At 71.7% G+C, this 57,671-nt stretch carries 49 protein-coding genes and 1 pseudogene (2 of these 50 running past the window's edge); 31 read left to right on the forward strand and 19 right to left on the reverse strand.

Going from position 1 to position 57,671, the window contains the following annotated elements; genetic code table 11:
* On the reverse strand, positions 1-769 hold the 5' portion of the coding sequence (locus EOT10_RS03180; protein ID WP_223280726.1) for a hypothetical protein. The gene continues 80 nt to the left of window position 1, outside the view; the window shows 769 of its 849 coding nt (coding positions 1-769); it begins with the start codon at positions 767-769; the stop codon falls past the left edge of the window.
* 55 nt (positions 770-824) lie between these two features.
* Here EOT10_RS03180 and EOT10_RS03185 point away from each other — a divergent pair, with 55 nt between their 5' ends.
* The 3 genes from EOT10_RS03185 to EOT10_RS03195 all read left to right on the forward strand — a co-directional run bounded on the left by EOT10_RS03185 (position 825) and on the right by EOT10_RS03195 (position 5,369).
* Positions 825-2,156, forward strand: coding sequence for a 6-phospho-beta-glucosidase (locus EOT10_RS03185; protein ID WP_127826465.1), 1,332 nt, complete (start codon positions 825-827; stop codon positions 2,154-2,156).
* A 133-nt stretch (positions 2,157-2,289) separates the two neighbouring features.
* Entirely contained in the window at positions 2,290-4,347 is a 2,058-nt protein-coding gene (locus tag EOT10_RS03190; protein WP_127826466.1) for a phosphocholine-specific phospholipase C, read from the forward strand.
* 110 nt (positions 4,348-4,457) lie between these two features.
* Entirely contained in the window at positions 4,458-5,369 is a 912-nt protein-coding gene (locus EOT10_RS03195) for an LURP-one-related family protein (RefSeq protein ID WP_127826467.1), read from the forward strand.
* 69 nt (positions 5,370-5,438) lie between these two features.
* On the opposite strand, the gene EOT10_RS03200 is transcribed toward EOT10_RS03195, so the two are convergent.
* Positions 5,439-6,455 carry a DMT family transporter gene (locus EOT10_RS03200; RefSeq protein ID WP_223280727.1) on the reverse strand — a complete coding sequence of 339 codons (1,017 nt, stop codon included), beginning with the start codon at positions 6,453-6,455 and terminating at the stop codon, positions 5,439-5,441.
* Positions 6,452-7,483, reverse strand: a complete 1,032-nt coding sequence (locus EOT10_RS03205; protein WP_127826468.1) for a phosphatase PAP2 family protein — start codon at positions 7,481-7,483, stop codon at positions 6,452-6,454. The genes EOT10_RS03200 and EOT10_RS03205 overlap by 4 nt, the downstream gene beginning before the upstream one ends.
* A 181-nt stretch (positions 7,484-7,664) precedes the next feature.
* Between EOT10_RS03205 and EOT10_RS03210 the strand changes: the two genes are divergently transcribed.
* Positions 7,665-8,285, forward strand: a complete 621-nt coding sequence (locus tag EOT10_RS03210) for a TetR/AcrR family transcriptional regulator (RefSeq protein ID WP_127826469.1) — start codon at positions 7,665-7,667, stop codon at positions 8,283-8,285.
* A 215-nt stretch (positions 8,286-8,500) separates the two neighbouring features.
* On the opposite strand, the gene EOT10_RS03215 is transcribed toward EOT10_RS03210, so the two are convergent.
* Entirely contained in the window at positions 8,501-9,565 is a 1,065-nt protein-coding gene (locus EOT10_RS03215; protein ID WP_127826470.1) for a DUF2510 domain-containing protein, read from the reverse strand.
* A gap of 174 nt (positions 9,566-9,739) precedes the next feature.
* On the opposite strand from EOT10_RS03215, the pseudogene EOT10_RS03220 reads away from it, so the two are divergent.
* Positions 9,740-12,407, forward strand: a pseudogene (locus tag EOT10_RS03220) (ATP-binding protein).
* Positions 12,408-12,656: 249 nt separating this feature from the next.
* On the opposite strand, the gene pcaDC reads toward EOT10_RS03220, so the two are convergent.
* From pcaDC to pcaH, 4 genes are read right to left on the reverse strand one after another with little or no spacing between them, the layout of a single operon-like run.
* Positions 12,657-13,838 carry a bifunctional 3-oxoadipate enol-lactonase/4-carboxymuconolactone decarboxylase PcaDC gene (gene pcaDC / locus EOT10_RS03225; protein WP_223280728.1) on the reverse strand — a complete coding sequence of 394 codons (1,182 nt, stop codon included), beginning with the start codon at positions 13,836-13,838 and terminating at the stop codon, positions 12,657-12,659.
* A complete protein-coding gene (gene pcaB / locus EOT10_RS03230) occupies positions 13,835-15,178 on the reverse strand; it encodes a 3-carboxy-cis,cis-muconate cycloisomerase (protein WP_127826471.1) in 1,344 nt (447 codons plus the stop codon). Before pcaB ends, pcaDC begins: the two co-directional genes overlap by 4 nt.
* Positions 15,175-15,753, reverse strand: coding sequence for a protocatechuate 3,4-dioxygenase subunit alpha (gene pcaG / locus EOT10_RS03235; protein WP_127826472.1), 579 nt, complete (start codon positions 15,751-15,753; stop codon positions 15,175-15,177). Before pcaG ends, pcaB begins: the two co-directional genes overlap by 4 nt.
* Positions 15,750-16,520: a protocatechuate 3,4-dioxygenase subunit beta gene (gene pcaH / locus EOT10_RS03240; protein WP_127826473.1), complete on the reverse strand. Its 771-nt coding sequence runs from the start codon at positions 16,518-16,520 to the stop codon at positions 15,750-15,752. The genes pcaG and pcaH overlap by 4 nt, the downstream gene beginning before the upstream one ends.
* A gap of 303 nt (positions 16,521-16,823) precedes the next feature.
* Between pcaH and EOT10_RS03245 the strand changes: the two genes are divergently transcribed.
* Positions 16,824-17,321 carry a MarR family winged helix-turn-helix transcriptional regulator gene (locus EOT10_RS03245; RefSeq protein WP_127826474.1) on the forward strand — a complete coding sequence of 166 codons (498 nt, stop codon included), beginning with the start codon at positions 16,824-16,826 and terminating at the stop codon, positions 17,319-17,321.
* A 40-nt stretch (positions 17,322-17,361) separates the two neighbouring features.
* Here EOT10_RS03245 and EOT10_RS03250 read toward each other — a convergent pair whose 3' ends face one another.
* Together EOT10_RS03250 and EOT10_RS03255 are read right to left on the reverse strand one after the other, a co-directional pair.
* A complete protein-coding gene (locus EOT10_RS03250) occupies positions 17,362-18,324 on the reverse strand; it encodes a DUF3048 domain-containing protein (protein WP_431313247.1) in 963 nt (320 codons plus the stop codon).
* An 82-nt stretch (positions 18,325-18,406) separates the two neighbouring features.
* Positions 18,407-19,468, reverse strand: coding sequence for an ATP-dependent DNA ligase (locus EOT10_RS03255; protein ID WP_127826742.1), 1,062 nt, complete (start codon positions 19,466-19,468; stop codon positions 18,407-18,409).
* A gap of 98 nt (positions 19,469-19,566) precedes the next feature.
* Here EOT10_RS03255 and ligD point away from each other — a divergent pair, with 98 nt between their 5' ends.
* Positions 19,567-20,580, forward strand: coding sequence for a non-homologous end-joining DNA ligase (ligD, locus tag EOT10_RS03260; RefSeq protein WP_127826475.1), 1,014 nt, complete (start codon positions 19,567-19,569; stop codon positions 20,578-20,580).
* A gap of 31 nt (positions 20,581-20,611) precedes the next feature.
* Here the strand turns inward: ligD and EOT10_RS03265 are convergent, their stop codons facing one another.
* Together EOT10_RS03265 and EOT10_RS03270 are read right to left on the reverse strand one after the other, a co-directional pair.
* The gene (locus tag EOT10_RS03265; protein WP_127826476.1) at positions 20,612-22,804 is read right to left on the reverse strand and encodes an OmpL47-type beta-barrel domain-containing protein; all 2,193 of its coding nucleotides are present in this window, start codon (positions 22,802-22,804) and stop codon (positions 20,612-20,614) included.
* Between the two features lie 3 nt (positions 22,805-22,807).
* Positions 22,808-25,321 carry a ThuA domain-containing protein gene (locus EOT10_RS03270; protein ID WP_431313248.1) on the reverse strand — a complete coding sequence of 838 codons (2,514 nt, stop codon included), beginning with the start codon at positions 25,319-25,321 and terminating at the stop codon, positions 22,808-22,810.
* 195 nt (positions 25,322-25,516) lie between these two features.
* Here EOT10_RS03270 and EOT10_RS03275 point away from each other — a divergent pair, with 195 nt between their 5' ends.
* Entirely contained in the window at positions 25,517-26,491 is a 975-nt protein-coding gene (locus EOT10_RS03275) for a multicopper oxidase domain-containing protein (RefSeq protein WP_127826477.1), read from the forward strand.
* Between the two features lie 29 nt (positions 26,492-26,520).
* Here EOT10_RS03275 and EOT10_RS03280 read toward each other — a convergent pair whose 3' ends face one another.
* A complete protein-coding gene (locus tag EOT10_RS03280) occupies positions 26,521-27,300 on the reverse strand; it encodes an IclR family transcriptional regulator (protein ID WP_127826478.1) in 780 nt (259 codons plus the stop codon).
* A 230-nt stretch (positions 27,301-27,530) separates the two neighbouring features.
* On the opposite strand from EOT10_RS03280, the gene EOT10_RS42805 reads away from it, so the two are divergent.
* The 10 genes from EOT10_RS42805 (at position 27,531) to EOT10_RS03325 (ending at position 36,397) form a co-directional block, all read left to right on the forward strand.
* On the forward strand, positions 27,531-27,644 hold the full coding sequence (locus EOT10_RS42805) for a putative leader peptide (RefSeq protein WP_317617324.1): 114 nt from the start codon (positions 27,531-27,533) through the stop codon (positions 27,642-27,644).
* Between the two features lie 170 nt (positions 27,645-27,814).
* Positions 27,815-28,891 carry an ABC transporter substrate-binding protein gene (locus EOT10_RS03285; protein ID WP_127826479.1) on the forward strand — a complete coding sequence of 359 codons (1,077 nt, stop codon included), beginning with the start codon at positions 27,815-27,817 and terminating at the stop codon, positions 28,889-28,891.
* A gap of 10 nt (positions 28,892-28,901) precedes the next feature.
* Positions 28,902-29,918: an NrtA/SsuA/CpmA family ABC transporter substrate-binding protein gene (locus tag EOT10_RS03290; RefSeq protein ID WP_127826480.1), complete on the forward strand. Its 1,017-nt coding sequence runs from the start codon at positions 28,902-28,904 to the stop codon at positions 29,916-29,918.
* The gene (locus tag EOT10_RS03295) at positions 29,915-30,775 is read left to right on the forward strand and encodes an ABC transporter permease (protein WP_127826481.1); all 861 of its coding nucleotides are present in this window, start codon (positions 29,915-29,917) and stop codon (positions 30,773-30,775) included. The genes EOT10_RS03290 and EOT10_RS03295 overlap by 4 nt, the downstream gene beginning before the upstream one ends.
* Positions 30,772-31,491 carry an ABC transporter ATP-binding protein gene (locus EOT10_RS03300; protein ID WP_127826482.1) on the forward strand — a complete coding sequence of 240 codons (720 nt, stop codon included), beginning with the start codon at positions 30,772-30,774 and terminating at the stop codon, positions 31,489-31,491. Before EOT10_RS03295 ends, EOT10_RS03300 begins: the two co-directional genes overlap by 4 nt.
* On the forward strand, positions 31,492-32,358 hold the full coding sequence (locus tag EOT10_RS03305) for an ABC transporter substrate-binding protein (RefSeq protein WP_127826483.1): 867 nt from the start codon (positions 31,492-31,494) through the stop codon (positions 32,356-32,358).
* 5 nt (positions 32,359-32,363) lie between these two features.
* Complete coding sequence (locus EOT10_RS03310) at positions 32,364-33,491, forward strand: LLM class flavin-dependent oxidoreductase (RefSeq protein ID WP_127826484.1); 1,128 nt, start codon at positions 32,364-32,366, stop codon at positions 33,489-33,491.
* 29 nt (positions 33,492-33,520) lie between these two features.
* On the forward strand, positions 33,521-35,104 hold the full coding sequence (locus tag EOT10_RS03315; RefSeq protein WP_127826485.1) for a GMC family oxidoreductase: 1,584 nt from the start codon (positions 33,521-33,523) through the stop codon (positions 35,102-35,104).
* A 141-nt stretch (positions 35,105-35,245) separates the two neighbouring features.
* A complete protein-coding gene (locus tag EOT10_RS03320) occupies positions 35,246-36,037 on the forward strand; it encodes a VOC family protein (protein WP_127826486.1) in 792 nt (263 codons plus the stop codon).
* Between the two features lie 102 nt (positions 36,038-36,139).
* Positions 36,140-36,397, forward strand: coding sequence for a WhiB family transcriptional regulator (locus tag EOT10_RS03325; protein WP_189491029.1), 258 nt, complete (start codon positions 36,140-36,142; stop codon positions 36,395-36,397).
* Positions 36,398-36,452: 55 nt separating this feature from the next.
* Here EOT10_RS03325 and EOT10_RS03330 read toward each other — a convergent pair whose 3' ends face one another.
* Positions 36,453-37,430: an acyl-ACP desaturase gene (locus EOT10_RS03330; protein WP_127826488.1), complete on the reverse strand. Its 978-nt coding sequence runs from the start codon at positions 37,428-37,430 to the stop codon at positions 36,453-36,455.
* Between the two features lie 256 nt (positions 37,431-37,686).
* On the opposite strand from EOT10_RS03330, the gene EOT10_RS03335 reads away from it, so the two are divergent.
* Entirely contained in the window at positions 37,687-38,367 is a 681-nt protein-coding gene (locus EOT10_RS03335) for a GOLPH3/VPS74 family protein (protein WP_189491032.1), read from the forward strand.
* Positions 38,368-38,469: 102 nt separating this feature from the next.
* Positions 38,470-39,324 (forward strand): isocitrate lyase/PEP mutase family protein, encoded by an 855-nt coding sequence (locus EOT10_RS03340; protein WP_127826490.1) that lies wholly within the window; start codon positions 38,470-38,472, stop codon positions 39,322-39,324.
* Positions 39,325-39,339: 15 nt separating this feature from the next.
* Here the strand turns inward: EOT10_RS03340 and ssgD are convergent, their stop codons facing one another.
* Positions 39,340-39,756, reverse strand: a complete 417-nt coding sequence (gene ssgD, locus EOT10_RS03345) for a spore wall synthesis regulator SsgD (RefSeq protein WP_127826491.1) — start codon at positions 39,754-39,756, stop codon at positions 39,340-39,342.
* A 344-nt stretch (positions 39,757-40,100) separates the two neighbouring features.
* Between ssgD and EOT10_RS03350 the strand changes: the two genes are divergently transcribed.
* A complete protein-coding gene (locus EOT10_RS03350; RefSeq protein WP_223280730.1) occupies positions 40,101-41,165 on the forward strand; it encodes a WD40/YVTN/BNR-like repeat-containing protein in 1,065 nt (354 codons plus the stop codon).
* 225 nt (positions 41,166-41,390) lie between these two features.
* Here the strand turns inward: EOT10_RS03350 and EOT10_RS03355 are convergent, their stop codons facing one another.
* Positions 41,391-41,690 (reverse strand): YciI family protein, encoded by a 300-nt coding sequence (locus tag EOT10_RS03355; RefSeq protein WP_127826492.1) that lies wholly within the window; start codon positions 41,688-41,690, stop codon positions 41,391-41,393.
* Positions 41,691-41,746: 56 nt separating this feature from the next.
* On the opposite strand from EOT10_RS03355, the gene EOT10_RS03360 reads away from it, so the two are divergent.
* Positions 41,747-42,454, forward strand: coding sequence for an endonuclease V (locus EOT10_RS03360; protein WP_127826493.1), 708 nt, complete (start codon positions 41,747-41,749; stop codon positions 42,452-42,454).
* 7 nt (positions 42,455-42,461) lie between these two features.
* On the opposite strand, the gene EOT10_RS03365 is transcribed toward EOT10_RS03360, so the two are convergent.
* Complete coding sequence (locus EOT10_RS03365; RefSeq protein ID WP_127826494.1) at positions 42,462-43,754, reverse strand: saccharopine dehydrogenase family protein; 1,293 nt, start codon at positions 43,752-43,754, stop codon at positions 42,462-42,464.
* Between the two features lie 235 nt (positions 43,755-43,989).
* Between EOT10_RS03365 and EOT10_RS03370 the strand changes: the two genes are divergently transcribed.
* From EOT10_RS03370 to EOT10_RS03390, 5 genes are all read left to right on the forward strand, one after another.
* A complete protein-coding gene (locus EOT10_RS03370; protein ID WP_127826495.1) occupies positions 43,990-45,126 on the forward strand; it encodes a CaiB/BaiF CoA transferase family protein in 1,137 nt (378 codons plus the stop codon).
* Positions 45,126-46,151: an LLM class F420-dependent oxidoreductase gene (locus tag EOT10_RS03375; protein ID WP_127826496.1), complete on the forward strand. Its 1,026-nt coding sequence runs from the start codon at positions 45,126-45,128 to the stop codon at positions 46,149-46,151. The genes EOT10_RS03370 and EOT10_RS03375 overlap by 1 nt, the downstream gene beginning before the upstream one ends.
* Before the next feature lie 17 nt (positions 46,152-46,168).
* On the forward strand, positions 46,169-47,311 hold the full coding sequence (locus EOT10_RS03380; RefSeq protein ID WP_127826745.1) for an acyl-CoA dehydrogenase family protein: 1,143 nt from the start codon (positions 46,169-46,171) through the stop codon (positions 47,309-47,311).
* A gap of 93 nt (positions 47,312-47,404) precedes the next feature.
* On the forward strand, positions 47,405-48,619 hold the full coding sequence (locus EOT10_RS03385) for an acetyl-CoA C-acetyltransferase (RefSeq protein ID WP_127826497.1): 1,215 nt from the start codon (positions 47,405-47,407) through the stop codon (positions 48,617-48,619).
* A gap of 222 nt (positions 48,620-48,841) precedes the next feature.
* Entirely contained in the window at positions 48,842-51,031 is a 2,190-nt protein-coding gene (locus EOT10_RS03390; RefSeq protein ID WP_127826498.1) for a 3-hydroxyacyl-CoA dehydrogenase NAD-binding domain-containing protein, read from the forward strand.
* 24 nt (positions 51,032-51,055) lie between these two features.
* On the opposite strand, the gene EOT10_RS03395 is transcribed toward EOT10_RS03390, so the two are convergent.
* Positions 51,056-51,796, reverse strand: a complete 741-nt coding sequence (locus EOT10_RS03395) for a MerR family transcriptional regulator (RefSeq protein WP_127826499.1) — start codon at positions 51,794-51,796, stop codon at positions 51,056-51,058.
* 290 nt (positions 51,797-52,086) lie between these two features.
* On the opposite strand from EOT10_RS03395, the gene EOT10_RS03400 reads away from it, so the two are divergent.
* The 3 genes from EOT10_RS03400 (at position 52,087) to EOT10_RS03410 (ending at position 54,965) form a co-directional block, all read left to right on the forward strand.
* Positions 52,087-53,559 (forward strand): amino acid permease, encoded by a 1,473-nt coding sequence (locus EOT10_RS03400; protein ID WP_127826500.1) that lies wholly within the window; start codon positions 52,087-52,089, stop codon positions 53,557-53,559.
* 152 nt (positions 53,560-53,711) lie between these two features.
* Complete coding sequence (locus tag EOT10_RS03405; protein WP_127826501.1) at positions 53,712-54,026, forward strand: hypothetical protein; 315 nt, start codon at positions 53,712-53,714, stop codon at positions 54,024-54,026.
* Positions 54,027-54,101: 75 nt separating this feature from the next.
* Positions 54,102-54,965, forward strand: coding sequence for an oxygenase MpaB family protein (locus EOT10_RS03410; protein ID WP_127826502.1), 864 nt, complete (start codon positions 54,102-54,104; stop codon positions 54,963-54,965).
* Between the two features lie 37 nt (positions 54,966-55,002).
* Here the strand turns inward: EOT10_RS03410 and EOT10_RS03415 are convergent, their stop codons facing one another.
* Positions 55,003-56,493 (reverse strand): M1 family metallopeptidase, encoded by a 1,491-nt coding sequence (locus EOT10_RS03415; protein WP_127826503.1) that lies wholly within the window; start codon positions 56,491-56,493, stop codon positions 55,003-55,005.
* Between the two features lie 192 nt (positions 56,494-56,685).
* On the opposite strand from EOT10_RS03415, the gene EOT10_RS03420 reads away from it, so the two are divergent.
* On the forward strand, positions 56,686-57,671 hold the 5' portion of the coding sequence (locus EOT10_RS03420; RefSeq protein WP_127826504.1) for a Xaa-Pro dipeptidyl-peptidase. It continues 979 nt past the right edge of the window; 986 of the gene's 1,965 nt are visible here — the first part of the coding sequence; its start codon is at positions 56,686-56,688; its stop codon lies beyond the right edge, outside the window.

Consider the following 57,671-nt stretch of genomic DNA (forward strand, 5'->3'; position numbering starts at 1 on the left):
GCGCGGCGTCGTAGTCGATGCCCTCGGCCTCGAACGTGCCCGAGCAGATGCTGCGTTGCGGAATCGCGAACACGCTCGTGACGTGCCCGGCGACCGGCGTGCCGTCCAGCGGGCGGTCCAGGGTGACCTCCAGGACCTGCTTCGTCGAGCTGTCGGACGAGCACAGCAGATGCGTGGCGTCGGTGAAGTCGCAGCCCTGGATGTTGTCGACCGGCTTGTCGAGACTGATCTGTCCGGCCTGGGGGAGGTTCGCGCCGGGGGCGGGCGCGGACGGGTTGAGCACGGGTGCCGGGAAGACCTGCAGCCGGCTTCTGGTGCCCCATTCGCCGGACACCAGCCACTGCCCGTCGGGCGACACGGACGCGAACGAGTTGTTCAGCAACTCGCCCTGATCCAAGGTGTGTTCGTACGTGGTGCGCTTCCCGTCGGGGCCCGTCACCGCGAACATCTTCTTCGTCGTCCCGTCGCCGCCCTGGTACGCGTCGAACGTGTACCCATGGGCCACGTCCGGGTCACCTATGTGCTCCCAGCCGGCCGTGCGCAGATCGAGTGGGACCGAGGCGAGACCCCGGTACACCAGCGAGCCGTCGGCGCGACTGCCCAGGCCCTGGCTGCCGGTGAGCGAGCTCACCCGCGCCGTGCCGGTCTCGGTCCAGGCGGGCGCGGCCGTCGCCGTGCCCGCGCCGAGCGCGAGGGCGCCGAGGGCCGTGGTCAGGGTGAGGAGCCGGCGTCCGGTCCGTCTCGTCCGTCGTTGCGTGGGGGGTTTCATGGGGCCTCCGCCCGTCGTGGATCGGTCGCGGACCAGGCTGCCCTACGATCGGCGCATGAGGCTGACGATTCTCGGCGGTGGCGGATTTCGAGTGCCCCTGGTGTACGGGGCGTTGCTCGGCGACCACGCCGAGGGGCGGGTCACCGAGGTCACGCTGCACGACGTCGACGCCGGCCGGCTGCGCGCCGTCACCGGCGTACTGACGGAACAGGCCAAGGACGTCCCCGACGCCCCCGCCGTGCACGCCACCACCGAACTCGACGAGGCGCTGCGCGGCGCCGACTTCGTGTTCTCCGCGATCCGCGTCGGCGGCCTCGCGGGCCGCGCCGCCGACGAGCGGGTGGCGCTCGCCGAGGGCGTGCTCGGCCAGGAGACGGTCGGCGCGGGCGGCATCGCGTACGGCCTTCGGACCGTCCCCGTCGCCGTCGACATCGCACGCCGCGTCAGGGAGCTCGCGCCCGACGCCTGGGTCATCAACTTCACCAACCCGGCCGGCCTGGTCACCGAGGCCATGTCGCGGCACCTCGGCGACCGCGTCATCGGCATCTGCGACTCGCCTGTCGGACTCGGCCGCCGCGTCGCGCGCGTCCTGGGCGCCGACCCGGGCGAGGCCTGGATCGACTACGTCGGACTCAACCACCTCGGCTGGCTCCGCGGGCTCGAGGTGAACGGCCGGGACGAACTCCCGCGTCTGCTCGCCGACGAGAAGCTGCTCGGCTCCTTCGAGGAGGGGCGCCTCTTCGGCACCGACTGGCTCAGGTCGCTCGGCGCGATCCCGAACGAGTACCTGCACTACTACTACTTCAACCGCGAGGCCGTCCGCGCCTACCGCGAGGCCGAGCGCACTCGCGGCGCGTTCCTCCTCGACCAGCAGGCGAGCTTCTACGCCGAGCCGTCGTACGCCAGTTGGGACCGCACGCGCGCCGAGCGCGAGGCGACGTACATGGCGCACAACCGGGAAGCGTCCGGTGCCGGTGAGCGTGACGCCGCCGACCTGGAGGAGTCGGGCGGCTACGAGAAGGTGGCGCTCGCCCTGATGCGCGCCATCGCCCGCGACGAGCGCGCGACGCTGATCCTTAACGTGCGGGGGCGCGGCGCCCTGACCTGCCTCGACGACGACGCCGTGGTCGAGATCCCCTGCCTCGTCGACGCGAACGGCGCGCACCCGGTGCGCGTGGCCCCGCTGCCCGGACACGCCATGGGCCTCGTCTCCTCGGTCAAGGCCGTCGAGCGTGAGGTGCTCACCGCGGCCGAGGGCGGCTCGCGCTCCTCGGCCGTCAAGGCGTTCGCCCTGCACCCCCTCGTCGACTCCGTGACCGTGGCCCGCCGCCTCCTCGACGGGTACACGGCTGCACATCCCCAACTCGCCTACCTGGCCCGTAAGTAGCAGACAGGTGGGTGTTACTGACGAGGGGCATGAACTTTGCCGTACTTATCAGTAACCACTCTTCCCTCCACGGGGACCTCTTGGAACACTCTGTTCGCTTCTGTTTCCCCACACACCAAGAGGCCCCAGACCCATGCCCGAACTCAATCGGCGGCGTTTCCTGCAGGTAGCGGGCGCGACCGCGGGCTTCACCGCCCTGTCGAACAGCATCGACCGCGCCGCGGCCATCCCGGCCGCCCGCGTCTCTGGCACCGTCCAGGACATCGAGCACATCGTCGTCCTGATGCAGGAGAACCGGTCCTTCGACCACTACTTCGGCACGATGAACGGCGTGCGCGGCTTCGGCGACCCGCGCCCGGTGACGCTGCCCAGCGGCAAGTCCGTGTGGCACCAGTCGAACGGCTTCACCGAGGTCCCGCCCTACCACCCGGACGCCGCGGACCTCGGCATGCAGTTCATCGCGGGCCTCGACCACGACTGGGCCGGCGGGCACAGCGCGTTCAACAAGGGCAAGTACGACAACTGGCTCGCCGCCAAGGGCAACGGCACCATGGCGTACCTGACGCGCCAGGACATCCCGTTCCACTACGCGCTCGCCGACAAGTTCACGGTGTGCGACGACTACCACTGCTCGTTCCTCGGGGCCACCGACCCCAACCGCTACTACATGCTGACGGGCCACGTCGGCAACGACGGCTCCGGCGGCGGCCCCGTCCTCGGCAACCAGGAGGCCGGCTACGGCTGGACCACGTACGCCGAGCGCCTGGAGCAGGCCGGGGTCTCGTGGAAGGTCTACCAGGACATCGGCGACGGCCTCGACGCCGCCGGCGGCTGGGGCTGGATCAACGACGCCTACCGCGGCAACTACGGCGACAACTCGCTCCTCTACTTCAACACCTACCGCAACGCCAAGCCCGGCGACCCCCTCTACGACAAGGCCCGCACCGGCACGAACGCCAAGAACGGCGACGGCTACTTCGACGTCCTCAAGGCCGACGTCAAGGCCGGGACACTCCCCAAGATCTCCTGGATCGCGGCGCCCGAGGCGTTCTCCGAGCACCCCAACTGGCCCGCCAACTACGGCGCCTGGTACATCTCGCAGGTCCTCGACGCGCTCACCTCCAACCCGGACGTGTGGAGCAAGACCGCGCTGTTCATCACGTACGACGAGAACGACGGCTACTTCGACCACGTCGTGCCGCCCTACGTCCCGGCCTCCGCGAGTCAGGGCCTGTCCACCGTGGACACCACCCTCGACTACTTCCAGGGCAACATCAGCTACGCGGCGGGTCCTTACGGCCTCGGCCAGCGCGTCCCCATGCTCGTCGTCTCGCCCTGGTCCACCGGCGGCTACGTCTGTTCCGAGACCCTGGACCACACCTCGATCCTGCGGTTCATGGAGAAGCGCTTCGGCGTCAAGGAGACCAACATCTCGCCGTGGCGCCGGGCCATCTGCGGCGACCTGTCCTCCGCGTTCGACTTCTCCCTCACGGACCCCGCCCCGGCACAACTGCCCAGCACCGCGGCCTACGTCCCGCCGGACCACGACCGGCACGCAAGCTACGTGCCCAAGCCGCCCGCCAACCCGGTCCTGCCCCGGCAGGAATCCGGCTCCCGGCCCACGCGCCCCCTGCCCTACGCGCCGTACGTCGACGGGGCGTCCTCGCCGTCGACCGGCAAGTTCACGCTCACGTTCAGCGGCGGCCCCTCGGCGGGCGCGGCCTTCCAGGTCAGGTCGCAGAACCGCACGGACGGCCCCTGGACGTACTCCACCGAGGCCGGGAAGTCGATCGCGGACACCTGGAACTCCTTCTATTCCGGCGGGAAGTACGACCTCACGGTCCACGGCCCGAACGGCTTCCTGCGCGCCTTCAAGGGCGACAACAAGGTCTCCGAGCCGGAGCTCACCGCCCGCCACGACGCGACCACGGGCAACCTCACCCTCACGTTCAAGAACTACGCCGCCGCCGACGTCCACCTCACCGTCACCAACGCCTACGGCGGACAGCCGCAGACGTACACGGTGAAGGCCGGTGCCACCGTCACGCAGACCGTGGACCTGCGCGGCACCCGGCGCTGGTACGACGTGACGGTCACCGCCGACACCGACCCGACGTACCTGCGCCGCCTCGCCGGCCACGTCGAGAACGGCCAGGCGGGCGTGAGCGACCCGGGGATCCTCACCGCCTGATCCCCCACCGATGGTGCGCCGCCGCCCGGTTCGTCCGGGTCCGGGTGGCGGCGTACGTCACATCTGTCCGGGCTGGTTCCGTTCAGGGGGTGGCGCGATAGTGTGCCCCGGTGACGACGCATTCGAACACCCCTGCAGCCTGGTACCCGGACCCGCAGGGCGCGCCCCAGACCCTCCGGTGGTGGGACGGTTCCCAGTGGACCGAGCACACCAGCCCCGCACCGCAGGGCGGACAGGTCCCGCAGCAGCAGGCGCAGCAGCCCGCACACCAGGCGGCCCAGGGCCAGTTCGGGCAGCCTCAGCAGGCCGCACCCCAGCAGTTCGCGCCCCAGCAGGCCGCCCCGCAGCACTACGCCGACCCGGCCAAGGTGCAGCGTCAGGTGCAGCAGCAGGCCGGGGTCGCACCCACCGCGCAGGGTGGCGGAAGCCTCTTCACCGAGCCGGTTCTGGTGGTGAATCAGAAGGCCAAGCTGATCGAGCTGACGAACGAGTACACCGTCATGGATCAGAACGGTAACCAGATCGGCTCCGTCGTCGAGGTCGGGCAGAGCACGCTCAAGAAGGTCGCGCGGTTCGTCTCCAGCCTCGACCAGTTTATGACGCACAAGCTGGAGATCCGTGACGCGTACGGGCAGCCGCAGCTCGTCATGACGCGGCCCGCGAAGTTCATGAAGTCGCGCGTCGTCGTGGAGCGCCCGGACGGCTCGCCGGTCGGCGAGATCGTCCAGCAGAACATGATCGGCAAGATCAACTTCGCGATGAACGTGAACGGTCAGCAGATCGGCGCGATCAAGGCCGAGAACTGGCGGGCCTGGAACTTCGCGATCGTCGACCACGCGGACAACGAGGTCGCCCGCATCACGAAGACGTGGGAGGGACTCGCCAAGACGATGTTCACGACCGCGGACAACTACGTCCTGCAGATCCACTACCAGCTGCCCGAGCCGCTCCTGAGCCTGGTCGTGGCGACCGCCCTCACCGTGGACACGGCCCTCAAGCAGGACGCGCGCGGCTTCGGCTGACCGGCCCTCCCCGGCCAGGCCCTGACCAGGCCGTGATCTGTCCCTGATCTGTCCCTGATCTGTCCCTGATCAGGACGCCCGGAGCGCCGCCGGGGCGGTCTCGGGCTGCGTCGGGATCGACGGAAGCACCACGATCACGCCCGGCAGGACGGACATCGCCGGCAGTTCGCCGCCGGGAACGGCGGGGAGCTCGGCGACAGGTGCCCTGGCCGTGATCGCGGCCCGGACCGGCGGCGGGGTCCGGTCCGTCCCCGGCTCGTCCTGCGGCGACGTACGGGTGAGCAGCAGGACACCGCGGGCCGCGAGGGTCGCCCCGGCCGCCGCGAGCAGGATCCCGGTGACGCCTCCCTGCAGCCGCTCGCCGAGCAGCGTCACGCCGATGATCGCGGCGGCCACCGGGTTGGACAGCGTGACCATCGCGAGCGGCGCCCCGAGGCCGCCGCGGTACGCGGTCTGCGACAGCAGCAGGCCACCCGCGGCGAACGCCGCGACGAGCAGCGCCACGACGACGACCTTGACGCCGAGCAGCGGTCCCGTGCGGTCGGTGACGGCGACGGTCACGGTCTGGGTGAGCGCCGACGCGACGCCCGAGGCGACACCGGAGGCCGTCGCGTGCCGCAGTCCGGGCTTGGCGCCGCGCCGCGACAGGATCCCGATCAGGGCGGCCGTCGCACCGGCGATGCCGACCGCCTCGGTCAGACTGAGGGTGTCGTCGGGGGCGGGGCCCGAGGCCGTGAGCAGGAGCGCGCCGAGCCCGACGAGGGTCAGCGCGGTGCCGCGCCATTCGACGGCGGTGACGCGGCGCCCGGCCATGCGCGCCCCGAGCGGCACGGCCGCGACCAGCGTCAGCGCGCCGAGCGGCTGCACGAGCGTGAGCGGGCCGTATTTGAGGGCCGCCACGTGGAGGAGCGCGGCGGACGCGTTGAGCAGGACGGAACCCCACCAGGCGCCGGTGCCGAGCAGGCGCAGGAGGCTCGCGTCCGCGTGCGCGGTGCGGGCGGCGAGCCGTTCCTGGGCGACGGCGGCGGCCGCGTAGGCGACGGCCGAGACGAGGGAGAGGCCGACGGCGAGGAGTGTGGCGTTCACCGGTGTGCTCCTGTCGCCGCGAGAACCGTACCCGCCGGGCCCGCGGCCGGCGGTGCGTCGACGGCCGACGCGGAGCCCCTGGTCACCGAGACCGGGATGCGCGCGAGGACCTCGGACGCGGAGAGGGAACCGCCGCGAGGGTATGCCGGGGCCCACGGGGCGGGTGTCGCCGCCCCCATGCTCTCCGCCGTCACCGTGCGCGGGGCCGCGGCGCGCTGGGCGGGGAGCGGATGACGGCCGACGGAGTGGCCGGGCGCCGGGGCGGGAGCGGGCAGCCGGATCACCGCCAGCGCGATGCCGAGGAGGGCGGTCGCGACGATCGCGTCCAGCCAGTAGTGGTTCGCCGTTCCGATGACGACGAGGAGGGTCAGCAGGGGGTGCAGGAGCCACAGCCACCGCCACCGCGAGCGGGTCGCCGCGATCAGGCCGACGGCCACCATGAGGGCCCAGCCGAAGTGCAGTGAGGGCATCGCCGCGAACTGGTTCGCCATCGAGTCCGTCTGCGGTGTCGCCCCGTAGACGCTCGGTCCGTACACCTGCCCGGTGTCCACGAGGTGGGCCGCGTCCAGCATGCGCGGCGGGGCCAGCGGGAACGTGAGATGCAGCGCCAGGGCCGCCGCGGTGAGCGCGGCCAGTACCCGGCGCGTCCATATGTAGTGCCGTGGCCGGCGCAGATGCAGCCAGACGAGAAAGGCGACCGTCGCCGGGAAGTGCACCGTCGCGTAGTAGGTGTTCGCGAGGTGGACGAAGGTGTCGCTGTGCAGCAGCGCGTGCTGCACGGCTGCCTCGCCCGGCAGGTGGACGGCGCGTTCGAGGTCCCACACGCGGTGCGCGTTGTCGAACGCCTCGCCGGTGTGGCCGTTGGCCAGTTGCCTGCCGGACTTGTACACGAGGAACAGTCCGACGACCAGCAGGAGCTCCCGGACCAGGGGCGGGCGGGCGACGGCGTCCGGCTCGTGGCCGACGGCGTCCGTCTCGCGGCCGGCTGTGTCCGGCTCCGGTTCGGCAGGCTCGGTAAGGGAATTCATCCCCCGGCCCCTTTTCATGACGACTGGGTGGTGCGGTGATGCGGAGGTGAGCACGGGGTGAACCGGACTCATCGAAACGCCAGTGTACCGATACGCTGGTGTATCGAAACGCCAGTGTACCGAAACGCTCGCGTACCGGTACACTGGTGTATCGACAGCGAGGATCGCGAGGAGAAGAGCCATGACGTCCCAGGAGTCGGCAGGCACATCAGTGACCACCACGCGCCGCTCCAAGATCACTCCGGAGCGCGAGCAGGAGTTCTTCGGCGCGGTCCTCGACCAGCTCCGCGAGTACGGCTACGAGGCGCTCACCATGGAGGGCGTCGCCGCCAAGGCCTGCTGCAGCAAGTCCACGCTCTACCGGCAGTGGAAGACGAAGCCGCAGCTCGTGGCCGCCGCCGTGCGGTCGGGGCGCTGCGTGAAGTTCTCGGGCGTCGACACGGGCAGCCTCGCCGGCGACCTGCGCTCGGCCGCCCGCGCGGCGGCACAGCAGGCGGGCAATGACACCCAGCTCGTGCAGGCCCTCGGCCACGCGGTCCTCAGCGACGAGGAGCTGCGGGCGGCGCTGCGCGAGGCGCTCATCGAGCCCGAGCTCGCCGCGCTCGGCGCGATGGTCGACCGGGCCGTGGCCCGCGGCGAGATCGCGGCGGACCATCCGGCGCTCGAGTTCCTGGCCGCCCAGCTGCTCGGGGTGCTGCGCATCCGCCCGGTCCTCGAAAGCCGGTACGCGGACGCGGCCTACCTCACCCGCTTCGTCGACGCCGTGGTGCTTCCCGCACTCGGCCTGGGCGAAGCCACCTGAACGGGAGACCGCCGTCTGTCGGGATGACCGGACGGCGGTCTGCCCGCGCCGCACCGTGGGGACGGGCGCGGCGCGCACCCCCGGGCCGGGCCGGGTTCCTCCTTTGAGCGGAGAGGAACCCGCCCGGCCCCTGGGCTGTGCGGGACCGGACCGGCCTCTGGGCTTGGAGGGGGCCGGACTGCCCCTACGGCGTTCTGCCCTTACATGTTCTGTTCCTACACGTTCTGCCCGTTGCCGCCGCCCTCCGCGATCGCGGACTTCTTGATGCCGGCGGCGATCTCGTCCATCGTCTTCACGTCGGGTGCCTGGTCGTTCACGTCGATGCCGAAGCGGACGACGATCAGGGACTTGGAGTCGGCCGGCGAGGGGAAGACCAGCGACTCGACGTACCCGTCGTCGCCCTTGGCCGTGACGACCTTCCAGCGCACCAGATAGCCCTGCCGGCCGGCAACGGTGACGGCCTCGGAGGCCAGCTCCTTGTGCGAGGTGATCTTTCCGTAGATCGTGCCGCCGTAGGACTGCTGCGCGTTCTGGGAGATGTCCTCCTTGGCCGCGGCCTCCGCGCCGGTCGCCTTCAGCTTCAGCGCCTCGGCCGACGCCGAGAACGCGCCGCCGCGCACACACTGCTGCTTCGGGTCGCCGGGGCAGGTGTACGGCCCGGTCGTCACGCCGGCGTTGCCGCCCTTCGTCGTGCCGCCGGTCCAGCCGTCGAGCACGGGCAGCGACACCCCGTTGACGAGGTCGGCGGCGAAACCGCCACCGGACCCCGGTCCTTGCGGAGCGCCGCTCCCACCACCGGAACCGCCCGGGCCGCCGGACCCGCCGCTGCCACCGCTGCCGCCCGGACCGTCGCCGGGTCCCTGCGGAAGTCCCGGAGAACCGGAGGGGCTTGATGACCTGTCAGCCCGGTCGCCCTTGCCGCCACCGCCTCCGGACGTCAGCGCGTACACCCCGCCGACGATGCCGCCGAGCACCACCACGGCGACACCGGCGGCGATGGCTATCTTCACGCCGCGTCGCGACCTCGGCTCCGGGTAGGCGGGGTAGCCGGGATATCCCGGGTAGCCGGCCTGCCCCGGAGCCTGCGGGATCTGGGGATAGCCGTACGCCTGCGGAGGGGCGCCGGGAGCGGCCGCCTGCGGGTACGCGGGTGCGGCGCCGGCCCCGGCGGCACGGGTCTGGTCCGTCCACACACTGCCGTCCCACCAGCGTTCGGTGCGGGGGCCTTGGGGCTGCTGGCCGGGATCGGGGTACCAGCCGGGGGGAGTCACCTGGGTCATGGGCGCCACAGTATGAGGCGTGCGTGAAAGAGGCATGAGAGGGGGCCCGTCCGCTTCCGGAAGGGCACCTTTCCACTTATGGCGAAGACCTGCACCGACCCCCACCCACAACCCCTCGCCTACGGCTACTCTCGACATCTGTACGTCGATCGAGCGACCTGGGGAGGGTGCGGGATGACGCAGGGCCGGCCTGAAGGAGCCGCCTCGGCGCCGCTGTGGGAGAGGGACACGGAGATCGCGGTCGTCGCGCGGGCCCTCGGTGAACTCTGCGCGGACGCCGCGTCGTCGGGCAGCCTCGTCGTGTTCAGCGGCGAGGCGGGCATCGGCAAGACCGCACTCCTCGAAGAGGTGCGCCGCATCGCGGCGGGAAGGGCCACGGTGTGGTCCGCCCGCGGCGGCGAGACCGTCACCTCCGTCCCCTTCAACGTCGTACGCCAGCTGCTCCAGCCCGCGCTCCTCGCGCTCTCGCAGGAGGAGGCCCGCGAGTACTTCGGCGACTGGTACGACATCGCGGGCCCCGCCCTCGGGATAGCCGAACCGACCGGCCGCCAGGCCGACCCGCAGGGTGTGCGCGACGGACTCGTCGTCGCGGTGTCACGCCTCGCCCGGCTGCACTGGCCGCTCGTCCTGCTCATCGACGACGCGCAGTGGGCCGACGAGGAGACCCTGCACTGGCTCGCCGCGTTCGCCGAACGCCTCGACGACCTGCCCGTCCTCGTCGTGGTCGCCCACCGGGAGGGCGAGGCCACCGCCGCCTCCACCGGACACCTCGAAGCCGTCGGCGCCGCCGCCCGGCCCCGGACCACCCTGCACGCCCTCACCCCGGACGCCACCGCGGGCCTCACCCGCGGCGCCCTGGGCGCGCACGCCGACGCCCCCTTCTGCCGCGAGGTCTGGGCCGTCACCGGCGGCAACCCGTACGAGACGGTCGAGCTCCTCGCCAAGGTCCAGGACAGCGCGTTCGAACCGACGGAGGCCTCGGCCGGCGAACTGCGCGCCCTGAACAAGTCGGCCCGTGGGCGCGGCCTCGTCGACCGCCTCGAAGGCCTCGGCACCGACGCCACCCGTTTCGCCTGGGCCGCCGCCATCCTCGGTACCCGCATCGAACCCGAACTCGCGGCACGGCTCGCGGGCATGACCGCCGGCGAGGCCCACCGCTGCGCCGAGCGGCTGCGCGGCGCCCGCATCCTCACCGACGCGGATTACGCAGGGCACGCCGAGGCGCTGGAGTTCGTGCACCCGCTGATCGCCAGCGCCGTGTACCGCTCCATCCCGGCGGCCACCCGCACCGCCATGCACGGCCAGGCCGCCTGGGCCGTCACGGCCTCGGGCCACGGCGCCGCGGCCGCCTCCCGGCACCTCCTCCAGGTCCACCCCGACGACGACCCCGAGCTCGTCGAGCAGCTGCGCGTGGCCGCCGGCGAACACCTCGCGGTCGGCGCGCCCGAAGCCGCCCGCCGCTGCCTGGAACGCGCCCTCCAGGAACCGCCGTTGCCCGATGTGCGGCCCCACCTCCTCCACGAGCTCGGCCGCGCCACCCTCCTCACCTCGCCGGCCGTCACCATCGGCTATCTGCGCCAGGCCCTCGACACCGAACCGGGGCTCGACAGCGACACACGCGTGGACGCCGTGTGCCGCCTGTCCCAGGCCCTCGTCCACAACGACCAGTTGGAGGAGGCGCTGCGGGCCATCGACACCGAGGCCGCGCGCCTCGACGCGGGTCCCGGCCGCCTGCGCCTGCAGGCCATGCGCTACATGTGGGAGGGCATCCACGCGGGCGAGGAGGACTCCCCGGGCCGCTCCCGCAGCCTCGCCGCGCTCGCGGGTTCCCTCACCGGGCGAGACAACTCCGAGCGGGTCCTGCTCATCCTGCGCGCCTTCGACGCCATGACCCGCGGCGAGAACGCGGAGGAAATCGTCGAACTCTGCGACCGCGCCCTCGTCAACGAACGCCTCGCGCCGGGCCTCGGCTGGACCGACCCCGAGTGGGGCTTCGAACTCCTCGCCATGCTCGGCAGCGCCTACCTGTTCGCCGACCGGCTCGACCGCGCGGAGAGCCTGTTCACCGAGGCGGTACGCGCCTACGAGACCGCCGGCTGGAGCGGCGGCCACCTCGCGCTCGCGCACGCCTTCGTCGGGTACGTCCACCGCAGGCGCGGCCGGCTCACCGACGCCGAGGCCGTCCTGCGCGAGAGCCTGCGCATCGCCGACCGCGTCGGCCGCGGCCTGCCCATGCACTGGGACGCCGCGTGCATGCTCATCGACACCCTGGTGGCCCGCGGCCGGACCGACGAAGCCATGGAGATCGCGGACCGCTACTCCTTCGCCCCGCCCTACCCGTCCACGATCGTCCTGCCCGACGTGCACTCGGTCCGCGGCCGCCTGCTGATCGCCGCGGGCCGCTCCGAAGAGGGCGTCAACGAGCTGGAGGCGGCGGCCAAAGCGGCGACCGCCCGCGGCGGACACAACACGATCATGGCGCCCTGGGCCTGTGACCTGGCCCGCGCCCTCGCCATCGACGACCCGAGGCGCGCCAGGCAGCTCGCCATCGACGCCCGGCTCCAGGCCGAGCGCTTCGGCACGGACACGGCGATCGGCGAGGCCCTGCGCTGCGAGGCCGCCCTGGAGACCGGCCAGCGCTCCCTGATACGCCAAGTCGGTCACGTACCTCGAAGCGTCCCCGTGTGCGTACGAACACGCGGTGGCCCGCGTCGAGTACGGCATCGCGGCTCGTTCCGTCGCGGAGCTCAACCGTGGTTACACGCTGGCCAAGTCGTGTGGCGCCGACGGTCTGGCCGCTCGTGCCCGCGAGGTCCTGGACACGGGCCGCGGCCTGCGCTGACCGACACCTCCCGGCGAACAGCGCACACGCGGTGGCCCGCGTCGAGTACGGCATTGCGGCTCGTTCCGTCGCGGAGCTCAATCGCGGTTACACGCTGGCCAAGTCGTGTGGCGCCGACGGTCTGGCCGCTCGTGCCCGCGAGGTCCTCGACACGGGTCGCGGCCTGCGCTGACCGGCGTCGCCCGGCGTGCACCGATCGCCCGCCACCCGCTGTCCGGGCGGTGACGGGCGATCGGTGAGTATGGGGGCTCAGGCGCCGGCCGGGGCGTCTCCGGTCTCCTCGGCGAGGACCCGCTGCGCCACCGCGAACGCCGAATTGGCCGCGGGGACACCGCAGTACACCGCGGTCTGCAGAAGCACGGCGCCGATCTCCTCGGGCGTCAGGCCGTTGCGCAGGGCGGCGCGCACATGCATCGCCAGCTCGTCGTAGTGGCCGTGGGCCACAAGTGCCGTCATCGTGATCATGGAGCGTTCGCGGCGGGCGAGGGTCGGGTCGGTCCAGATCTCGCCCCATGCGTAGCGCGAGATGAAGTCCTGGAAGCGCGCCGTGAACGGGCTCTGCCGGGCCTGCGCGCGGTCCACGTGCGCGTCGCCGAGCACCTGCCTGCGCACCTCCATACCCCGCTTGGCACCCCCGGTGAGCTGGGCGCGCAGCGCCGTGAGCACCGCTTCGGGGCACTGGGCGGGGGCCAGATGGGAGGCGCCCGCGATCTCGACGAGCGAGGAGCCGGGCACCGCGTCGGCGATCTCCCGCAGATGCGCGGGCGGCGTCGCCGGGTCCTCGCGGCCCGCGATCAGCAGCGTGGGAACGGTGATCGAGGGCAGGTCCTCGCGGATGTCGAACGCGGCGATCGCGTCGCAGCAGGCCGCGTACGCGTCGGGGTCGGTCGTGCGGTGGTCCTCGACGAGGGCGGGCACGGTGAACCCGGGGGTGAACCAGCGCTGGTCGGCCGTCGCGGCGACCGGTCCGAGCCCTTCGCGGCGCACCAGCGCGGCGCGTTCCTCCCAGGGCTTCGAGCCGCCGAAGTGCGCCGACGAACAGATCACCGCGAGGCTCGTGACCCGCTCCGGGTGGTGGACGGCGAGGTGCAGGCCCACCGCGCCGCCGAGCGAGACACCCGCGTACGCGAAGCGCTCGATGCCGAGGGAGTCGGCGAGCGCGAGGACGAGGGCGGCCAGGTCGGCGACCGTCGCGCCGGGGCCGATCAGGTCGTCCGGGGAGCGGCCGTGGCCCGGCAGGTCCCAGCGCACGACCCGGTGGGAGATGGAGAGTTCGGGCGCGACCGCGTCCCACAGGGTGGTGGAGGTGCCGAGCGAGGGGCCGAGGAGAAGCGGGGGAGCGGACGCGGGGCCCTCGGCGCGGTGATACAGCAGATTGCCGGGGTTGCCGGGGTTGCCGGGGTTGCCGTGGTCGGTGGGTGCAGTGGTCAACGTCGCTCCAGGGCACGGTCGGTGAGGGCTCCGGCGGAGCCGGTGTAACGGGCGGGGTCGGTGAGGTCGTCGAGGTCGACGTCCTTGAGGCCGGGCTCGTCGGCAAGGACCTCGGCCAGCGTCCGGCCCTCCGCGCGCACGCGGCCCGCCGCCTCGGTGAGCAGGGACTTCGCCCGGGCGCGCCCGAGCACGGGGGCCAGCTCGGCGGCCAGGCGCTCCGAGACGATCAGCCCATGGGTGGTGAAGAGGTGGTCACGCATCACGTCCGCGTGCACCCGAAGCCCCTCGGCGAGTTCGGCGGCGTCGCGTGCCGCGCCGCCCGCGAGGCGCAGCAGGTCGCGCAGTGGCTCCCACTCCGCGTGCCACGCGCCGGCGGGGCGCTCGTCCTCGGCCGCCATCGACGCGTACAGCGTCGCCGCGAGCCCGGGGGCGCGGCGCGCGGCGGCCGCGACGAGCGTCGCCCTGACCGGGTTCGCCTTGTGCGGCATCGCGGACGAGCCGCCGCCCGAACCCTCCGACAGCTCGCCGATCTCCGTGCGCGACAGGGTGAGCACGTCGGCCGCCGTCTTGCCGAGCGCGCCCGCCGTGAAGGCGAGGGCGCCCGCGAGGTCGCCGACCGGGGTGCGCAGGGTGTGCCACGGCAACCCCGGTGCCACTAGCGCGAGTTCGGTCGCGTACGCCTCGGTCAGCTCGGCGGCACTCGTGGCCCCGAACACCCCGAACGCCGCCAACGTGCCCGCCGCGCCGCCCAGTTGGACGGGCAGCGAGTCCCGTACGGTGCGCAGCCGGTCGCGTGCGTCGAGCACGAGGGAGCGCCAGCCCGCCGCCTTCAGTCCGAACGTCGTCGGCACGGCGTGCTGCGTGAGCGTGCGGCCCGGCATGACGGTGTCGCGGTGCGCGGCGGCCAGCCGCCCGAGCGCGCGCTCCGTGCGGGCCAGGTCGCCGAGGATCCCGTCCAGGGTCCGGGCCGCGACCAGCATGAGCGCCGTGTCCAGGATGTCCTGGCTGGTGGCGCCCCGGTGGACGTACGGCGCGTGGTCCCCGGGGACGGCCGCCGTGAGGTCGGCGACCAGAGGGATCACCGGGTTGCCCCCCGAACGCGCGCGCAGCGCCAGGTCACGGACGTCGAAGCGCCCGACGTCCGACGCGGCCCGCGTCACGGCGTCCGCCGCGTCGGACGGGGCCAGGCCCAGGGCGGCCTGCGCCCGGGTGAGCGCCGCCTCCGCGTCGAGCAGGCCCCGCAGGACCGCCGCGTCCGAGGTGGCCGACTCGGCGGGGGAACCGGCCCGCCCGGGGGCGAGCAGGCCGGCGTCCGGATCGGCGTCAGGGCCGTATGTCACTGGAACTCCAGGAAGACCGTTTCGCCTTCGCCCTGAAGGCGGATGTCGAAACGGTACGTGCGGTGCGCGCCTTCCTGCGGCTCCGCGAGCAGCGTCGCGCGCCGCTCGGCCGGCAGGGAGTCGAGCAGCGGGTCCGCGCCGTCGGCGAGGTACGCGCGCGTGAAGAGGTGGTGCAGCAGCCCGCGCGCGAACACGCACACGCTGACGTACGGCAGACCGGCGTTGCCCGGCGGCAGCGTGAAGAGCGCGAAGTGCCCGTCGGCGTCCGTGGCGACGCGGCCGAACCCGGTGAAGTCGGTGCCGTTGCGGCCGAGGTGTCCGCCGGTCGTGGTGTCCCGGCGCAGCGAGCCGGGCGCCCCTGCGAGCGACCCGTCGGGGCCCGCCTGCCAGAACTCCAGGATCGCGTCCGGCACCGGTTCGCCCTGGCCGTCGAGCACGTAGCCGTGCAGGGCGATCTGGTCGGGGTGCCCCTTGGGCGCCACCTGCTCGCCCTCGGGGAAGGGCAGGGCGTAGCCGTAGAACGGGCCGACGGTGTGCGACGGGGTGGGGAGCAGCTTCTCGGGCACGGAGGTCATCGGCCTTCCTCGATCCAGGTGGCGGAGGGACCGTCGAGGACGATGTCCCACTCGTAGCCGAGGGAGAACTCGGGCTGTGAAAGGTCGTGGTTGTAGGCCGCGACCAGACGCTCGCGCGCCGACTCGTCCGTCACCGACCGCAGGATCGGGTCGTAGCGGAACAGCGGGTCGTTCGGGAAGTACATCTGCGTCACGAGCCGCTGCGTGAACGCGTCCCCGAACAGGGAGAAGTGGATGTGCGCGGGGCGCCACGCGTTGGTGTGGTTGCGCCACGGGTACGCGCCCGGCTTGATCGTGGTGAAGGAGTACCTGCCCTGATCGTCCGTCAGAGTTCGTCCCACACCGGTGAAGTTGGGGTCGAGCGGCGCGGGGTGCTGGTCGCGCAGATGCGCGTAGCGGCCCGACGCGTTCGCCTGCCAGATCTCGACGAGCTGACCGCGCACGGGGCGGCCGTTGCTGTCGAGGAGGCGCCCGGAGACGGTGATGCGCTCACCGAGCGGCTCGCCCTGGTGCTGGCGCGTGAGGTCCTGGTCGATCTCGGTGATGTCCGTGGCGCCGAAGACGGGCCCGGACAGCTCGACGGTCTCGGGGTCGCCGCCGTTCACGGCGACGAGCGGCTGTTTCGGGTGGCGCAGGAGCGAGCTGCGGTACGGCGCGTAGTCGCGCGGCGGGTGGTGCCGGGCGGGAGCGCCGCCCGCCTGCGACTTGTCGTGCGCGTTCTGGAGGTCCGCGATCTCGACGTCGATGTCCGACTGGGTGAGTGCCATGGTGGGTTTCCTGAGTCCTCGGGGGTGGCCGGTCGCGAGGGCGCCGCCGCGCGGGTCCCGGGCCGGCCTCTCCACGTGCATCGACACGTGCATCGACCGAAAATACTCAGCGCACTGAGCATTTTTTCGAACGGAGGTCAGGTTGCCACCGTCGGCACCAGCCGTCAATCCCCCTCGACAGGAGCGGCCGGATGGCGGAGTATTGCTCAGTGCACACTCAAAAACGTGCAGGACATCGTTCATGAAGTCGTTGTTCATGAAGTCGTTCCTGGCATCGTTCATGACTCAGACCGGAGGTCCGCGATGGCCGCGGTGGATCTGACCACCCACCCGGGGCACCTCGCCCGGCGTCTGCAGCAGGCGCACTACCTGCTGTGGAACACGATGGTCTCCGAGGAGATCACCTCCCCGCAGTTCGCCGTCATGAACGCGCTCGTCGCCGAGCCCGGCCTCGATCAGCGCACCGTGGGCGAGCGGGTCGGCCTCGACCGCTCGACCATCGCCGAGGTCATCAGCCGGCTCAGCCGCCGCGGACTGATCGACAAGGTGCGCGACCCGCAGGACGGCCGCCGGTCCCTGCTGCGCCTGACGGACGAGGGGGCGCGCGTCCACCGCAAGCTGAGCGTGCGTACGGCCCGGATGAACCGGATATTCCTCGCGCCGCTGTCCGCCGACGAGCAGGCCGTCTTCTTCGACCTGATCCAGCGGGTGTCGGACGCGGCGGAGGGTCTCCGCAACCCGACGGAGCCCCCGACGGAGCCCCTGACGGAGCCCCCGACGGAGCCGCTGACGAAGGCCTGACCGGCTCGCCGGCCCCTTCGGCCCCGTCGCCTCCGCCGCCTCAGCGTCCCGCGAAGACCACCCACACCTGCCCGCGCGCGAACGTCATCGGCCTGCCGCCGTCCGCCGTGGTGAACCGCGTGCTGTCCGTCGCCGAGGGCCGCCGCCACCGGACGTCGTAGGCCCGGCCGTCCCGCAGGACCGTCGCCCTGCCCGAACCCACCGTCTCCGAGAACGGTGACGTGTTGCCCCACCGGTCGTGGAACCGCGAGTCACGGACGTCGACGTACTGGACGACGACGGTCGCCGGGGCCAGCGTCTTCCCGTCGGCGGTGCGGGCCCGCGCTCCGTCCATCGACACCTGCCAACTTCCGTTCCGCGCCGACCAGTCGAAGGTGAAGCGCGCCGCCGGGAAGCGCACCGTGAGCCTGCTCTTCGCCTGGCCGCCGGCCGGGGCCGCCCCGAACGTGACCCCGGCCGCCGTCAGCGCGCTCGCCCTGGGTGTCACGCCGAGCCTGGCCGGCCGCAGATAGAGGTTGTGCGGCGCCGGTTTGTCGCTGCCCCGGAAGTACGCGGAGGCCGGGGCCTTGCCGGGCGGGCGCGCCAGGAGCGGGGCCCCGGCGATCAATGGCTGCAATTTGGACTGCGCACCGGAGTAGGCCAGTGCGGGGTGGTCGAACTGCCGCAGCAGCTCCAGATCGGTCTCGCGCGCGCTGCGCACCGGCCCCACCACGGGCGGGAGCCGGGTCGCGTACACGGCCATCAGGCGGCTCAGACCGCTCTCCACCTGCTCCGCGTAGATGATGTCCGCCCGGTCGATGCCGGTCTGCGGGCGCGCCGCGCCCACGTTGTCGATCTTCACCGCGAGGACGGGGCCGCGGGCCGCCTTGGAGGGGGGTGGTGCCGAGCCGGGGTCCGGCGGGTGCCCGCCGCCCGTCGTGCAGCCGGCGGCCGTCGCCGCCAGGACCGCCGCGACGACCGCGGCCCGCCTGGCACGCGTCGTCCGCGCGCGTCGTATGCCCACCCCGGGGTGATACCCGTCCGGCGGCGGACCGATCAGCTCCGGTCGAACGCGTTCGAAAAAAGGTGGAGGCGGGTGGAGCGCCCTACCCCAGCACGTCGGCCAGGTCGTACCGCACCGGCTCCTCCAGCTGCGCGTACGTGCAGCTCTCGGGGGTCCTGTCCGGGCGCCAGCGGCGGAAGCGGGCCGTGTGGCGGAAGCGGGCGCCGTTCTCCATGTGCTCGTAGGCCACCTCGGCGACGAGCCGTGGCTCCAACGGCACCCACGACAGGTCCTTCTTGCCCGTCCAGCGGCTCGTCGCCCCGGGCAGCCGGGCCTTCTCGTGCGCCGACTCGTCCGTCCACGCGGCCCAGGGGTGGTCCTCGGCCGACTTGAGGCGCAGCGGCTCCAGCTCGGCGATCAGTTCCGTACGCCGCTTCATCGTGAACGCCGCGCACACCCCGACGTGCTGGAGCACGCCCGCGTCGTCGTACAGGCCGAGCAGCAGGGAGCCGACCACCGGGCCGCTCTTGTGGAAGCGGTAGCCGGCGACGACGCAGTCCGCCGTGCGCTCGTGCTTGATCTTGAACATCAGGCGCTCGTTCTCGCGGTAGCGCAGGTCGAAGGGTTTCGCGATCACCCCGTCGAGCCCGGCGCCCTCGTACTGCTCGAACCAGGTCTGCGCCAGTTCCGCGTCCGTCGTCGAGGGGGCCAGGTGCACGGGTGGCGTCGCGCCGGACAGCGCCTCGGCGAGGCGGGCCCGGCGGTCCGTCATCGGCGCGTTCATCAGCGACTCGTCGCCGAGGGCCAGCACGTCGAACGCCACGAACGACGCCGGGGTCCGCTCCGCCAGCGTCCTGACCCGGGAGGCCGCCGGGTGGATGCGTTCCGTGAGGGCGTCGAAGTCGAGCCGGCCCTCGCGGGCGATCACGATCTCGCCGTCGAGGACGCAGCGCTCCGGCAGCCGTTCGAGTAGGGCGGCGACCAGCTCGGGAAAATAGCGGGTCAGGGGCTTGCCCGTGCGGCTGCCGATCTCCAGGTCGGAGCCGTCCCGGAACACGATCGCGCGGAAGCCGTCCCACTTCGCCTCGTACTGCATGCCGGGCGGGATCTTCGCGACGGACTTGGCGAGCATCGGCTTCACGGGCGGCATCACCGGCAGATCCATGACCATGAGCCGATTCTGACCCGATACCTCGCTACTCGCCCGATGCGACCAGATTCGCCCGGTATGCATGGTGTGCGAAGTACGCCTACCGTGGCCGCATGGGCGAAGCGGTGGAACTGGAGGCGGGCGGCCGCACCGTCCGGCTGTCCAGCCCGGACAAGATGTTCTTCCCGGAGCGCGGTTTCACCAAGCTGGACCTCGCCCGGTACTACATCGCGGTCGGCCCCGGCATCCTGCGCGCCCTGCGCGACCGGCCCACCACCCTGGAGCGCTACCCGGACGGTGTGACCGGCGAGAACTTCTTCCAGAAGCGGGCGCCCAAGAACATGCCGGACTGGATCCCGACCGCCCACATCACCTTCCCCAGCGGCCGCAGCGCCGACGAGATGTGCCCCACCGAGGAGGCCGCGGTCCTGTGGGCCGCGCAGTACGGCACGCTCACCTTCCACCCCTGGCCGGTGCGCCGCGACGACGTCGACCGCCCCGACGAACTCCGCATCGACCTCGACCCGCAGCCCGGCACCGACTACGACGACGCCGTCCGCGCCGCCCACGAACTGCGCGCCGTCCTCGACGAGTTCGGCGGGCTCAGAGGCTTCCCCAAGACCTCCGGCGGACGCGGCCTGCACGTCTTCGTGCCGATCGAGCCCCGGTGGACCTTCACCCAGGTGCGGCGCGCGGCCATCGCGGTGGGCCGCGAGCTGGAGCGCCGGATGCCGGACCAGGTGACCATCAAGTGGTGGAAGGAGGAGCGGGGCGAGCGCATCTTCGTGGACTACAACCAGACGGCGAGGGACCGCACCATCGCCTCCGCCTATTCCGTGCGCCCCCGCCCGAACGCTCCGGTCTCGGCGCCCCTGACCTGGGAGGAGGTGGGGACCGCCCACCCCCGGGACTTCGACATCGGAACCATGCCCCCGCGCTTCGCCGAACTCGGCGACGTGCACGCGGACATGGACGACCACCGCTTCTCGCTGGAGGCCCTGCTCGAACTGGCCCGCCGCGACGAGCACGACCACGGACTCGGCGACCTGCCCTACCCGCCCGAGTACCCGAAGATGCCGGGCGAGCCCAAGCGGGTACAGCCGAGCCGGGCCAGACACGCGGACTGACCCGGCTCAACTCACCTACAGGCAGAGCTGGTCACAGCTCCTTGATCCGGATGTCGCGGTACGAGATGACGTCCGTCGTGCTGTGGACCTGGAGCCCGACATAGCCGGAGGAGTACCGCCGGCCGTCCGTGCCCGGGTCGTCCGAGCGCGGCGGCTCGAAGACCTGGCCACCGGTGTTGTCGAACTCGTTGATCAGGACACCGTTGCGGAAGACCGAGAAGTGCTGGCCGACCACCCGGATCTCGTAGTCGTTCCACGTGCCCTTCTGGGTGACGCCCGCGCCCGCGAGACCCACCCGGTCGAAGCCGTAGATCGAACCGGTCTTGTACATGTCGCCGTCAGGACGGTCGAGGACCTGTATCTCGTGCCCGTACTTGATGGCGACCCACTCCGGGCGTGACTCCTCCGGGTGGTCGTGGACCCACGGGAAGCGCACGAAGACACCGCCGTTGGCGTTGCCGGTGCCCGGGGCGTCGTCCCGCCACTGGAGCTTCAGCGAGAAGTCGCCGTACTTGCGCTGCGGGAACCACAGCATGCCCATGCCCGCCACCGTGGTGCTGGAGGTGATCGAGCCGTCCTCGTTCAGGCCGAACTTCCCGCCGCCGACCTGCTCCCACTGCGCGAGCGAGTCCTGTGTGCCGTCGAAGATCTTGCGGTAGCCCGAGGTCTGTCCCGGCTTGCCGATCCCCGACTGCTTCGCGGCGCGGTTGATCTTGTTGTACTCGCGCTGGTCGATCACGCCTTCCTTGAGGAGCTTGTCGGTGACGGTCTTGACGTGCTTGAGGAAGAGGGCCTGCGAGGTCCACTCCCGCTCGTCCTCGATCAGCTCGTTGATCCGGCAGCGGTTGTTGGTGACGCGGTTCGGGATGCCCGTGTCGACTGTGCCGACGATCACCGTCAACCGCTCGTCGAACTCAGGACAGTTGGGCGCCGGGACGCCGCCGCCCTCCGCGACCGTGAAGGACACCGTCTTCGCCGCCGACGTGTTGCCGGCCTTGTCGCTCGCCCGGTAGGCGACCGTGTGCGCACCCGTCCGGTCCACCACGACCGGCGCGGTGTAGGCGAGGTAGGGGCCCGCGTCGAGCGAGTACTCGACCTTGTCGACGCCCGACTCGGCGTCCGTCGCGGTGACCGTCACCTTGGCGCTCTTGATGTACGCGCCGTTGGAGTCCTTGTCGCCGTCGACCTTCGCCGACACCTCGGGCGGTGTCCTGTCCTGCGCGGGCGGGGCGACCACGGTGAAGTCGACCGACTTCTCGGCGGCCTGGTTGCCCGCCTTGTCCGCGGCCCGGTAGCGCACGGTGTGCGCGCCCGCCTCGTGCACCATCACCGGCGAGGTGTACGGCTGCCACGCACCGTCCGAACCCACCGCGTACTCAATGGTGTTGACGCCGGAACCGGTGTCGGAGGCCGTCACCGTGACCGTCGCCATCGACACGTACTCGCCCTTGTCGTTCTTCTCGCCGCTCACCGTCGCCGAGGTCTCCGGCGGCGTCCTGTCGTCCGTCGGCGGCGCGACCACGGTGAAGTCGACCGACTTCTCGGCCGCCACGTTGCCCGCCTTGTCGGACGCCCGGTAGCGGATCCTGTGCGTTCCGACCTGGTCGACGACCACCGCCGTCGTGTACGGCTGCCACGCGCCGTCCGCGCCCACCGCGTACTCGATCTTGTCGACGCCCGAGCCCGCGTCGGTCGCGCTCACGCTGACGGAGGCCGAACCGACGTACTCGCCCTGGGCGTTCTGCTGCCCGTCGACCTTCGCCGACGTGTCCGGGGCCGTCGTGTCCGCGCCGCCGCCCTCGGTCACGACGAGGATGCCCTGCATGGCCCCGTGGCCGGGGATCGTGCAGTGGTAGAGGTAGCGGCCGGGGGTCAGGGTGACCTCCGCCGTGTGCCGGCCGCCCTGGTCGTCGTTCGGGTTGGCCAGGATGTTCAGCGGCACGTCGTTGTTGTACTCGGGGTCCGACACGTCGAACGTCAGCGTGTGCGGCATGCCCATCGTGTTGCCGGTCGCCGCGCTGTTCTCGAAGACGATCGTCGTCGGGCCCGCGACCGCCGTCGTCGGCGCCGAGGCGTACTTGGTGATGTCGTCGCTGCCGGTCCAGGTCAGGACCTGCTGGGCGGCCACGGGGGCGTCCTGCCCGAACGCCACGGGGGAGCCGAGGCCGAGCATCAGGAGGAGGCCGGCGAACAGCGCCGTCCACAGTCTTCGTCTGCCGTGCATGGATCAACCCTTCCTGGCCAGCTGACCGGCTGCCGGAGTCGCCTCGCCACCCGTGTAAGTCACCTTCCACAGGGCTGACTTGGCGTCCGAGGTGAAGAAGCCGCGGCCGTAGTCGAGGACGTAGAGCGCGCCGTCGGGGCCGAACTTCCAGTCCATGAGGTTCTTGATGCCGTCGGTGCCGACCGGCACGATCTTCTTCAGGTTGTCGGCGTGCACCGGGAGCCCGCCGTCACCGGCCGTCCTCGGGTCGGTGAGCACCGCGTGACGCGGCTGCGTGCCGTCGTAGAAGTCACCGACGAACCACTTGCCGTCCCAGTAGCTCGGCCATTTGTCCGCGTTCGGGATCGAGGCGTCGTAGCGGTAGACCGGCCCGTCCATCGCGGCCTGCCCACCGCCCTTCAGCCACGGCAGGAGGTACTTGGCCTCCTCCTTCTTGTACGAGGGCACGCCGTTCGCGTCGCGCGGATAGTCCGGGGCACCGCCCTGCGGCGAGTACCAGATGTTGTTGCCGGTCACCGGCGGCAGGTTCACGAGACCGTCGTTGTTCGGCGACTCGTTCTTCGGGTGGTCGCAGTCGTACCAGCCGAGCGGCTTCGTCGGGTCCGGCAGGTTGCGGTCGCGGTAGGGCTGCTTGTTGCCCATGCAGTACGGCCAGCCCCGGTTGGACGCCTTGGTGATGACGGCGAAGGTGTCGTACTTGGCCGGACCCCAGGTCGTCGACGGCTCACTCGCGTCCGGGCCGACCCAGCCCGCGTACAGCGTGTCGGTCTTCTTGTCGACGGAGATGCGCGCGGGGTTGCGGACGCCCATCACATAGATCTCGCCGCGCGTCTTCCCGCCGCCCTCGGCCGTCTCCTTGCCGGTGAAGAGGTTCCCCTCCGGCAGGGTGTACGTGCCGTCGGCCTCCGGGTGGATGCGCAGGATCTTGCCGTTGAGGTTGTTGGTGTTGCCGGCGGTGCGGCGCGCGTCGGCGAACGAGACGCCCTTGTAGTTCGGCTCGGGGTTGTTGCCCGAGTAACCGTCGCTGAAGCGGCTGGAGTTGTTGTCACCGGTCGCGATGTACAGGTTGCCCTTGGAGTCCCAGGCCATCCCGCCGCCCGCGTGGCAGCAACTGTGGATCTGCACCGGCCAGTTGAGCAGCACCTTCTCGCTGCTCATGTCCAGCTTGTTCGTGTCCAGGTCGAGGGTGAAGCGCGAGACGCGGCGCTCGGCCATCTGCTTGTCGCGGTCGATCTGCGAGTGCGGCGTGTAGTGCAGGTACACCCAGCCGTTCTGCTCGAACTTCGGGTCGAGCTCGATGCCGAGCAGGCCCTCCTCGACCTTGACCAGTTCGTCGCCGCCGCCCTTGTTGCCGAAGACGGTGAGTGCCCCGGCCTGGGTGACCTTCTTGGTCTTCGGGTCGTAGACGTGGATCTCGCCCTTGCCCTTGCCCACGTCGGGGTTGTTCCAGTCGGTGACCACCGGCTGCGAGGAGTCGGCGCCGCCGCGCCCGATGTACAGGACCCGCCCGTCGGGGGCGGTGACCAGGCCGTGCGGCTCACCGATCTGGTCGTTCTGACCGGGTTGGTTGGGCTGGGTGAGGCGCTCGGCCTTGTAGTTGGCGTCGATCGCGGCCTTGCAGTCGGCGCGCACGATGCGGCTCGTCCACAGCAGGGCGCCGCGCAGATGCGACTGGAAGTCCACCTCGTCGTAACTGGAGACGGTGCCGCCCATCCCGGTGTAGAAGGAACGTCCGCCGTCGTAGTCGCGGCACCACGAGACCGGGTGGTCCGCGCCGTTGGCGCTCGCGCCCGGCTGGTACGTCGACTCGCGGACCCGGGCCACGGTGTGCACGCTGCCGGACGGGTTCTTCACCCAGTTCAGCCACTGGTCGGGGCGCTTCCACTGCACGGGAAGGTCCTTGGTGGCCGGATGCTGCCGGTCACCGACCTCAACGGTCGCCCGCTGTACGTTGGTTGGGCTGGAATCGGCCGGGCGCGCGCCGATCAGTCCGGTGAACCAGTCCGAGTACGGCTCCGCGCGCGCCGCGTCGTGGATGCCGACGAACCCGCCGCCGGCCTCCATGTACGACTCGAGACCTGCTTCCTGGTCCGGGTCGAGGACGTCGCCGCCGCCGGTGAGGAAGACGACCGCGTTGAAGCGGCCGAGGCGCGCCGAGTCGGTGAACACGGACGCGTCGTCCGTCGCCGTGATCTTGAAGCGCTGCGCCGGCGGCCCCGTCTGGCCGATCTTCTCGATGGCCGCGATGCCCGCGTCGACCACGGGCGACTCGTCGCCGGCGGCGGCGGAGCCGTAGTACACCAGGACGCGCACGTTCGCCCCGCCGGGAGGAGACGGCAGGGACATCGTTGTCACGGATGGTTCGGGGAACGGGCGCGCGCTCGCGGCGGGCCCGGTGAGCAGCCCGGCGGTGACGGCCCCGGACGCCAGGACCGCGGCGACGGCGCGGCGCCGTCTGCGTCTGTCTCTGTCCAACCCTCTTACGGCCAAGGGTTTTTGATGCGGTACGAACCGCATGTGTTCACCCACCCCTCGTCGGTCACAGGTACGGCGCGGACGAAGCTAGACCTCTTTTCGTGGCCCGCCAATAGGTATGACCGCGATGGCGCGAACTTTGTCCTGCGTGTGGATAAACGAAGATCAGCCGGTTACCGTCTCCCTGATCCCAGTGGTGTGTCCGCGTAAATCCCGTACAAGGGTGGGGAGTTCGGCATGGACAGACGCAGCTTCAACCGGCGTGTGCTGATGGGCGGAGCGGCCGCCGCGACCACTGCGACATCGTTGTCGCTCATCGCGGCGACCGATGCCGCCCCCGCCGACGGACCGGTGCGGACGGCCCTGGCCGGCGGCGAGGTCAAGCGCGTCAAGCTGTACGCCGAGAAGCTCGCGGACGGGCAGATGGGCTACGGCTTCGAGAAGGGCAAGGCATCCGTGCCCGGCCCCCTGATCGAGCTCAACGAAGGCGACACGCTGCACATCGACTTCGAGAACACCATGGACGTGACGGCGAGCCTGCACGTCCACGGCCTGGACTACGAGGTCTCCAGCGACGGCACCAAGCTCAACAAGAGCGACGTGGAGCCCGGCGGCACCCGCACCTACACCTGGCGCACGCACGCCCCCGGCCGCCGCAAGGACGGCACCTGGCGCGCGGGCAGCGCGGGGTACTGGCACTACCACGACCACGCCGTCGGCACGGAACACGGCACCGGCGGCATCCGCAAGGGCCTGTACGGGCCGGTCGTCGTCCGCCGCAAGGGCGACGTGCTCCCGGACACCACGTTCACGATCGTCTTCAACGACATGACCATCAACAACAAGCCGGCGCACGAGGGACCGAACTTCGAGGCCACGGTGGGCGATCGCGTAGAGATCGTCATGATCACGTACGGCGAGTACTACCACACGTTCCACATGCACGGGCATCGCTGGGCCGACAACCGCACGGGCACGCTGACCGGCCCGGACGACCCGAGCCGGGTCGTCGACAACAAGATCGTCGGGCCCGCCGACTCCTTCGGCTTCCAGATCATCGCGGGCGAGGGCGTCGGAGCGGGCGCCTGGATGTACCACTGCCACGTCCAGAGCCACTCCGACATGGGCATGGCCGGACTCTTCCTGGTGAAGAAGGCGGACGGCACGATCCCCGGCTACGAGCCGCACCACCCGATGGAACACACCGGCTAGGCGTACACCGGCTAGACGTACGCGCTCCGCTACGGTTCCTGCCTGCGCTCCCCGGGCGGCAGCAGCAGTACCTCCAGGGCGCGGGCGCACACCTTCGCCCGGTCCAGGAAGTGGCCGGCGCGCTCGTCCGTGATCAGCTCGGGGGTGGCGCGCACGGCCAGCGCGAACCGCGCGTGCCCCGCCCGGTCCAGGACCGGCACCGCCAGGGTGCGCACACCCCGCGCCGACTCGCCGTCGTTCAGCGCGTGCCCGGCGCGCCGGACGTGCTCCAACTCGGCTGCCAGCGCCGCCGGTTCGACGATCGTGCGGTCCGTGAAGGCGCGCAGCGGCGGCAGCGACGCGAGGTCGGCCTCCCCGGGCCGAGCCCAGGCCAGCAGCACCTTGCCGAGTGCGGTGGAGTGCAGCGGCCTGCGCAGGCCGACCTTCGGTGTGACCGAGCCGCCGGCCACGATCACCGCGTGCGGGCCGCTGCGCAGCGCGAGGTCCACGGTGGCGCCGGTGCGCTCGGCCAGGTCGGCCAGCTCCGGCGCGGCGAGGTGCAGCCCGCGCTGATGGTAGGACAGGCGCCCCAACTCCGTGACGGCCGGGCCGAGTCGGTAGCGCGACGTGCGGACGTCCTGTTCGAGGAAGCCGGCACCCAGGAGGGTGCGGGCCAGGCGGTGCGCCGTGGACACGGGCAGCGCGAGGCGGCGCGCCAGGTCGGACGCGCTCAGGTCGGGCCCGTTGTCGTGGAAACAGTGCAGGACGTCGAGCGCGCGCTGCACGGCCTGCGCGCCGCCGGGTGAGCGGGGCGCGGTGGGGGCGGTCACGGTGGGGGCTCCCTGCGGTTCGTACGGCGTGGGCTTCCCACATTACGGCAGCCTCGGCGGGCCGAATGGGCGGCTTCCACTGGTCCAAATGACGGTCTGAAACACTCCGTTCACGCTCGTTCCCACATCATGGGAAGCGGCTTGCCGGTGACGCCCGGGGCGTGCCACTGTGCACCCGTCACCACCACGCCACCAGCACGGACCACCCGATCGCAGAGGGGAGCAGCGCCATGACCGGACGACTCCGGCCCTCCGCCGCGCTCACCCCGCCCCTGGTCGCGTCCCTGTTCACGCTGCGCCGTCACATCGACCTGGCGCGCGTCTCCAGCGCCACCTGTCGCTGACACCTCACAGCTCACACTTCGCAGCTCACACCTCGCGCCCTGAGCTTCACGCCTCGCACCTTGCTGAGCCAGGCCTCCGCGCGGCCCCCGCATGCCCCGGCGCGCCCGTGCTCCACCCCGCCCGCGCTCCACCCACCCCCCTTGCTTCTCGCCGACCCCGGGAAACCTCCATGACGCATGCCAAGACCCGGCCGACGACCGCCACCGCAGCGGTCCCCGACACCCTCTGGTTCACCCGCTGTCCCGTACCCACGGCGACGGGAATCGCCGCCGACCAGCAGTGGCTCGCCGCCGAGTTCGCACCGGACGGCATCACCGTACGGTCCCTCCAGGACGCCGGACATGACGTCGACCGGCACACGCACTACACGCACGCCCTGCCCGGCCTCTTCCGCGAGGGCGGCAACGTCCCCGCGCTGTGGGCCCGTTCACGCGGCGAGGAGACCCGGCTCGTCGGGCTCACCTGGATCGAGGAGCGCCAGACGGTCCTGGTCGCGCCCGGCTCGGGTATCAGGGGCGCCGCCGCGCTGCGCGGCCTGCGCCTCGCGGTGCCCCGCCATCGCATCGCCATCGACTTCTGGCGGGCGATGGCCCTGCGCGGCTTCGAGGGTGCCCTCGCCTCCGCCGGGCTCGGCCTCGACGACGCCACCCTCGTCGACGTGCCCGCCGACGGCCACACCGGACAGTGGGCCGCGGAGCTGGCCGCACTGCGCCGCGGCGACGTCGACGCCGTCTACGTCAAGGGGGCACTCTCCGTCGAGGCGGCCCGCCGTGTCGGGGCCGAAGTCGCCCTGGAACTCGATGAGTTGCCCGACCGCACGCACCGCGTGAACAACGGCACCCCGCGTCCCGTCACCGTCCACCGCCGCCTCCTCGACGACCGCCCCGACCTCGTCGACCGCTTCCTCGCCGTGCTCCTGCGCGCCGCCGACTGGGCCGCGGACCGGCCCGACGACGTGGCCCGCATCCTCGGCGCCGAGACCGGAGCGGGCGCCGAGGGCGTCGCCGGCGCTTACCGCCCCGGCACCCATCGCACCCTGCACCCCGGCCTCTCCGACGACCGCCTGGGCCTGCTCGACCGGCAGTCCGCGGCCCTGCACGCCCACGGCTTCCTGCCCGAGCCCGTCGACGTACGGGACTGGGCGGACCCCGAGCCGCTGCGCCGCGCCCGCCTGCTGAATCTCACCCAGCCGCTCCCGTCCCAGCCCTTCCCATCCCAGTCCGCCCCTTCCCGGCCCGCCCCCTAAGGACCCCGTCATGCGCATCCCGAAGACCCAGTCGGCGCTCGCCGCACTCGCCGCACTCGCCGCACTCGCCGCGCTCACGGCCCTCACCGGCTGCGGCACCTCCGAGGCGGACTCCGGCCCCGAGGCGGCCGCAGACGTCACCGTCCGCATCCCCGACCCCGGCAACTCCGGCGTCCTCGCCCTCGGCAAGAAGGACGGCTCACTGGCCAAGGCCCTCGCCAAGGTGCATGCCAAGGTCGAATGGACCGGCAGCGCGGGCCCGTTCGCCCCGGCCGCCCAGGCCATGAACGCGAACCAGCTCGACGTCGCGACCGGCTCGATCACCTCCGGCATCACCTCGCTCGCCCAGACCCCCGGCTTCTCGTTCTTCACCGCGACGGCCCCCGACCCCGTCGGCGAGGGCATCCTCGCCAAGAAGGGCTCCGGGATCGACAAGGTCGAGGACCTCGTCGGCAAGAAGGTCGCCGTCAACCAGGGCGGCACCGGCGAGTACCTGCTCCTCAAGGCCCTCGCCGACCACCACATCCCGGCGAGCGAGGTCGAGCGCGTCTATCTCCGGCCCGACCAGACCGCCGCCGTCTTCAACACCGGCAAGGTCGACGCCTGGGCGGTCTGGTCGACGTACGCCGTGGCCGAACTCGGCAGCGGGAAGGCGAAGTTCATCGCCGACGGCAAGGAGATCGGCTCCGACAACTACAGCCTGAACGCCGTCCGGACGGGCTTCGCCGACAAGCACCCCGAGGTCGTCAAGGCCCTCTACGCCTACCTCCACGAGGGCAGCCTCAAGGAGAAGCAGAACCCGGCCCCTTATCTGAACGTGAACACCGACGCGGGCCCGCAGGCCGTCACCGGTGACGCCAAGCGGATCCAGACCGCGTTCACCGCCCAGGGCGGCACCGTCGAGCCCATCACCGACGCCGACATCAAGCGCTTCGAGGGCGTGGCCCGCTTCTACGCCGACCAGAAGGTGACCAGGACGAAGATCGACGTCGCCGCGCACGTCGTCGACGTGGAGAAACTGTCATGACGCTCACCGACCGGCGGGCCAGGGAGGTGCGGGGCGCGCCGCCGCACGGCCTCGTCACCCCGCGCCCGCCGTCCCACCGCCCGCGCTCCCGCGCCCACTCCGTCACCGTCCGCGCCCTCGGCCCCGTCGCCCTCCTCGCCCTGTGGTGGGTGGCGTCGGCGACGGGCCTGCTCACCCCCGACGTCCTGGCCTCGCCGCCCCAAGTCATCGACGCCATCGGGGAGTTGTGGGGCAACGGTCAGCTGCCCGACGCGCTCGCGACCTCGCTCACCCGCTCCGGCCTCGGCCTCGCCCTGGGACTCGTGACCGGTCTCATCCTCGGCATCACGACCGGCTTCACCCGGCTCGGCGACGAACTCCTCGACTCGTCCCTGCAGACCCTGCGCACCATCCCGTTCCTGTCCCTGGTCCCGCTGTTCATGGTGTGGTTCGGCATCAACGAGACGGCGAAGATCCTCCTCATCGCCGTTGCCACCACCTTCCCCATGTACGTCTCCACCTCCAGCGGCGTCCGCAACACCGACCGCAAACTCGTCGAGGCCATGCGCAGCTTCGGCATGAGCCGCCTCGGCATCGTCCGCGAGGCCGTCCTGCCCGGCGCCCTGCCCTCGCTCCTCGCCGGCCTGCGCCTGTCGATGACTCTCAGCGTCATCGCGCTCATCGCCGCCGAGGAGATCAACGCGACGGCCGGCATCGGCTACCTCATGTCCCAGGCGCAGAGCTACGCCCGCACCGACATCCTGGCCGTCTGCATCCTCGTCTACGGACTGCTCGGCCTGATCGCCGACGCCGTCGTACGGCTCCTCGAACGCGGACTCATGCCGTGGCGCCGCGCCGGACAGGGAGGCGTCCGATGAGCACCGCGGTCAGCATCACGGGCCTGCGCCGCGTCTTCGGGGAGCGGGCCGTCCTCGACGGGCTCGACCTCACCATCCGCCGGGGCGAGTTCGTCGCCCTCCTCGGCGCGAGCGGCAGCGGCAAGACGACGCTTCTGCGCATCCTCGGCGCGCTCGACGGGGCCGACGCCGGACAGGTCCTCGTCCCCGAGGCCCGCACCGTCGTCTTCCAGGAGCCACGCCTCGTCCCGTCCAAGAAGGTCCTTGCCAACGTGACCGTCGCACTGCCGCGCGGGCAGGCGGCGCGCGGCCTCAAGGCCCTGTCCGAGGTCGGCCTCGAACGGCACGCGGACGCCTGGCCCGCCACGCTCTCCGGCGGCGAGGCCCAGCGTGTCGCCCTCGCCCGCGCCCTGGTGCGCGAGCCCGAACTCCTGCTCCTGGACGAGCCGTTCGCCGCCCTCGACGCCCTGACCCGCCTCAAGATGCAGGACCTCGTCGGCGAGCTGTGCCGCGCGCACCGCCCCGCCGTCCTCCTCGTCACCCACGACGTGGACGAGGCCGTACGCCTCGCGGACCGCGTCTGCGTCCTGCGCGACGGGCGCCTCGTCACGGACGAGCCCGTCGCCGTCGACCACCCCCGCGACCCCGGGGACCCCGCTTTCGCCGCCCTCCGCCGGCGCCTCCTCGCCGACCTCGGCGTCCACAGCCGCACCCACGCAGAAACCGGAGTGATCTGAATGACCATCACCATCGGCGTCCACAACAGCAACCCGTCGCTCTACTACCTCTCCCGCCTGGACTACGCCCAGCAGGAACTCGCGGCCGTCGGCGAGAGCGCCATCTTCCACTCCTACGTCAACGGGGTCCGCACCGGCGAACTCCTCACCGAGGGCGTCATCGACTTCGGCGGCACCGGCTCGACCCCGCCCGTCACCGCGCAGGCCGCGGGCCACGACATCGTCTACACGGCCGTCTCCGCGCCCCGCCCCGACCACGGAGCGCTCCTCGTCCCCGACGACAGCCCGGTCCGCACGGTCGCCGACCTCAAGGGCGGCACCGTCCACCTCGCCATCGGCTCCTGGCAGACCCACCTCGTCGCCAAGGCCCTGGACGACGCGGGCCTCTCGTACGCCACCGACATCACCCCCGTGCGCGGCGACGAGAACAGCGAGAAGCTGCTGCGTTCCGGAGAGATCACCGCCTGGGTAGCGCAGGGCGCCCAGCTCGTCGCGGCCCTGCGCACGGGCGGCGTCCGCGTCGTCGTCCGCACCGGCGACGTCATCTCCGACCGGTCCGTCTTCTTCACCCGCCGTGACCTCGCCGAGCAGCGCCCCGAGGTGATCGACGCCCTGACCCGCGCTCTGCAGCGCGCCGACGACTGGGCGAAGGAGCACCCGCGCGAGGCCGCCGAGATCGCCGCCGAGCACCAGGGCGGCACGGCACAGGACTGGGAGACGGCGCTGCGCGCGCTGCCCTGGCGGATCGAGCCGGTCACGGACGCGTTCCTCGCCGAGCAGCAGCAGGGCGCGGACGTCTTCCACCGCACCGGGTTCATCGAGCGCGCCGTCACCGTCGCGCACGCCGTGGCGCGGAAGGCGGTCTGACCGCCGTGCCCGCTCCCGAAGTCCTCTGGTACATCATCCCGCGCGAGGGCGCCTACCCCTGGGAGCCGGACGGCCGCAGGCAGGTCGACCTCGGCTATCTGAGCCACCTGGCCGCAACCGTCGAACGCCTGGGCTTCACCGGCGCGCTCCTCGCCACCGACCTCTACGACGTCTGGCCCCTGGGCAGCGCCCTCGCGGCCTCGACGAGCACCGCGTTCAAGCCCCTCCTCGCCGTCCACCCCGGACTGATCTCGCCGACCCTCCTCGCCAAGATGGCGCTCAGCTTCGACACCCTCTTCGGCGGCCGCCTCCGCTTCAACGTCGTCAACGGCTCGACAAAGTCCCTCCAGGAGTACGGCCTCCACGTCGGGCACGACGAGCGCTACGAACTGAGCGCCGAGTACTGGTCGATCGTGAAGCGGCTCACCGCCGGCGAGATCTTCGACCACAAGGGCCGCTTCTACGACCTGAAGGACGCGGGCGCCTCCTTCAGGGACCTGAAGCCCGTCCAGGACCCGCACGTCCCGCTGTGGTTCGGCGGCTCGTCCGCGCCCGGCATCGAGATGGCCGCCGAACACGTCGACGTCTATCTGACCTGGGGCGAACCCCCGCATCTGCTCAAGGAGAAGCTGGACCGCGTCCGTGAGCGCGCCGCCGCGTACGGCCGCACCCTGCGCGTCGGCCTGCGCCTCCACCTCATCGTCCGCGACACCGAGGACGAGGCATGGGCGGCGGCCGACCGGCTCCTCGACGTCACCTCCGAGGCCACCTACCGGCGTCAGCTCGGCGACCGGGTGGGCGAGGACGGGGTCGGCTGGCAGCGCCAGTTCCGCCAGCACGGCGGCAAAGTCCCGGCCCGCGCACGGGAGTTGGAGACCCACCCGAACCTCTGGCCCGGCATGAGCCTGTTCCGCCCGGGCCCCGGCACCGCGGTCGTCGGCTCGACGGCCCAGGTCGTCGAGAGGCTGGAGGAGTACCAGGACCTGGGCGTCGACACGTTCATTCTCTCCGGCAACCCGCTCCTGGAGGAGGCGTACCGCGTGGCCGAGACGGTCCTCCCGGCCCTTGGCGTGGTGAGGGGGTGGACCGGCGCGGGATGTACACCACGGGGTAGGGAAGGGATCATCACGTAGCGCACCAACCACCCACCCCGGGAGTCGAGTTGAGCAAGGACAGCGAATACGACTACGTCATCGTCGGGGCCGGGTCGGCCGGCTGTGTGCTGGCCGCGCGGCTGTCCGAGGACCCGTCCGTGCGCGTCGCGCTCGTCGAGTCGGGCCCGCGCGACCGCAAGGCCGAGATCCATATCCCGGCGGCGTTCCCCAAGCTGTTCCGGACGCCGTACGACTGGGACTACTCGACCGCGAAGCAGCCCGCGCTCGACGGCCGCGAGCTGTACTGGCCGCGCGGACACATGCTCGGCGGCTCCTCCTCGATGAACGCCATGATGTGGGTGCGCGGCCACCGGGACGACTACGACGCGTGGGGCGAGGCCGCCGGCGAGGAGTGGGCGTACGACCGGTTCGTGCGCTACTTCCAGCGGGCCGAACGCTGGGCGGGCGCCCCCGACTCCGTGCACGGCACGCTCGGACCGCTGTGGATCTCGCCGCCGCGCGACCCGAACGTGACGACGGCCGCGTTCCTCGACGCCTGCCGCGCCGCGGGCCTGAAGGAGTCGGCGGAGCTGAACCACCCCGACCACAGCGGCTTCGCGCTCACCCCGCTCAACCAGCGCCGCGGCCGCCGGTGGAGCGCCGCCGACGGCTACCTGAAACCGGCCGCGCGCCGCCCCAACCTGCACATCCTCACCGACGCCCGCGTCACCCGGCTCGACTTCGACGGCACCCGCGCGGCCGGCGTCGTCGCCGAGGGCGTCCCGGGCATCCTGCGCGCCCGCCGCGAGGTGATCCTCAGCGCGGGCGCCATCGGCTCCCCGCAGCTGCTCCAGCAGGCGGGCGTCGGCGACCCCGAGCAGCTCGCCGCGGCCGGCATCGACGTGCGGGTCGCGTCGCCCGACGTGGGCCGGCACCTCCAGGACCACCTCTCCTTCGCGGTCACCATGCGCTGCCCGCGGCCCGTCACGCTCACCGGCGCCGACTCGCTCACCAACGTGGGCCGCTTCCTGCTCTCCGGCCGCGGACCGCTCACCTCGAACGTCGGCGAGGCGGTCGCCTTCATCCGGAGCCGCCCCGAACTCGCCGCGCCCGACATCGAGTTGATCCACGCGCCCGTGCCGTTCGTCAACCACGGACTCACGCCGCCGGACGAACACGGCATCACCATCGGGGTCGTCCTCCTCCAGCCCGAGAGCCGGGGCCGCATCACCCCGGGCGGGCCGGGTCCCACGGCGGCGCCCGTCATCGACCCGGGCTATCTCACCCGGGACGAGGACCTGCGCACACTCGTCGCGGGAGTACGGCGCGCCGAGGAACTCTTCACGTCCAAGGCGCTCACCCCGTACGCCGACGGGCCTCTCGCGCCGTATCCGGGGATCGTGGACGACGACGAGCTCACGCGGGTGATCCGGGCGGGCGCCGAGACGCTCTACCACCCGGTCGGCACCTGCCGCATGGGCGCCGACGACGGCTCGGTGACGGACCCGCGCCTGCGGGTCAGGGGAGTGAACGCCCTGCGGGTCGTCGACGCCTCGGTGATGCCGCGCATCACGCGCGGCCACACGCACGCCCCGACCGTCGCCCTCGCGGAGAAGGCGGCCGAACTCATCCGCGAGGACGCCGGGGCGTGAGCCGTGCGGGGACCTGGGAGCCCACGCCGTCGGATGACGTCGGTGGCGTGTGGAACGGCCATTGTCAGTGGGCGGTGGAAGACTCGGTGAGGCAGACAACGGGACCCCTGCAAGGGGGGCACCCTCAACGAGGAGGGCACCATGCTCACCACCCGTTACGTCGACGGCTCACCGAACTGGCTGGATCTCGCGACCCCTGATCTGGACGCGGCCGTCTCCTTCTACAGCGGGCTCTTCGGCTGGCAGTTCCAGTCGGGCGGCCCCGAGGTCGGCGGCTACGGCCTCTTTCAGCTCGACGGCAAGAGCGTCGCCGGCGCGATGACCGTCACGCCCGACCAGGCCCCGCCGTCCTGGACGGTCTACTTCCAGACGCAGGACACCGACGCGACCGTGCGGGCCGCCGAGCAGGCCGGCGGGTCCACCCCGTACAAGCCGATGGACGTCTTGGACCTGGGCCGCATGGCCGTCCTCGCCGACCGGGCGGGCGCGCTCTTCGGCCTCTGGCAGCCCGGCCGGAACAAGGGCCTCGACCTCGCCACCGAGGACTTCTCGCTCAACTGGATCGAGCTGTACGCCCCCGACGTCGACGAGGCCAAGGAGTTCTACCGCTCGGTGTTCGGCTGGGGCACGTTCGACGTGCCGTTCCCCGGCGGCATCTATACGACGGTCAACCCGGCCGGCACCGGCGCGGACGACATGTTCGGCGGCATGGTCACGCTCCGCGACGACCCCGCGGAGTCCGACATTGGCGCGCACTGGATGCCGTACTTCCATGTGCCGGACGTCGACGCGATCGCCGACCGGACGCGGGAGCTGAAGGGCGCCGTGCGCCTCGAACCCACGAGCCTGCCGGGCGTCGGCCGCATCGCCAAGATCACCGACCCGCAGGGCGCCCGTTTCGCGGTCATCAAGGGAGACCCGAACCAGACCTGAGCCGCGTCGCGACCGCGTCGCGACCGTGTCGGGATCCGTCCGGCGCGCCGCGTTGATCAGTCGTTGATCGTCTGTTTTTCGCCGTGCGGCACGATCGGCGGCATGTACTCGAACAACACGCTGCGCCCCGTCACGCCCGTCCCGCCCGTCCCTTCCTGGCAGGACGCGGCGCTGTGCGCCCAGACGGGCGGTGACTTCTTCTTCCCCGAGCCCGGCAGCTCCGTGCGCGAGGCGAAGAGCATCTGCGGCCTGTGCGAGATCCGCACGGCCTGCCTGGACTACGCACTCGCCAACGACGAACGCTTCGGCGTCTGGGGCGGCCTCTCCGAGAAGGAGCGGCTCCAGCTGCGGCGCGGCTGACACACGTACGCGCTCCCGGGCCGGGGCCCGGGAGCGCGTACGGAAGAGGCGGGGGTCAGTGCCCGGCGCGGGCCGCCATGCGGGCCTTGCGGGCCGCCAGCTTCTCGTCGAACTTGGCGGCCTCGCTGTCCAGGCCGCCCATGTACAGGCCGAGCTCCTCCTGGGCCTTGAGACCCTCCGGGCCGAGCCCGTCGATCTCCAGGACCTTCAGGAAGCGCAGCACGGGCTGGATCACGTCGTCGTGGTGGATGCGCATGTTGTAGATCTCGCCGATGGCCATCTGCGCGGCGGCGCGCTCGAAGCCGGGCATGCCGTGTCCGGGCATCCGGAAGTTGACGACGACGTCGCGCACGGCCTGCATCGTGAGGTCGGGGGCGAGCTCGAAGGCGGCGCCGAGCAGGTTCCGGTAGAAGACCATGTGCAGGTTCTCGTCGGTCGCGATGCGCGCCAGCATGCGGTCGCAGACCGGGTCGCCCGACTGGTGGCCGGTGTTGCGGTGCGAGACGCGGGTCGCGAGCTCCTGGAAGGCGACGTACGCGACCGAGTGCAGCATCGAGTGCCGGTTGTCGGACTCGAAGCCCTCCGCCATGTGCGCCATCCGGAACTGCTCCAGCTGGTCCGGGTCGACGGCGCGGGAGGCGAGCAGGTAGTCGCGCATCACGATGCCGTGGCGGCCCTCCTCGGCGGTCCAGCGGTGCACCCAGGTGCCCCAGGCGCCGTCGCGGCCGAACAGGGTGGCGATCTCGTGGTGGTAGCTGGGGAGGTTGTCCTCGGTCAGCAGGTTGACGACGAGAGCGATCCGGCCGACCTCGGTGACCTTGGACTGGTCCTTCGCCCAGGCCTCGCCGTCCTCGAAGAAGCCGGGGAAGTTCCGGGCGTCGGCCCACGGCACGTACTCGTGCGGCATCCAGTCCTTGGCCACCTTGAGGTGGCGGTTCAGTTCCTGCTCGACCACTTCCTCCAGCGCGTACAGCAGCTGGGCGTCGGTCCAGGTGGAGGACGAGCTGCCGAGGTGGGGAGAGGTGATGGTCACGAGGGCTCCAGAGGGGGACGGGAGTAGTGCGAAGACACGAAACGCAGGCACGAGCGGATGTACCTACGGTGTCGTAGGTTACGTTGCCGTAGGTTAAACCCTCTGTAAAGGGCCCCCCGGAATCGGCCCCTCCGTCCTCACCTGCCTCTATGGCCCCATTGCGCCTCAGAAACACAGCTCGTGGAGTCGGACTGAGAGGCACGTCACACAGCGGTACGCGAATTATCGTGAGCCCCACCCCCAGGAGGAGGCGCTCGTGCCCCACGGCTCGCTCTCGCTGCCCGCCCGGCTCTTCCTGCTGGGCTTCGACACCTCGAAGGGCCAGGTCTCCGACGCCCCCGACCTGGCGCTCGCCGTACGCGCCGCGGCCCTCGCCGAACTCGCCGGGCGCCGCATGATCAGCGATGTGGACGGTGTCGTCACACCGGTCCTCGGCGCCCGCACCGGCGACCCCGTACTCGACGAACTGATGGAGCTCGCCGAGGAGTCGAGGCCGCGCACCTGGCGCACCTGGATCCGCTACCGCTCCGACGCCGCTCTCGGCACCGTGCGCCGCCGGCTCGCCACCGAGGGGTACCTCTCGCGGGAGCGCAAGCGCGTCCTCGGAGTGTTCCCGGTGACCCGCTACCGCCTGGCACGCGCCGAATACGTCGAGGTGCTGCGGGCCGAGGTGCTCGGCGCCCTCGCAGGGCCTCTGCCCGTCGGCCAGGTGGACCGGGACGACGCGGTCCTCGCCGTGCTCGCCACCGTCGGCGAACTGAGCGCGCCGGTCTCCGGCCCCGGCCGGCGCGCGCACCGGGACCGCCTCGACGACCTCGTCGTCCACGCGGGCGACGCGTCCCCCGAACTGGCGGAGGCGATGGACGACATCCGCACCGCGCTGGCCTCGGCCGTCGAGGCGGCGGAGGCGGCCCGTGCGGCGGGTGACGGTGGCTGAACGGGCCCTGTGATGCGGAGACCGCGGCGTTCCGCTCCGCCGAGTGCGTAGATGTCGGATTCTCGCCGGACGCTGCGCGGTCCGCCTGGTTGGCTGTGCCGCATGACGCATCGCACGCACCTCCGCGACCTGGCCCTGTCCCTCCGTTCCCGGCATGTCGCAGGCCGCCCGCTCGTACTGCCCAACGCCTGGGACGCAGCGAGCGCCCGCATCGTCGCGGACGCCGGCGCCGCCGCCGTGGCCACCACCAGCGCCGGACTCGCCTGGGATCTCGGCGCGGCGGACGGGGACCGGCTCGGCAGGGAGGCGGCGCTCGCCGCCGTCGCCAGGATCGCCGCATCGGTGGAGCTCCCGGTGACCGCGGACATCGAGAGCGGATACGCCGACACGGCCGCGGGCGTCGCAGCCACCGTGCGGGCCGTCCTCGACGCGGGCGCGGTCGGCGTCAACATCGAGGACTCCTCGCACGACGCGCACGACGCGCACGGTCCGCTGCGGTCCGCCGAGGCGCAGGCGGAGCGGATCGCGGCGGCCCGTGCGGCGGCCGACGCGGAGGGAGTGCCGCTGTTCGTGAACGCCCGTGTCGACACGTATCTCGCGGGCGTGGGGGAGCCGGGGGACCGCGTCGCCCTGACGCTGGAGCGGGCCGCGCGCTATCTCGCGGCGGGAGCGGACGGGATCTTCGTGCCCGGGGCCGTCGACCCGGTGACCGTGAAGGCGCTCGTGGCGGGTGTCGACGCGCCGCTCAACGTGATGGCCTGGCCCGGGGCGCCGTCCGTGGCCGAGTTCGCCGCCCTCGGTGTGGCCCGGATCAGTGTCGGCGCGGGCATCGCCCAGGCCGTGCACGCCCTCGTCCGCCGGGCGGCGAGGGAGCTGCTCACCGACGGAACGTACGGGAGCCTGGCCGGCGGGCTCGACTACGGCGAGCTCAACAACCTGTTCGGCGGCGGGCGTTGACCCTGGCCGCCATGTTCAGCTCACGTCGCGCATCAGCTCGGCGAGGTCGCGGTCCAGGTCCACGTACAGATGCTCGTCACCCACCGGCACCAGCGTCGCCGCGGTGCTGAGGAAGCGGCGCAGTTCGCCCGTCCGGATGTGCACGATCGCGGTGCCCTCGCAGGCGTGGAACTCCAGGACCGTCCGGTCGAAGCCGTACGGCCGCACCCGGACGTCGCCCGAGCCGGCCGGCTCGCGCACCCCGGCCGCGAGCAGCTCGCGGGCGAAGGTCCAGCTGACGTCGACGCCTTCGAGCGTGGCGGGCGCCGGGAACGACATGCGTACGGCGAAGGGGTCCCGCATGTCGTACCGCAGCGTGGCGGGAATGGTCGACATCCGCGGCGCGGCGGCGACGAGACGTGCCTCTACGGCTTGCTCGATGACGGTGGACAACGCCTGCTCCCTTGTGACGGCTGGACGGACGGCGGATCGGCGGCGGATGGCGGCGGATCGGGCGGTGGGTGGGCCCTCCACGTGAGCGAGCGCGACTCCCCCCACTTGATGAGACGGCGGAACGGGGGAATCCGTGCGCCGGATCGGGCGGGAAGGTGAGTGACGTCTGTCACCGGCCCGGATACCGGCCCGCATCCCGGCCGTGTTCCGGGAAGGTTCTGGAAAGTGTTCCGGTCGCCACGGTGATCGCGCACGAGGCGCGCGGGGCATCTGGACGGCGCCCGGGGAGTGGGCTAGCTTCGCCCGCCATGAGGGGCATGGGGAAGTCGAGAAGGATGGTGTCCATGGGGCTGGCCGGGGCGGCGCTCGCCCTCGCGTTCGGTCCGGCGGGTCCGGCGCGGGCCGACGGTGCGCGCGAGCACCAGGCGCAGGACCGCACGCCACGCTGGGAACCGCAGGACAGCGGCACGGGCGCGCGGTTCCGGGGCCTCGCCGCGGTGAGCCGGGGCACTGCCTGGGTGGCCGGGAGCAAGGGCACGGTGCTGCGCACCTCGGACGGCGGCGCCCACTGGCGGAACGTGTCGCCGCCGGGGGCGGGGGAGTTGGAGTTCCGCGACATCGAGGCCTTCGACGGCCGGCGCGCGGTCGTCCTCGCGATCGGCGAGGGGGACGCCTCGCGGGTCCTGCGCACGGAGGACGGCGGGGCCACCTGGACGGAGTCGTTCCGTAACGCCGACCCGAAGGCGTTCTACGACTGCCTGACGTTCTTCGACCCGCGCCACGGCCTGGCGATGAGCGACCCCGTCGACGGCAGGTTCCGGATCCTGTCGACGCGGGACGGCGGACGTTCCTGGGACGTCCTGCCCGGCGACGGCATGCCCGCGGCGCAGGACGGCGAGGCGGGCTTCGCGGCGAGCGGCCAGTGCCTGGTCAGCTCGGGGCCGCACGACGTGTGGCTGGCCACCGGCGGGGGCGCACACGCGCGCGTGCTGCACTCCTCCGACCGGGGCCTGACCTGGCGGGCGAGCGACGCGACGATCCCGGCGGGCGACCCGGCGCGCGGCGTCTTCGGGCTCGCCTTCCGCGACCGCGCGCACGGCCTCGCGGTCGGCGGCGACTACCGCGCGGACCAGGCGTCCGCGCAGGCCTCGGCGACGACGGCCGACGGCGGGCGCACCTGGACCCCGTCCGCCGCGCCCGTCCCCGCCTACCGCTCGGGCGTCACCTGGCTCCCGCACACCCGCGCCGGCGCCCTCGCGGTCGGCCCGACGGGAACGGACGTCACGAACGACGGCGGCCGCACCTGGCGCACCGTCGACACCGGCTCGTACGACACGGTGAGCTGCGCCCACGACGGAGCCTGCTGGGCCTCGGGGGAGACGGGACGGATCGCCCGGCTCGCACCGTGACGCGGACGGCCGGGACCGACCCGTACGTACGGTCCTAGGGCGTGTCCGGCGGATCATGGCCGGGGTCGCGACTCCCCAGCTACCGCTCGGAGGTGCCCCCACTCGCACGGCACCTGGCCGCGTTGCCGAACCCGCCGGACAGCTCCGCTGTCAGGACGCTCCGGCGCCTTGCGATGCACCGCACCGGACGCCGCGACCTGTCCGACCCTGATCCGCCGGACAGCCCTAGCCCGCCAACTGCTGCCGGAAGCGCTCCAGTTCGGGCGCCGTTTTCGTCGCGATGAACTCCGTGACGCGGTACGCGCACACCTCGCCGGTGACGAAGGGGTCGGCCGCCGTGATCTTCTCGATCTGCGCGCGGTCGTCCCCGACGGCGAGGATGATCCCGCCGTCGCGCGGGTTCTTACGGCCCGACGCGATGAAGACACCGGCTTCGTACTGCTCGTCGAGCCAGGCGACGTGCGCCTCGAGAAGCGGGTCCACGCGCTCGACCGGGGCCGTGTAGGTCAGTTCGAGTACAAACATGATCGCCAGGCTACCCGCGCCCCCCGCAGGCCCAGCCCTCTAGGGTGGGCGCCATCATGAACGACCTTGAGAGCCTCGCCGACCGGTGGCCCGCCGACGAGCGCGCGGCCCGCGCCGTCCAGGACGAACTGCGCGGCCGTGTCGTCCTCGACGAGCCGGGGCCCCGGCCCGGCACCGGCCTCGTCACCGGTGTCGACGTGGCCTACGACGACACGCGCGACCTCGTCGCCGCGGCGGCCGTCGTGCTCGACGCGGCGACCCTCGACGTGGTCGAGGAGTCCACCGCCGTCGGCCGGATCTCCTTCCCGTACGTGCCCGGCCTGCTGGCGTTCCGCGAGATCCCGACGGTCGTCGCCGCCCTGGCGGGGCTCGCCGCCGGCCCCGGGCTCGTCGTCTGCGACGGGTACGGCCTCGCCCACCCGCGCCGCTTCGGCCTCGCCAGCCACCTCGGCGTCCTGACGGGGCTCCCGACGATCGGCGTCGCGAAGAACCCGTTCACCTTCGCGTACGAGGAGCCGGACGCGCCGCGCGGCAGCACGGCGCCCCTGCTCGACGGTGAGGAGGAGGTGGGCCGGGCCCTGCGCACCCGGGACGGCGTCAAACCCGTCTTCGTCTCCGTCGGCCACCGCACGAGCCTCGACACGGCGTGCGCCTGGACCCTGAACCTCACCCCGAAATACCGCCAGCCGGAGACGACCCGCAGGGCGGACGCCCTGTGCCGCCGAGCACTTGCCGAGGCGCAGGAGGGCGCCCCGCGCACGTAGGGGCCACCTACCTCCTCGCGGCCACCCGGAACCCGATCCCCGCGGCGCGCAGCCGCTCCGTCAGCGCGTCGCCCATCGCCACCGCCGTCGTGACCTGGCCCGATGTCGCCGGCAGGTCGTCCAGGGCCAGGCACATCGCGGACTCGCCGAGCATCTTCGCCGTCTCGTCGTACCCGGGGTCCCCGCCCGAGACCTCCGTGAACACGCGGTGGCCGCCGCCCTCGCCGACGAAGCGCACCGAGAACCAGCTCTTCGCCCGGCGTGCCTCGTCCGGGCCGTCGCCCGGCCGGAGCCGGCCCGACAACCAGTGGCGCGCGGGCGGCAGTTGGGCCGCCGCGAACAGTGCCCCCGCCGCCGCGACGCCGCCCGCCGCGACGGGAAGGTGCCGGACCGCCGCGTAGTGCCGGTAGCGGAAGTCGGGGCCGTAGCGCTCCAGCGTCCGCGCGGACCGCTGCACGATCTGCGGGTCGATCGTGGGGAGCGGCAGCGCCCACGCGCCGACCTCCTTGGCGTAGCGGGGCGCGCCCGTCGGCGCGTACGCCCTGCGGCCCACGAGGCGGGGCTGGTGCCGTCGGCGGTCCTGCTGCGCGGCCAGCATCTGGCGCCCCCGTGCGAACTGGTTGAGCGCGGACGCGAACGTGCCGCCCGAGAACGTCGCGTTCGACCGCACGAACCCGTCGATCCGCAGCGGCACCCCCTCCGGGAGCTGCCCCACGGTGAAGTGCACGCCCAGGTCGTGCGGGATCGAGTCGAAGCCGCACGCGTGGACGAGCCGCGCCCCGGTCTCCCGCGCGCGGGCGTCGTGCCGCACATAGGTGACGTCGACGAACTCCGGCTCACCGGTGAGGTCCGCGTAGTCGGTGCCCGACTCGGCACAGGCGGCCACCAGTTCCTGGCCGTAGGTGAGGTAAGGGCCGACGGTCGTGGCCACCACGCGCGCGCGTGCCGCGAGAGCGCGCAGCGACGCGGGGTCGGCGACGTCCGCGCGGACCAGCGGCAGCACGGCGCAGGCGGGGTCGATCGCGGTGAGGCGTTCGCGCAGCCGCTCCAGCTTGGCCGTGTCGCGCCCGGCGATCGCCCAGCGCAGGCCCTCGGGCGCGTGCGCCGCCAGATACTCGGCGGTGAGCGCGCCGACGAACCCGGTCGCCCCGAAGAGCACGATGTCGAAGTCCCGGCCCGTCTTGTCGGGCCTGTCACGCTTGTCCCGCGCCTCGCCCCGCACGATGTCCCGCCCCTCGCCCGGCCCGTCGTCCCGCCCGTGGCCCTGTCCGTGCTCCGGTCCGCTGTCCTGCCTGGTCATGACACCCCTCAGCCCTGTGTCCCGCGCCGTTGCCGGTGGCCGAGGCTAGCGTGGGGAGCGCGCGGAGGTTCAGGGGCCCCGCCTCCTCGGCGTCGACAACCGCAACGTTCGCGTGCGACCCCGAAGCCCGGCGTCGTAAATTACTAAGCGCTTGCTCGTCAGGGGTTGTGCTCAGTGGAACACGTTCTTAGCATCGCTGGTGTTACATCAGTTGTGTCACAGTGCTGGGGGCTCGATGGCAGTGGCAGGGATGACGGACAGCGGCCCGCTCGCCGGGGTGCGCGTGGTCGAACTGGCGGGCATCGGCCCGGGTCCGTTCGCCGCGATGCTCCTCGCCGACCTGGGCGCCGACGTCGTGCGCGTGGACCGCCCCGGAGGCGCCGGGCTCGGGATCGACCCCGCGTACGACATCACCAACCGCAACAAGCGCTCCGTGATCGTCGACCTCAAGGCGGCGGACGGCCCCGCGCGCGTCCTCGACCTCGTCGACAAGGCGGACGTCCTCATCGAGGGCTACCGGCCAGGGGTCGCCGAGCGCCTGGGCGTCGGCCCCGACGCCTGCCACGCCCGCAATCCGCGGCTCGTCTACGGACGTATGACCGGCTGGGGCCAGGAGGGCCCCCTCGCACAGCGCGCCGGGCACGACATCGCGTACATCGCGCTCACCGGCACCCTCGGCATGATCGGCAGGCCCGAAGAGCCGCCGACCGTCCCGGCGAACCTCGTCGGCGACTACGCGGGCGGCTCGCTCTACCTCGTCGTCGGCATCCTCGCCGCCCTCCACCACGCGCGCGACACCGGCGCGGGCCAGGTCGTGGACGCCGCGATCGTCGACGGCGCCGCGCACCTCGCGTCGATGATCCACGGCATGCTCGCGGCCGGCGGCTGGCAGGACCGGCGCGGCAGCAACCTCCTCGACGGCGGCTGTCCCTTCTACGGCACGTACGAGACGTCGGACGGCCGGCACATGGCGGTCGGCGCCCTGGAGCAGCATTTCTACGACGAGTTCGTCCGGCTCCTCGGCATCGAGGGCGCCGTGCCCGAGCGCCACGACCTCACCCGGTGGGGCGAGCTGCGCGAGGCCGTGGCCGCCCGCTTCAAGGCCCGTACCCGCGAGGAGTGGACCGCCGTCTTCGAGGGGTCCGACGCGTGCGTGGCGCCGGTCCTCTCCCTGCGCGAGGCGCCCGGCCACCCCCACCTGGCCGCCCGCGGCACCTTCACCGACCACGGCGGCATCACCCAGCCGGCCCCCGCACCCCGCTTCTCCGCGACACCCACCGCCGTTCGGACGGGCCCCGCGCAGCCGGGCGCCGACACCGCGGCCGTGGCACGCGACTGGGACGTACCGAGCCTGACGAAGGAAGAGAACTGATGGAGCTGTCCGCACCCCTCGCCTACGCAGCCGACCCCCGGCAGGCCGCCGACGACGCCGCCGCGCTCGAGTCGGCGGGACTCGACGCCGTCTGGGTCGCCGAGGCGTACGGCTTCGACTCGCCCACGATCATGGGCTACCTCGCGGCACGCACCGAGCGTATGAAGATCGGCGCCGCGATCCTCAACGTCTACTCGCGCACCCCCGCCCTCATCGCGCAGACCGCCGCCGGGCTCGACGCGATCTCCGGTGGCCGCGCCGTCATCGGCCTGGGCGCCTCGGGCCCGCAGGTGGTCGAGGGCTGGCACGGCAAGGCGTACGACAAGCCGCTGGGCCGTACGCGCGAGACCATCGAGCTGACCCGCCGCATCCTGCGCCGCGAGGTCATCGACCACCACGGCATCACGGACATGCCGCTGCCCCCGGAGAAGGGCGGCAGGCTCGGCAAGCCCCTGAAGATCCTCGCCAAGCCGGTGCGCCCCGAAGTCCCGCTGTACGTCGCCTCGCTGGGCCCGGCGAACGTCCGGATGACCGCCGAGATCGCCGACGGCTGGCTGCCCACCCTCTTCCTCCCGGAGAAGGCGCAGCAGGTGTGGGGCACCCCGCTCGCCGAGGGCGCAGCCGAGCGCGCCCCCGAGCTCGGACCGCTCCAGATCGTCGCGGGCGGCCTGCTCGCCATCGGCGAGGACGCGGCCGCCGCCCGTGACCTCGCCCGCCCCAACATCGCCCTCTACGTGGGCGGCATGGGCGCCGTCGGCAAGAACTTCTACAACGACCTCGCCGTGGCCTACGGCTACGAGAAGGAGGCCAGGCTCATCCAGGAGCTCTACCTCTCGGGGAAGAAGAAGGAGGCGGAGGCCGCGGTGCCGGACGAGTTCTGCGAGCTCATGAGCCTGTGCGGACCCGAGAGCTACGTACGCGAGCGTGTCGAGGCCTTCCGCGCGGCGGGCGTCACCATGCTGAACGTCATCCCGGTCGGCCCGGAGCCGGCCCGCCTCGTCGAGACCGTCAAGAACTGGCTGTAGGGGACCCGCAGATGAGCATGGAACGGCAGATCTTCACCGCGGAGCACGACGCGTTCCGCGAGACCGTCCGCACCTTCCTCGCCAAGGAGGTCACCCCCCACTACGAGCAGTGGGAGAAGGACGGCATCGTCTCGCGCGAGGCCTGGCTCGCGGCCGGCCGGCAGGGCCTCCTCGGGCTCGCCGTCGACGAGGAGTACGGGGGCGGCGGCAACACCGACTTCCGCTACAGCGCCGTCCTCGCCGAGGAGTTCACGCGCGCGGGCGCCGCCGGGCTCGCGATCGGCCTGCACAACGACATCATCGGGCCGTATCTGACCTCGCTCGCCACCGAGGAGCAGAAGCGCCGCTGGCTGCCAGGGTTCTGCGACGGCTCCCTGATCACCGCGATCGCCATGACCGAGCCCGGCGCCGGATCCGACCTCCAGGGCATCCGCACCACCGCCGAGGACAAGGGTGACCACTGGCTGCTCAACGGCTCCAAGACCTTCATCTCGAACGGGATCCTCGCCGACCTGGTGATCGTCGTCGCCAAGACGACCCCCGAGGGCGGTGCGCACGGCCTGTCCCTCCTGGTCGTCGAGCGCGGCATGGCGGGCTTCGAGCGCGGCCGCAACCTCGACAAGATCGGTCAGAAGTCCCAGGACACGGCCGAGCTCTTCTTCAACGACGTCCGCGTCCCGAAGGAGAACCTCCTCGGCGAGCTCGACGGCGCCTTCATCCACCTCATGACGAACCTCGCGCAGGAGCGCATGGGCATCGCCGTCGCGGGCATCGCCGCCGCCGAGCACCTCCTTGAGATCACGATGGAGTACGTCAAGGAGCGCGAGGCCTTCGGGCGCCCGCTCGCCAAGCTCCAGCACATCCGGTTCGAGATAGCCGAGATGGCGACCGAGTGCGCCGTCACCCGGACCTTCCTCGACCGCTGCATCGTCGACCACTCGGACGGCCGCCTCGACGCGGTGCACGCCTCGATGGCCAAGTGGTGGGCGACCGAACTCCAGAAGCGCGTCGCGGACCGCTGCCTCCAACTGCACGGCGGCTACGGCTACATGACGGAGTACCGCGTCGCCAAGGCCTTCACCGACGGACGCATCCAGACGATCTACGGCGGCACGACCGAGATCATGAAGGAGATCATCGGGCGCTCGCTGCTCGGCTGACTCCGACCCCTCCCAGAACTCCGGCTCGGCCCACCCTCATTGCTCGGCCCCACCCTCATTGCTCGGCCCCCACCCTCATCGAAAGGCAAGCGAGTGAGCACCGAAGCGTACGTGTACGACGCGATCCGCACCCCGCGCGGACGCGGCAAGGCGAACGGCTCCCTGCACGGGACCAAGCCGATCGACCTGGTCGTCGGCCTCATCCACGAGATCCAGGCCCGCTTCCCGGACCTCGACCCGGCGGCCGTCGACGACATCGTGCTCGGCGTCGTCGGCCCGGTCGGCGACCAGGGCTCCGACATCGCGCGGATCGCGGCCATCGCCGCCGGACTGCCCGACACCGTGGCCGGCGTCCAGGAGAACCGCTTCTGTGCCTCGGGCCTCGAAGCGGTCAACCTGGCCGCGATGAAGGTCCGTTCGGGCTGGGAGGACCTGGTCCTCGCGGGCGGCGTCGAGTCGATGTCGCGCGTCCCGATGGCCTCGGACGGCGGCGCCTGGTTCGCCGACCCGATGACCAACTACGAGACGGGCTTCGTACCGCAGGGCATCGGCGCGGACCTGATCGCGACCATCGAGGGCTTCTCGCGGCGCGACGTCGACGAGTACGCGGCGCTCTCGCAGGAGCGGGCCGCCGCCGCGGTCAAGGACGGGCGCTTCGTCCGTTCCGTCGTCCCCGTCAAGGACCGCAGCGGGCTCACCGTGCTCGACCACGACGAGTTCCTGCGCCCCGGCACGACCGCCGACTCGCTGGCCAAGCTCAAGCCGTCGTTCGCCGACATCGGTGACCTGGGCGGCTTCGACGCCGTCGCGCTGCAGAAGTACCACTGGGTCGAGAAGATCGACCACGTCCACCACGCGGGCAACTCCTCCGGCATCGTCGACGGCGCCTCCCTCGTCGCGATCGGCACGAAGGAGGTCGGCGAGCGGTACGGGCTGACGCCGCGCGCCCGGATCGTCTCCGCGGCCGTCTCCGGCTCCGAGCCGACGATCATGCTCACCGGACCGGCGCCCGCCACCCGCAAGGCCCTCGCCAAGGCCGGTCTCACCATCGACGACATCGACCTCGTCGAGATCAACGAGGCCTTCGCGGCGGTGGTGCTTCGCTTCGTGCGGGACATGGGGCTGTCGTTGGACAAGGTGAACGTCAATGGTGGGGCGATCGCGCTCGGGCACCCGCTCGGTGCCACCGGCGCGATGATCCTGGGCACGCTCGTCGACGAGTTGGAGCGGCGTGACCTCCGGTACGGGCTCGCGACGCTGTGTGTGGGGGGCGGCATGGGTATCGCCACGATCGTGGAACGGGTCTAGTCGTCGGGTGCGAGTGCGTCGTGGCTGGTCGCGCAGTTCCCCGCGCCCCTGAAGGCGTGCGCTTCGCGCAGCCTTCCCCGATGAGGTGCCGCACGGAGTGCGGTGCACCTCAGGGGCGCGGGGAACTGCGCGATCAACCCCCACCGAACCCGCACCCAGCGACGAGAACCCAGCCCACCCCCACCTCCCCACCCCCCCCGCACACACGTCACGGAGTAACCCATGACCGCCAGCACAACCATCCGCTGGGAGCAGGACGACACCGGCATCGTCACCCTCGTCCTGGACGACCCGAACCAGTCCGCCAACACCATGAACCAGGCCTTCAAGGACTCGATCGCCGCGATCGCGGACCGCGCCGAGGCCGAGAAGGACTCGATCCGGGGCATCATCTACACCTCCGCCAAGAAGACCTTCTTCGCGGGCGGTGACCTCAAGGAGATGATGAAGGTCGGCCCGGAGAACGCCCAGCAGGCGTTCGAGACCGGCACCGGCATCAAGAACTCCCTGCGCCGCATCGAGACGCTCGGCAAGCCCGTCGTCGCCGCCATCAACGGCGCGGCCCTCGGCGGCGGTTACGAGATCGCGCTCGCCTCGCACCACCGCATCGCCCTCGACGCGCCCGGCTCCAAGATCGGCCTCCCCGAGGTCACGCTCGGCCTGCTCCCGGCGGGCGGCGGCGTGACCCGCACCGTCCGCCTCATGGGCATCACGGACGCCCTGCTCAAGGTGCTCCTCCAGGGCACCCAGTACACCCCGAAGCGCGCCCTGGAGAGCGGCCTCGTCCACGAAGTGGCGGCCACTCCCGAGGAGATGATCGAGAAGGCCCGTGCCTTCATCGACGCCAATCCCGAGTCGCAGCAGCCCTGGGACAAGCCCGGCTACCGCATCCCGGGCGGCACCCCGGCCAACCCGAAGTTCGCGGCGAACCTGCCCGCCTTCCCGGCCAACCTCAAGAAGCAGACGAACGGCGCCCCCTACCCGGCCCCGCGCAACATCCTCGCCGCGGCGGTCGAGGGCTCCCAGGTCGACTTCGAGACCGCCCTGACCATCGAGGCGCGCTACTTCACCGAGCTCGTCACCGGCCAGACCGCGAAGAACATGATCCAGGCGTTCTTCTTCGACCTCCAGGCCGTCAACTCCGGCGCCAACCGCCCCAAGGGCATCGAGAAGCGCCCCGTCCGCAAGGTCGCCGTCCTCGGCGCCGGGATGATGGGCGCGGGCATCGCCTACTCGTGCGCCCGCGCGGGCATCGACGTCGTCCTCAAGGACGTCACCGCGGACGCCGCGGCCAAGGGCAAGGGCTACTCCGAGAAGCTGTGCGCCAAGGCCGTCTCGCGTGGCCGCACCACGCAGGAGAAGGCGGACGCGCTGCTCGCCCGCATCACGCCCACCGCCGACCCGCAGGACCTCGCGGGCTGCGACGCCGTGATCGAGGCCGTCTTCGAGGACCCGGCGCTCAAGCACAAGGTGTTCAAGGAGATCCAGCACGTCATCGAGCCCGACGCGCTGCTCTGCTCGAACACGTCGACGCTGCCGATCACCCTCCTCGCCGAGGGCGTCGAGCGGCCCGTCGACTTCATCGGCCTGCACTTCTTCTCGCCCGTCGACAAGATGCCGCTGGTCGAGATCATCAAGGGTGAGCGCAGCGGCGACGAGGCGCTGGCCCGCGCCTTCGACCTGGTCCGGCAGATCAACAAGACGCCGATCGTCGTGAACGACTCGCGCGGCTTCTTCACCTCGCGCGTCATCGGGCACTTCATCAACGAGGGCGTCGCCATGGTCGCCGAGGGCATCGAGCCCGCGTCCGTCGAGCAGGCCGCCGCCCAGGCCGGCTACCCGGCGAAGGTCCTCTCCCTGATGGACGAGCTGACCCTGACCCTGCCCCGCAAGATCCGTAACGAGACGAAGCGGGCCGTCGAGGAGGCGGGCGGCACGTGGGCCGGTCACCCCTCGGACGTCGTCATCGACCGCATGGTCGAGGAGTTCGGCCGTACGGGACGCAGCGGCGGCGCCGGCTTCTACGAGTACGTGGACGGCAAGCGCGCCGGTCTGTGGCCGGGCCTGCGCGAGCACTTCACCAAGTCCGGGTACGAGATCCCGTTCCGGGACATGCAGGAGCGCATGCTCTTCTCCGAGGCGCTCGACACCGTGCGGCTCCTCGAAGAGGGCGTCCTGACGTCGGTCGCCGACGCCAACATCGGCTCCATCTTCGGCATCGGCTTCCCGGGCTGGACCGGCGGTGTGCTCCAGTACATCAACGGCTACGACGGCTACGCCGGGGAGGATGCAGGCCTGCCCGGCTTCGTGGCCCGCTCGCGCGAGCTCGCCGAGCGCTATGGCGAGCGCTTCCTGCCGCCCGCGCTGCTCGTCGAGAAGGCCGGCAAGGGCGAGACGTTCACCGACGCCTGACCGGCACGGCGTTCCGCGCCGGGGTCAGCCCTCGGCGCGGAACGCCTCCCGCAGCTGCTCACTGAGCGACCGCTGGAACGCCGTGACCAGCGCCTGCACCACCATCGGCTGCATATGGGCCGACAGGGACTTCATCGCCGCCACGTGCGCGGGGTCCTCGGGGTCGGCCTCCCGCTCCCGGTAGGGCCCCCACACCTCGTCGCGGAACAGCCGCGTCAGCTCCTCGGCGGCGTCCCGCGTGTGTTCCATGAGGACGGTGCGCGCAGCGAGGATCGTCTCGTGCGCGATGGGCACCCCGAGCAGCTCCACCCCGAGCCGCAGCAGACCCGGATCCACGCGGAAGGTGTCGGTCTCCTCCAGGTACGCGACGACGCCCATCGCGGCGAGCCGGTCCAGATCCTCCCCGGACAGGTCCCGCCCGGCACGGCGCTCGAGGTCGGCCCGTGCCATGTCCTCGGCCGCGTCCGGGGCCCAGCTCGCCACCAGGGCCCGGTGGATCGCCAGGTCGTGCGCGCTCAGGTCCACCGGCAGCTGCTCCAGATACCGCTCGATCGCGGAGAGCGTCATGCCCTGGTGCTGCAGCTCCTCGATGAGCGCGAGCCGGGAGAGATGGCCCTGGCCGTAGTGGCCGACCCGGCGCGGCCCGATCACGGGCGGCGGGAGCAGGCCCTTCGTGCTGTAGAAGCGGATCGTGCGGACCGTGACGCCCGCGCGCGCGGCCAGTTCGTCGACGGTGAGCGTCGGCTCCTCGGTGTCCGTCGTCATCTTCCGCCTCACTTCTGGTCGTGCGCCGTTCAGGTTCAACAGTATTGCTGACACACCAATGTTGTGAAAGCGCCCGCGACCCTTGATTCGGCGCTTTTACACCCCCCTGGGGTGGCTGTACAGGCACTGATCAACATGTGAGAAGTTCCGCTATGTGATCTACGCCATCGCGTGGTGGTCGTTTCGTGCGGGAAGGTGCGCAGTCGGCCCGCGCCACGTCAGGAATGTCGCGGGCCGGAGCACATCCGGACCCCGGAGCGATCCGGGCACCACAGAGTGGATCCCCCCACGTGAGCAAGGAAGCCGTCAACACGGCTGTGGACGCGTCCCGCACAGATGCGTCCCAGGCGCCCGCCGACGCGGGTGACGCCGGTTACAGCAAGGACCTCAAGGCCCGTCACGTCAACATGATCGCGATCGGTGGCGCGATCGGTACGGGCCTGTTCCTGGGGGCGGGTGGCCGCCTCCACTCGGCGGGCCCCGCACTCGCCGTCGCCTACGCCATCTGCGGAGTCTTCGCGTACTTCGTCGTGCGCGCCCTCGGCGAGATGGTCGTGTACCGGCCCTCCTCCGGTTCCTTCGTGTCGTACGCGCGCGAGTTCCTCGGTGAGAAGGGCGCGTACGTCGCCGGCTGGATGTACTTCCTCAACTGGTCGATGACAGGTATCGCCGACATCACCGCGATCGCCCTGTACACCCAGTACTGGAGCGCCTTCACGACCATCCCGCAGTGGGTGCTCGCGCTCATCGCCCTCGCGGTCGTGCTCGGCGTGAACCTCATCTCCGTGAAGTACTTCGGTGAGATGGAGTTCTGGTTCGCGATCATCAAGGTGGCCACGCTCGTCGCCTTCCTGTTCGTGGGCGTCTTCCTGGTCGCCACGCAGCACCCGATCGACGGCCACACACCAGGCCTGAACATCATCACGCAGCACGGCGGATTCATGCCGGGCGGCATGATGTCGGTGGTCATCGTGATGCAGGGCGTCGTCTTCGCGTACGCGGCCCTGGAGCTGGTCGGCGTCGCGGCGGGCGAGACCGCCGAACCGCAGAAGCTCGTCCCGCGCGCGGTGAACTCGATCATGTGGCGCGTCGGCCTGTTCTACGTCGGCTCCGTGGTGCTCCTCTCGCTGCTGCTCCCGTCCTCGGTCTACAAGGCCGGCGAGAGCCCGTTCGTCACGCTGTTCAGCAAGCTGGGCGTCGGCGGCATCGGCGACATCATGAACCTGGTCGTGCTGACGGCCGCCATGTCGTCGCTCAACTCCGGCCTCTACTCCACGGGCCGCATCCTGCGCTCCATGGCGATGTCCGGCTCCGCGCCGAAGTTCACCGCCCGCATGAACCGCAGCCAGGTGCCGTACGGCGGCATCCTGCTCACCGCCGGTGTCGGCGTCCTCGGTGTCGGCCTGAACTACCTGCTGCCGGCCCAGGCCTTCGAGATCGTGATCGAGGTGTCCTCGATCGGCATCATCGGCACCTGGGTCATGATCATGGTCGCCCACCTGGCGTTCGTCCGGCGGGCCAAGCAGGGCCTGGTCCAGCGGCCGTCGTTCCGTCTGCCCTGGTCCCCGTTCACCGAGATCGTCACGATCGTCTTCCTGATGCTCGTGCTCGGCCTCATGTGGAACGACCCGGAGGTCGGCCGCAAGACGCTGATGCTGCTCCCGGTCATCGCGGTGCTGCTCGTCGCCGGCTGGTTCGCCGCCCGCCGCGGCATCAACCGCAAGGCCACGGAGGAACTGACCAAGCTGACCGACGGCGTGTAACGCCGGCCCCACAGTCAGCGGCCGCCCCCCCACAGTCAGCGGCTGGTCCCACAACGGTGGCGTCATCCCGGAGATCACAGGTCTCCGGGGTGGCGCCACCTTGGCGTCGGCCGGGACGTTGCGAGCCGGGGACGGTCGGGTAGGCCCAAGGCATGGCCCTCGTACCCCTGTCCACGGAATTCCACCTCAAGGTGGGCCGACTCGGCGCATCGGTCGCCCTGCTCACGGTGGGGGTCCTGGTCCGGGCACGGCGATGGGCCGGGTCGGCGCGGACGTACGAAGGGCCGCCCGAGGCGTGCCGGCCGGTCCCGGTCCGGCCCTGCGCGGACGTCGTCGGCGCGCCGCGCGGCCCCGTGGCCGCCGCCGAGGCGGAGCTGCGTACGCGCGTCTCGGAGCTCGCGTCCGACCTGGCCTCCCGGATCGGCAGCGAGTCACAGGGCAGCACCGGCGGCCCTGCGCACCCCTGAGCTCACCGGCCCCAGAGGATCCCCGGCGCCGCATACTGGATCACACGTATCGACCGGGAACCGCTGGGGAGCCGTATGAAGCAGCACGACCCCGAACCGGAGCCGCCCGCGCCCGGCGGGATCCTGTGGGACATCGCCGGTGAGGCGCGCTCCTTGCTCGCCCTCCCCGCCGCCCTGACCCTGCAGGTCGCCCACGTGGCGGTCGGCGCGGGCGTCGACGAGCACTCCGTCTTCCGCACGGACCCCTGGGGACGCGGCGAGCGCTCCCTGCGCTCGGTGATGCTGTGGGTGTACGGCGGGGACGCCGCCGCCGAGGAGGGCCGGCGCCTGCGGAAGCTCCACAGGACCATCAGCGGCACCGACACCCGCGGCCGCAGCTACCACGCGCTGACCCCCGCCTACTACTCCTGGGTCCACGCCACCGGATTCCCCCTCTACCTTCAGGCCCAGCGCTGTCTGGGCAGCCGCCCCTTCACCGAGGCGCAGGAGCGCGGGCTCTACGCGGAGTGGCTCCAGGTCGGCCGGATCCTCGGCCTGCGCGACCGGGACATGCCGCAGACCGTCGAGGAGTTCTGGCCCTACTACCGCAAGGTGCTGGCCGACGAGATAGAGCTGACGGACGTCGTCCGCGAACTCGTCGCCGTCGACGTACCGGTCCCGCCGCCCGACCGGGGGCCGCTGCCGGTGCGGCTCGTGCTGCGGGCCCTGTGGCCCGTCCTGAAGCCGCCCCTGGCCCGCTTCCGCCGCTTCCTCACGATCGGCCTGATGCCGCCGGACGCCCGGGACGCCATCGGTCTGCCGTGGACCCCGGTCCAGGAACGCCGGCTGCGCCGGTTCGGCGCGGTCACGCGGCGCGTGGTGCCGCTGCTGCCGGAGCGCCTGCGCTACCTGCCGATGGCGCGACGGGCGCGCGCCGCCGAAGCGGCCCGCGCCCGCTGACCTCACTGACCTCGCTGATCTCACTGAGAGAACGACCTCAGTGGTCGTGCACCGAGTTCGTCGCCGCGATCTGCTTCCACGACTTCGGCTTCGCCGGTGCCACCCCGGCGTGCGCCACCCGGTCCCGCTGCGCCGCCGCCGTGCCCGGCTTCGACGGCTGGTACAGCCAGGTGTCGAACAGGCCGGCCAGCGGCTTGCCCGAGACCTTCTCCGCGTACTGCACGAAGTCGCCGACCTTCGCGTTGCCGTACGCGTGCTCCTGCGGCCAGCCCTTGAGGATCTCGGAGAACTTCTTCTCGCCGACGGCGTTGCGCAGGGCCTGGATGGCCAGTGCGCCGCGGTCGTACACCGCGATGTCGAACTGGTTCTCCGCGCCCGGGTCACCCGGCTTGACCGTCCAGAACGCGTCGTCCGCCGGGTGCTGCGCGTACACGTAGTCCGCGAGCTCCTGCGCCGTGCCCTCGCCCTCCTTCTCCGACCACAGCCACTGGCTGTAGCGGGCGAAGCCCTCGTTGATCCAGATGTCCTTCCAGCCGTCGACGGAGACGCTGTCGCCGTACCACTGGTGCGCCAGCTCGTGCACGATCACCGACACGTTGGCGCCGTTCGCGAACTGCGCGGGGGAGTAGAAGGGCCGCGTCTGTGTCTCCAGCGCGAAGTGCGACGGCACGTTCGGGACGTACCCGCCGAGCGCGTTGAACGGGTACTTCCCGAACTTCGTCTCCAGCCACTCGGCGACCTCGGTGGTCCGCTCGACGCTGGCACGCGCGGCGCCGTAGTTGTCGCCCAGGTCCTTGCTGTAGGCGTTCACGACCGGCAGACCGTCCGCCGTCTTGTCGGTCGTGATGTCGAACTTGCCGACCGCGAGCGTGGCCAGATAGGTCGCCTGGGGCTTGTTGGAGCGCCAGTTGAAGCGCGTCCAGCCGAGCTTCGACGTCTGCGACTGGAGCACGCCGTTGGAGATCGCCTGCGTCCCGTCGGGCACCGCGACCGACACGTCGTACGTCGCCTTGTCGCGCGGGTGGTCGTTCGACGGGAACCACCAGGCCGCCGACTCCGGCTCGTTGGCGAAGACGGCGCCGTCCGGCGTGCGCTGCGGGGACGTGAAGCCATACAGCTTCACGTCGGAGGGCTTGCCGGAGTAGCGCACGACGACCGTGAACGAGGACCCCTTGGGCAGGCCCGTCGGCGGAGTGACCTCGAGTTCCTCCACGCCGGACGTGGCGAACCTGGCCTTCTTGCCGTTGACCAGGACCTCGCTCGCCTTGAGCCCGAAGTCGAGGTTGAAGCGCGAGAGGTCCTGCGTGGACGTGGCGAGGATCGTCGCCGTGCCCTCCAGGACGTCCGTCTTCGGCTGGTACTTCAGCCGCAGGTCGTAGTGGGAGACGTCGTAGCCGCCGTTCCCGTAGTCCGGGTAGTAGGGGTCGCCGATGCCCGAAGCCCCAGGGGTGAAGTCCGCCGCCGATGCCGGGATCGCCAGCATCAGTGCGGCCGCCAGTGCGCCCGGGGCGATGAGTCTGCGGTACACGAAAGCTCCAAGTCGTAGGGCCGTGAACGTTGTTGCCGACCCTATTCAGCCCCTCCCGCCCCGGTCATGTCCATGGCCGCACCTGTCACACGATCGCCATTCGGCCGACATGTGCCATAACGTCCCACGCACCTTTCACCGTCTCGTACGGCCCTCTTTTGCAAGGCAGTTGACCGGGGTACGTTCCGCCCCATGCCGAAACCTGAGAGACGCACGCGCTCCCTGTGGAGGACGCTCGCGACAGCGGCCACCGCCGCACTCCTCGCCGTCCTCGTCTCTCCCGGGGCCGCCCAGAGCGCCGCGCCCCGCGAGTCGAAGCCCGTCTACTCGTACGACAACGCCATCCGTGAGTCCGTCTGGGTCGACACCCGGCTCGACGGCGACGGCGACGGGAGGACCGACCGGGTCGCCGTCGACATCGTCCGGCCCCGCGAGCCCGCCCAACAGGGCCGCAAGGTCCCCGTGATCATGGACGCGAGCCCGTACTACTCCTGCTGCGGACGCGGCAACGAGAGCCAGAAGAAGACGTACGACGCGCACGGGAACGTCGTCCAGATGCCGCTCTTCTACGACAACTACTTCGTGCCGCGCGGCTACGCCTTCGTGGCCGTCGACCTCGCCGGAACCAACCGCTCCGACGGCTGCGTCGACGTCGGCGGCCACTCCGACATCCAGTCCGGCAAGGCCGTCGTCGACTGGCTGAACGGCCGCGCGAAGGGCTACACCACCCGCACGGGCACCGAACGCGCCAAGGCCGGCTGGACCAACGGCCGCACCGGCATGATCGGCAAGAGCTACGACGCCACCATCGCCAACGGCGTCGCCGCCACCGGAGTCGAGGGCTTGAGGACGATCGTCCCGATCGGCGGCATCTCCTCCTGGTACGACTACTACTTCCAGCAGGGCGCGCCCCTCTACGACAGCGGCCCCGAGTGGCTGTCCGACTACGTCGAGAGCCCTGCGGCCCGCGCCCGCTGTGCCGCCGTACAGAAGCGACTTGTCGACGAAGCGCCCCGGACCGGCGACTGGACCGGCCTGTGGGACGAGCGCAACTACGTGCCCGACGCCGGCAAGGTCAGGGCCAGCGTCTTCGTCGTGCACGGCATGCAGGACCTGAACGTCCGCGCCAAGCACTTCGGCCAGTGGTGGGACGCCCTCGCCAAGGCGGGCGTGGACCG

The organism is Streptomyces antnestii (genome assembly GCF_004005495.1).
Taxonomy (GTDB): Bacteria; Actinomycetota; Actinomycetes; order Streptomycetales; family Streptomycetaceae; genus Streptomyces; species Streptomyces antnestii.

Coding starts and splice junctions, on each gene's coding strand:
- EOT10_RS03285 (WP_127826479.1), top strand. CDS start 27,815: ATGACGCATGCCAAGACCCGGCCGACGACCGCCACCGCAGCGGTCCCC.
- EOT10_RS03265 (WP_127826476.1), bottom strand. CDS start 22,804: ATGCACGGCAGACGAAGACTGTGGACGGCGCTGTTCGCCGGCCTCCTC.
- EOT10_RS03405 (WP_127826501.1), top strand. CDS start 53,712: ATGGCCCTCGTACCCCTGTCCACGGAATTCCACCTCAAGGTGGGCCGA.
- EOT10_RS03210 (WP_127826469.1), top strand. CDS start 7,665: ATGACGTCCCAGGAGTCGGCAGGCACATCAGTGACCACCACGCGCCGC.
- EOT10_RS03340 (WP_127826490.1), top strand. CDS start 38,470: ATGACGCATCGCACGCACCTCCGCGACCTGGCCCTGTCCCTCCGTTCC.
- EOT10_RS03410 (WP_127826502.1), top strand. CDS start 54,102: ATGAAGCAGCACGACCCCGAACCGGAGCCGCCCGCGCCCGGCGGGATC.
- EOT10_RS03290 (WP_127826480.1), top strand. CDS start 28,902: ATGCGCATCCCGAAGACCCAGTCGGCGCTCGCCGCACTCGCCGCACTC.
- pcaH (WP_127826473.1), bottom strand. CDS start 16,520: ATGGCACTCACCCAGTCGGACATCGACGTCGAGATCGCGGACCTCCAG.
- EOT10_RS03305 (WP_127826483.1), top strand. CDS start 31,492: ATGACCATCACCATCGGCGTCCACAACAGCAACCCGTCGCTCTACTAC.
- EOT10_RS03355 (WP_127826492.1), bottom strand. CDS start 41,690: ATGTTTGTACTCGAACTGACCTACACGGCCCCGGTCGAGCGCGTGGAC.
- EOT10_RS03255 (WP_127826742.1), bottom strand. CDS start 19,468: ATGGATCTGCCGGTGATGCCGCCCGTGAAGCCGATGCTCGCCAAGTCC.
- EOT10_RS03390 (WP_127826498.1), top strand. CDS start 48,842: ATGACCGCCAGCACAACCATCCGCTGGGAGCAGGACGACACCGGCATC.
- EOT10_RS03275 (WP_127826477.1), top strand. CDS start 25,517: ATGGACAGACGCAGCTTCAACCGGCGTGTGCTGATGGGCGGAGCGGCC.
- EOT10_RS03320 (WP_127826486.1), top strand. CDS start 35,246: ATGCTCACCACCCGTTACGTCGACGGCTCACCGAACTGGCTGGATCTC.
- EOT10_RS03365 (WP_127826494.1), bottom strand. CDS start 43,754: ATGACCAGGCAGGACAGCGGACCGGAGCACGGACAGGGCCACGGGCGG.
- EOT10_RS03360 (WP_127826493.1), top strand. CDS start 41,747: ATGAACGACCTTGAGAGCCTCGCCGACCGGTGGCCCGCCGACGAGCGC.
- EOT10_RS03205 (WP_127826468.1), bottom strand. CDS start 7,483: ATGAATTCCCTTACCGAGCCTGCCGAACCGGAGCCGGACACAGCCGGC.
- EOT10_RS03375 (WP_127826496.1), top strand. CDS start 45,126: ATGGAGCTGTCCGCACCCCTCGCCTACGCAGCCGACCCCCGGCAGGCC.
- EOT10_RS03395 (WP_127826499.1), bottom strand. CDS start 51,796: ATGACGACGGACACCGAGGAGCCGACGCTCACCGTCGACGAACTGGCC.
- EOT10_RS03325 (WP_189491029.1), top strand. CDS start 36,140: ATGTACTCGAACAACACGCTGCGCCCCGTCACGCCCGTCCCGCCCGTC.
- EOT10_RS03300 (WP_127826482.1), top strand. CDS start 30,772: ATGAGCACCGCGGTCAGCATCACGGGCCTGCGCCGCGTCTTCGGGGAG.
- EOT10_RS03190 (WP_127826466.1), top strand. CDS start 2,290: ATGCCCGAACTCAATCGGCGGCGTTTCCTGCAGGTAGCGGGCGCGACC.
- EOT10_RS03215 (WP_127826470.1), bottom strand. CDS start 9,565: ATGACCCAGGTGACTCCCCCCGGCTGGTACCCCGATCCCGGCCAGCAG.
- pcaG (WP_127826472.1), bottom strand. CDS start 15,753: ATGACCTCCGTGCCCGAGAAGCTGCTCCCCACCCCGTCGCACACCGTC.
- EOT10_RS03370 (WP_127826495.1), top strand. CDS start 43,990: ATGGCAGTGGCAGGGATGACGGACAGCGGCCCGCTCGCCGGGGTGCGC.
- EOT10_RS42805 (WP_317617324.1), top strand. CDS start 27,531: ATGACCGGACGACTCCGGCCCTCCGCCGCGCTCACCCCGCCCCTGGTC.
- EOT10_RS03380 (WP_127826745.1), top strand. CDS start 46,169: ATGGAACGGCAGATCTTCACCGCGGAGCACGACGCGTTCCGCGAGACC.
- EOT10_RS03185 (WP_127826465.1), top strand. CDS start 825: ATGAGGCTGACGATTCTCGGCGGTGGCGGATTTCGAGTGCCCCTGGTG.
- EOT10_RS03295 (WP_127826481.1), top strand. CDS start 29,915: ATGACGCTCACCGACCGGCGGGCCAGGGAGGTGCGGGGCGCGCCGCCG.
- EOT10_RS03245 (WP_127826474.1), top strand. CDS start 16,824: ATGGCCGCGGTGGATCTGACCACCCACCCGGGGCACCTCGCCCGGCGT.
- EOT10_RS03270 (WP_431313248.1), bottom strand. CDS start 25,321: ATGCGGTTCGTACCGCATCAAAAACCCTTGGCCGTAAGAGGGTTGGAC.
- EOT10_RS03350 (WP_223280730.1), top strand. CDS start 40,101: ATGGGGCTGGCCGGGGCGGCGCTCGCCCTCGCGTTCGGTCCGGCGGGT.
- ligD (WP_127826475.1), top strand. CDS start 19,567: ATGGGCGAAGCGGTGGAACTGGAGGCGGGCGGCCGCACCGTCCGGCTG.